The sequence below is a fragment of the Chitinophaga sp. CB10 genome, from assembly GCA_001870995.2.
Lineage (GTDB): Bacteria > Bacteroidota > Bacteroidia > Chitinophagales > Chitinophagaceae > Chitinophaga.
On the sequence record MLAV02000003.1, the window covers coordinates 57,672 to 115,342 of the forward strand.

Genomic DNA, 57,671 nt, shown 5'->3' on the forward strand with positions numbered 1-57,671 from the left:
GATCAGCTCCTGGTTTACTGACTGGTTTTTATATGGCTGTTGCCCATTATTCATAGCGTCTATTTAATCAGATCAGCGTGCTGATCCATACAAATTTTCAGGTTACGCTTACCGTTCTGGATATAGCTTTTTACTTTATTCATATCGTACCCCGTGAGGGCGCTCACCTCCCGGTAGCTTTTTTCCTGGAGGTAGAAGAGGTCCACACTGCGCTTTTGCTCTTCCGGCAAGGTTTCCAGGCACTTTTCCATGGCCTGGAGGTTATCTTCCAGGGAGGTTCCGTGGTCATGATGCGGAATTTCCCCGTTTTCCATAACGAGGTTATCGTCGATGGAAACCTGTTTGGATTCCCTGTTTTTCATAGACCGCAGCTTCATCAGGCAGTGGTTGCGGGAAAGCACATGCAGCCAGCTTTTGAAGTTTTGGACTTCATGCACCTTCAACTTGCCGATCAGTTCCTCGAATATCTGCATAACGGCGTCCTTGCTGGCATCTTCATCAAAATACTTCAGGCATACCCCGTACACCAGGTTCATGTAACGCTGGTAGAGGGCGGCCAGTACGTCGAGCTTGCCGGAGCGTTGGTACTCCGCAATCAAGTCCGCGTCTGTGGCGTCTTTCATTATATTTTGATGAATAAACAACGTGCTAAGGGTCTGTTATGGCAGCAATAATAGGAATTCTTTCAGGCATAAAAAAGGGGCCGGGTAAGAAGGCGTACCTTCTACCCGGCCCTGTTATACCTATGAGGAGATGTAAAGCGGTTTTCCCCGTGCAGGTATGGCAGCTTCCATTAGTGTCTGAAGTGGCGCATACCGGTCATTACCATTACCATACCGTTCTGCTTGCAGAATTCGATGGAGTCGTTATCACGAACGGAGCCACCAGGCTGGATTACAGCGGTGATACCTGCTTCGTGGGCAATGCTTACGCAGTCATTGAACGGGAAGAATGCATCGGAAGCCATCACAGCGCCTTTGAGGTCAAAGTTGAACTGTTTGGACTTTTCGATGGCATGGCGGAGGGCATCGATGCGGGAAGTCTGTCCGCAGCCTTTACCCACCAGTTGTTTGTCACGAACGAGGGCGATCGCGTTGGATTTCAGGTGTTTGCAAACGATGTTGGCAAATTCCAGGTCTGCTCTTTCCGCGGCGGAGGCAGGGCGTGCGCCAACGTCGTTCCACTCTTTATAGTTACCGTTGTCGGCATCCTGCAGCAATACGCCGTTTAATACGTTTTTGTACGCGTATTTGGCTTTTACCGGCTGTTTCTGCTCCAGCAGGATACGGTTTTTCTTGGTCTGTAATACCGTCAGCGCGTCCGCGTCGAAGCCCGGTGCAATCAGGATTTCGAAGAAGATTTCGTTGATGGATTCAGCGGTTTGCTTATCGATTTGCTGGTTGGTTACCAGTACGCCGCCGAAAGCGCTTTCCTTGTCGCCGGCGAGGGCCGCGTCCCATGCTGCTTTCAGCGTCGGGCGGGAAGCGATACCGCAAACGTTGGTATGTTTGATAACAGCGAAGGTAGTTTCGGTAAACTCCTGGATCAGCTGGCAGGCAGCGTCTACATCCACGATGTTGTTGAAGGAAAGCTCCTTGCCGTGCAGTTTGTTGAAAGTTTCGTCCAGGCTGCCGTAGAATACGCCGCGCTGGTGCGGGTTTTCGCCATAGCGGTTTACCTGTCCTTCTCTTACGGACACCTGGAAGTAGTCGCCCGGTTCGTTGTTGAGGAAGTACTGGGAAATGGCCACATCGTAGTTAGCGCAAACTTCAAATGCTTTAGCAGCAAAGTTTCTGCGGTCTTCAATGGTGGTAGCGCCATTGTTTTCGGTCAGTACTTTTTCCAGGTCAGCATACTGGTCTTTAGATGCAACGATCACTACATCTTTGAAGTTTTTACCAGCAGCGCGGATGAGGGAAACGCCGCCTATGTCGATTTTCTCAATGATCGCCTGTTCTTCCGTCGTGCTTTTTACTGTTTCTTCGAAAGGATACAGGTCTACGATCACCAGGTCAATTTCCGGGATCTCGTATTGTTTCAGCTGCTCCAGGTCCTGCGGATTTTCGCGGCGTGCCAGGATGCCGCCGAAAATTTTAGGATGCAGCGTTTTAACGCGGCCGCCGAGGATAGACGGGTAAGCAGTCAGGTCTTCAACTGCTACGCATTTCACGCCCTGGTCTTCTATAAATTTCTGCGTACCACCGGTAGAGTAAATAGTTACACCCTGTTCACCCAATTTTTTAACAATGGTCTCCAGGTTATCTTTATAGAAAACGGAGATCAGCGCTGATTTAATTTGCTTTTGCATGTATGGAAAACATTAGAAATTAATAACATAGGCTCCCTGGTCCGGAACCGAAATGAAGCGCAAAGTTAAGACGTAACAATCATTTTTCCACTGTTCAATCCTTTGCTTACTGTTCCCTGCCCCTATGAGGAGGGTATCAAAATCGTACAGGGCCGCTATTTGCCTAATATCCACGGGGGGATTACGTGTCAATAAAATATAATTCGTCCGGAATTTTTTTGGCGGCCTGGCGTCCGGCAGCGTGGTGGAGATGCGCACCGTCCGCCGGCCCTGATGCAGCGTATAGTGCTGCACGTGACAGGGCTGCGCTGCCGGCTGCCATTGCAGCCACAGCACGGTCAGCAGGGCCAGGTTCAGGCAGCAGATCAGGGCCAGCCGCGCGGCGGCAAAGCGGTGGTACCAATACAGCGCCAGGGCTGCCAGGGCCAGGTATTGGAGTACCAGCAGCAGCCTGTTACAGGGGAGGTCCGTTAAGAGCGACAGCGGCAGCTCCCCTATCTTACGCACACTGCAGTTCAGCAGCCAGATCACGAATCGATTACCGCGTCCGATCCATTCTGCCAGAAACGGGACGGGCGTCAGCAGCAGCATTAGTATTTCCCCATAAATAATAAAAGTAGACAGTGGCACCGCCACGAGGTTCGCCAACAGGAACCAGGTGGGAAACTGATGGTAATAATAGAGGCACAGCGGCGTGGTAAGCAGCTGCGCCGCGAGGGTGAGCGCCGCCATCTGCCAGAGGTAGTCCAGCCATTTGTACCGGCAATGCAGGCGCTGGTAAAGCTTTTGCTGGAACAGCAGGATGCTCAGCACGGCCAGGTACGACAACTGGAAGCCTGTATCTATGATCAGGTAAGGGTCTACAGCCAGCAACACAAATGCGGATGCCGCCAAAGCGTTGTAGATATTGCTTTTCCGGGCCAGCACAAACCGGCCCAGCGTAGTGGCGGAGAACATCACGGCTGCGCGCAGGACGGAGGCGGAAGCGCCGGTCAGGAACGTGAAGCCCCAAAGGAAAGCGAGTATCAGCAAGGCTTTGAGCAGATCGGTATAGCGCCCGCGGGGCAGCCAGGCCAATGCCAGGAGCAGCGAAGCGTAGAGCAGCGAGAGGTGCATGCCGGAAATAGCGATCACGTGTACAATTCCCGTATTGCTGTAATCCCTGACCAGCGCCTTATCCAGCCCCTGCCTGTCCCCTATCAGCAATGCCGCGGCCATTCCGGCTTCCGGGCCAGGGCCTATATAGCGGTTAAACGCGCGGATACAAAACGCCGAGGCCTCGTACAGCCACCGGCTGATGGGGTTGACCGGCGCCGTTCCTGCAGGATGGTAGCCGGTAAAGGGCAGGTACAGCTGGTGGTAAATGCCCTTGTCCGCACAATAGCGCTGGTAGTCAAACCCTGCTCCCGGCCTGTTTCGTATAGGCGACAGCGTGTGGGCCGTCAGCAGCAGGCTGCCCCAGCGTATGCTGTCCGTCAATCGCTTATCGGCATTTACATTTATTTTCCCCTTCGGGGAGAAGATACGGCCGTTATGCTGTATGTACCTGACCTTCGCTACAAAGCTGCTATGGTGCTGCCGTTGCAGTGGCGGCGCTGTAACTTCCAGCAGTACCCTGTCCCCCGCGTGGTAAAACTGCTGATAAAACGCAGGATGGCGCCGCTCGTCGGCCAGGTATAAACGCAACGCCCCTACGAAAAGCAGGCATGTCCACAGCAGCAGGGCCTGCCCGCCTCTGAGCCGGAAGCGCCATTCCGCCGGCACGCGCGGGTACAGCCAGGCGGCGGTCAGCAAGGGTATGGCCAACAGGAACGTATATACGTGCATGTCCGTGTAATATTGCAGCAATATTCCCGCGGCAAAGGGAATCACCACCCTGATGAAAGGAGTTGAACCCCTGGTTTCGGGGCTTGATAAGGAAGATTCAAATAACATCGATGGGCTAACAGTTTATGCATTAAAGTTAGTAATCCGAAGTATGGAGAACCTGAATCAGATGTTAACTAAAACGATTTTTTCGGTGGGGCATATTAATATATGGGCACATGAAAATTTTCCTGTCACTGCACTTTTAGCGCACCTGCCGGTCAAGATTAATATTTTCACAAAATATTAACAGTCAATATATTTAATATTAATTATTTATTCATCTGTTATTGATTAGTTAACATCTTCTTTAAATATAATATTATTTGTAAACTGCATTACCGGTCACGCTATTTGACTTCAACAAGAATCAATAGTCGTGTCTTTAATGGTTATTTTGAGGGAAAAGAAGGAGCCTGATTTTTATCAGGCTCTATTTTTTTTAAGGGCTAAACTGATAGTTTTTTAACAGTTAGCGCTCCTGCTACTTTGCATTAAAATGCCGGGAAAATAAAACAGCCCTTCAGCAATGCTGAAGGGCTGTCCGTTTTATCTTACCTACCTGGTTATTTGCTCAGGTACATACTTTTCTCTTTGTAGAGCTGTCTGAAGTAAGGATCGCGCAGGTCTTTAATAAAGCGGATCGCTTCACCGGTAGATTTCATTTCAGGTCCGAGTTCTTTGTTTACGCCCGGGAACTTGTTGAAGGAGAACACGGGTTCTTTGATGGCAAAGCCGGTCAGTTTTTTCTCGATCTTGAAATCAGAGAGCTTTTTGGCGCCGATCATCACTTTGGTAGCGATGTTCAGGTAAGGCACCTGGTAAGCTTTCGCGATGAACGGCGTAGTGCGGGATGCGCGGGGGTTAGCCTCGATCACGTACACGTTACCGTCTTTAATTGCGAACTGGATGTTGATCAGACCGCGGATATTGAGTGCGCGGGCGATTTTTTCCGCGTAGTATTCCATGGTGGTTACTTCGATCGGAGTCAGGTTGAACGCCGGCAGCAGCGCGTGGCTGTCGCCACTGTGGATACCTGCAGGTTCAATATGCTCCATCACACCCATTACATGGAACTGCTCACCGTCGAAGATACCGTCGATTTCCGCTTCCTGGCAACGGTCGAGGAAGTGGTCGATCAGGATTTTGTTACCCGGCAGGTGACGCAGGAGGCTCAGTACGGATTCTTCCAGTTCTTCCTCGTTGATCACGATACGCATACGCTGACCGCCGAGTACATAGGAAGGACGCACCAGTACAGGGTATCCTACTTCTTTGGCTACTTCGATGGCTTCGTCGGTGCTGTAAGCGGTACCATATTTAGGATAAGGGATACCGAGTTCTTTCAGCATATCGGAGAAGCGGCCGCGGTCTTCCGCGATGTCCATATTATCGAAGGAAGTACCGATGATTTTCACACCGTTTTCTTCCAGGCGTTTAGCGAGTTTCAGCGCCGTCTGGCCACCCAGCTGTACGATCACCCCTTCCGGTTTTTCCAGCTCGATGATTTCCCAGAGGTGCTCCCAGAATACCGGTTCGAAGTACAGTTTGTCTGCCATATCGAAGTCGGTAGATACTGTTTCAGGGTTACAGTTCACCATGATGGCTTCGTAACCGCAATCCTGGATCGCCTGCAGGCCGTGGGTGCAGCAGTAGTCGAATTCGATACCCTGGCCAATCCTGTTCGGACCGGAACCGAGTACGATGATTTTCTTCTTCTCTGTGCTAACCTTGCTTTCGTTTTCGGTATCGAAGGTGGAGTAGAAGTAAGGCGTTTTAGCTTCGAACTCTGCGGAGCAGGTATCTACCATTTTATAGGTACGAACGATGCCGTTGGCTTTACGTTTAGCGTACACTTCGGACTCTTCGCAGTTACCGAAGAGGATAGCGAGTTGTTTATCGGAGAAGCCCATTTTCTTGGCGTCGCGGAGCATATCTACCGGAACGCTTTCGAGGTCGTGCTCAGCCAGTTGTTTTTCCAGCGTAACGATATCGTTGATCTGGTGCAGGAACCAGCGGTCGATATACGTTTGCTGGTGGATATGTTTTACGGATACGCCTTCCATGAGGGCATCCTTAATACGGAAGATGCGATCCCAGGTCGGGCGTTTCAGTTTTTCGAGGAGTTGTTCGCCTTTCAGCATGGACTTACCGTAGTAGCCGAGGCCGAGGGCATCGTTTTCGAGGCTCTGGCAGGCTTTCTGCAGCGCTTCAGGGAAGGTGCGGCCGATGGCCATTACTTCACCTACAGATTTCATTTGCAGTCCTAAGGTATCGTCAGCGCCTTTAAACTTGTCAAAATTCCAGCGCGGCATTTTCACGATCACGTAGTCCAGCGCAGGTTCGAAGAAAGCGGAAGTAGTTCTGGTGATCTGGTTTTCCAGTTCGTCCAGGGTGTAGCCGATTGCCAGTTTCGCAGCAATTTTTGCGATAGGGTAACCGGTTGCTTTGGAGGCCAGCGCAGAAGAGCGGCTCACGCGCGGGTTGATTTCGATGGCGATGAGTTCTTCTGTTTCCGGGTTGAGGGAGAACTGTACGTTACAACCGCCGGCGAAGTTGCCGAGGTCGCGCATCATCTTCATGGCTTTGTTACGCATGTCCTGGAAAGCGGTATCGCTCAGGGTCATGGCAGGCGCCACGGTGATGGAGTCGCCGGTATGGATACCCATAGGGTCCAGGTTTTCCACCGTACAGATGATCACCACGTTGTCGTTTTTGTCGCGCAGCAGTTCCAGCTCATATTCTTTCCAACCGAGTACGGCTTTTTCCACCAGTACTTCGTGAATCGGGGAAGCTTTCAGACCGCGGTCCAGGGCTTCATCGAGTTCATCCTTGCTGTGTACGAAACCTCCACCGGTACCACCGAGGGTAAAGGAAGGACGGATCACTAACGGGAATCCGATTTCCTGTGCAAACTCTTTACCTTCCAGGAAGGAGTTGGCTGTTCTGGCAGGCGCTACGGGAACACCCAGCTGGATCATCCACTGGCGGAATTGTTCTCTGTCTTCCGCTTTGTCGATAGCTTTGATGTCCACACCAATCAGGCGCACATTGTATTTTTCCCAGATACCCAGTTCATCCACTTCTTTACAAAGATTCAGCGCAGTCTGCCCACCCATAGTAGGTAACACGGCATCTATCTGGTTTTCTTCCAGGATCTGCTCAATGCTTTCCACGGTCAGTGGCAGCAAATAAACCTTATCGGCCATCATTGGATCTGTCATGATGGTCGCGGGGTTGGAATTAATCAAAATCACTTTTATTCCTTCTTCGCGCAGCGAGCGTGCTGCCTGGGAACCGGAATAGTCAAATTCGCAAGCCTGACCAATAATAATAGGACCAGAACCGATAATGAGAACAGATTTGATAGATGAGTCTTTTGGCATTTGTGTAATCTATTGAAAATGAAAAACCAAATTGATTTTTCTGCCAGCGATGGAGTCAAAAAAATCGTGCAAAGTTACGGAGAATAGCGATTACTGCACAATAAAATTTTAATTTTTTCGGGGCGGCTGTTTTTTGCAGGGAAATTTTGTATTATATAAGCGGAAAAGGTTATTTGAAGCAGCGGTGTAATGCGGTAGATGCCGGTTGCGGTTTTATACTGCCGGCTACAATAATTTCACAGCACCTGCTGCCTGCCTTATCAACCTAGATCTTTATCCTGCTTGCCAGCACCGCTATCAACGCTCCCATCACAGCAATCATCGTAAACGAAACAGACAAGCTGCTTACCTGCGCCACAAAACCAATTAATGGCGGGCCGCAAAGGAAGCCGAGATAACCGATGGTGGAAACCGTTGCCAGCGCCATCCCGGGCGACATCAGCTTTGTTGTACCCGCGGCGCTGTACACCAGCGGCACAACGGAACACACACCTAACCCCACGAGCATAAACCCGAAAATAGCCGAGAAGAAATAAGGAAATATAACCGCTATCAGCAGGCCGCCGGCAGTGAGCACGCCGCTGGCGATCAGCATAAACCTGGCGCCGTATTTTACCCGCAGGCCATCGGCAATGAACCTGCCGGTAGCCATCGTGGTCATGAAAGCAAATGAGCTGGCCACTGCAAAGGACGGATCTATTTTCAGTACCCGGCGGAAGTAGATGATACTCCATTCAAACATCGTCCCCTCGCAGATCATGGAGCAAAAGGCAATTATTCCGAGCGTCAGCAGGAAGGCGTCCGGTTTTGAAAACAGTGGTTGGTTGGTGGAAATATTACTGTCCTGCTGGATGATGCGGGAAGATGCCAGCGCTATGATGGTCCACCCCATCATAGCCACAAAAAGGAAGTGATAAACGGGTGGTATCCCCAGCGCTACCATGATCCAGCCGATGCCGATGCCCGCGGCTCCTGCGGCGCTCCACAAGCCGTGGAAGGATGCCATGATGGAGCGGCCGTACATGATTTCAACGGCTACGGCCTGCGTATTCACAGCAATGTTGGCGAGGTTGCCGCTAAAGCCGAACAACACCAATGCGCCCATGAGCTGCCATGGCGCGGTGGCCAGGCCCAGCAGGGGTAATATGGCGGCATAGGCGATGGCGGCATTGACGACTACCTGCCGGCTACCGAATTTGGAAACCAGCACGCCTGCCGTGGGCAGGGAGATGATGGAGCCTATGGGCAGTGCGAGCAGCACGGCGCCCAGTCCGGCGTTGTTCAGGCGCATGGATTGCTGGATGTCGGCAATGCGGGACGTCCAGCTGCTGAAACATAGTCCGGTCAGGAAAAACAGGGCGCTCACCGCAATGCGGATCATTCGTTTGTCTGCAGCCTTTAAGGTAACCTCATTTATCATGTAGGATCGTTGATGTTATATCACCTGGATGCCCAGGTTAATGTATGGTTGGAGGGAAGGTAGTTCGGGCTTGTCCGTCACGATGGTATCAATGCCCTGTATGTCGCAGACCTTGTAAGGCTCGGCGGTACCCATTTTATCGCTGGTGGCGAGGGCGATGGTTTTATAGGCGGATGCCACCATTTCCCTTTTCACATCAGCTTCGTTGAGGTCCAGCCCTGTGACGCCGGCATCCGGGTGCAGGGAGCATACGCCGAGGAAGCAGAGATCTGCCTTTATGCGCTGGAACATTTTAATGGTTTCCAGGCCGCCGGCCGTCTGCGAGTCCTTACCGATGCGGCCACCGGTGAATATCAGGTCGATGGATGGATGATCCACGAGCTTTGCCGCGATGGGCACGCTGTTGGTAATGACGGTGGCCTTCAGGTGCGGCGGCAGTATCTGTGCCAGCATGAGTGTGGAGGTACCGCCATCGATGATGATGGTTTGCCCGTCGTGTATGAGCGAGAGCGCTTTGGAAGCGATGTGTCGCTTATCGTCCTCATGGTACACGATCCTTTCCTTGAATGAATACGGATTGGGCGAGTGTGGGATGGCGCCGCCGCGCACCTTTATCAGCTGGCCGCTTTGCGCCAGCGCTTCCAGGTCCCTGCGGACGGTATCTTCCGATACCTGCAGGTCGTTGCTCAGCTCCGCCTGCAATACTTTATGATCTGCCTGTAACTTCTTTAATATATAGTCCAGCCTTTCCTCTTTCAGCATAATCTTGCCATTTTCTGCAATATTATGAAATAATTTGCGATAATCTGCCAAATTTTGCATAAGTTTGCAAAAAACAGCAAAATATGGCAAGAATAGCAATTGATATGGACAATGTGATGGCCGACTTAACTGCCCACATGATCCATTTGTACGAACAGAAGCACGGCGTAAGGGTAACCAGGGAATCGTTGAACGGCCATCCGGATGGCGGCGGTTTTCCGATAGAGGGTGAGACGCTGAAATTCATTCACGAGGAGGGCTTTTTCCGAAACCTGCCGGTCATGCCGGACAGCCAGGAGGTGATCAGGGCCCTGATGGACAAGCACGAGGTATTCATCGTATCTGCCGCCACGGAGTTCCCTTTATCCCTGAAGGAGAAAATTGACTGGCTGGGCGAGCACTTCCCTTATATCAGCTGGAGGAATGTGGTGTTATGCGGCTCCAAAACCATTGTGGAGGCGGATTATATGATTGACGACCACGATAAGAACCTGCGTTATTTCAAGGGTGAACGATTATTATTTACAGCGCCTCACAATATTTACCTGACTGATTACAAGCGGGTGAACAACTGGAAAGAGGTGGCTGAATATTTTCAACTGGCGCCTGTGCTGGTGAAATAAGCCGGTGGTCAGGCTTGTTGCGGTTGTTTCTTTTCCAGTGCCTTCAGTTTCCGCAGGCATTGTTGTAACTCCATACATTTATCCAGGTAGGCTTCCATCCAGTTTACTTCCTGCAGGGCCGTTTGCGGGTTCTCAAAGTAGGAAGGATCCAGCTGGATGGCGTCGGCCAGTTGCTTTAACTGCGCTTTGGTCAGGGTTTCCTGGTCCGTCCAATTATACAATTCATCCGTCTTAATATTCAGTGATTGGGCTACCTGCTTTGGTTTCAGCTTATTCATAGCGAAATAAAGCAGGAGTCTTTCGCCCTGGTGAGGGGCGTTTTGGCTGCTCAGGGAGTTCCAGTTCAGGAATTCTTCCTGGGTGATAGGAATCGCCTGGAGTATTTTCATCAATTTTTCCGTTTTGATTTTGGGTTTAAGGAAGTTGTCGTACAGGCCTGCCCGGGTGTATCCGGTCATCTTTGCGAAGGTGGTGAGTACAAACTTTTTATCTCTTAAAATACGCCTTAATCGTATCCCATGATGGATCTCGTAATGAGTCATTCTCATAATTGTAACGCCGTGCTTTTTGAGTCTTTGGGGGGAATTCACGGCTATACAAATATAGCTATTTGTAGTTACAATATAACAATGTCTATCATTCTAATTATTGACAAAAAGATTTCATCGTGATACGCAGCGTATCAAATCAGCGGGTTTTTGAAACTTTTTTCACTTCCTGTAGTTCCCGGCGCAGCTGAATCACTTCATCCTTAAGGTTATTGTACATGCGGAGCAGTTCGTTATGGTCTTCAAGGAGCTTATAATATTTCTCTCTTTGGGTCATCATTTCTTCGGAATCGCTGTTTCTGGCTTCGGTAACGGTTCCGGGGTTCAAAAACGCCTCCAGGCTTATATCTACGGCTTTTGCTGCCCGTTCCAGCTCACTGGGCGAAAAAGTCTGTTTTTCGAACAAATTGTACATGGTCCGGCGGCTCATATCCATCCGTTCTGCGAGGCGGCTGCGGTTGAGTCCTTTTTCGGCAATAATGGCCAGTAAGCGTTCGCCATGGTGCAGGTTTTTATCCTGCGCTATCAGCTGTGCGCCGTTCCAGCGCATGAACTCTTCCGTAGTGATGCCAATGATGGTGCAGAAACGCTCCAGGTTGGCTCTTTTCATATCACTCTTCCGCAGGTGATAATGCGCTATCTGGTTGGTGAATCCGGCTTTCTTGGCAAAGTCGATGACTTTAATCTTCCTTTGTTTCAGAATCTGCTTTAACCGCTGCCCCATGTGTATCAGGCTCGTCTGCATCGTTAAGTTTTTTGTTTACACGGACTGCCTCCGGACCTCCCCGGCGACAATCGCCGTATAATTTAGCAAAAAACTTGCGCATGATGATAATTAAATTATTATTTCAAGAAATTTATAATTCATAAATCCCCCTTTTACGGCTCTAACGCCGACGGTTAAACGAAGAATTCTGATAAAAATTTTCTCATTTTTTAAAAGGAATATTTATTCTGCAAATGGAATTTCAGTGTCAGGCTTCTTCCTGACAATTTTTAGTCATTTTTGAGAAATTTTGCCCGCGCCCAGCAAGGCCCTCCATAAGAAAACCCGCTACAGCACTGTATTACAACAAACAAATAATGATTAAAAAAATGTAACTCTAAATTGTTACATTTTAAATCATTATAAATATATTTGCTTACACAGCAATTATTCATCCTTTGTAAAACAATATGTTTTATGTTACCCGATCTCAAACCAACCATACGTTCGAAGGTCATTAGATCAATGCCCAAAACTGCAAAAAATATATTGGCAACATTTCATGCCCGGCTATCAGACGTTCCGATTACGTTTCGGGAACGTGTTTGTAAAGAATGCAGATGGAGTGTACCTACATTCTATCGAAAGATGAGATTGAGAGATAAACCGGATGATAACGGGGAAATGAACTTTGCCCTGAGTAACGCGGAAAAAGAAAAGATCATCGCAGTCCTGTTCGAAGTATTACAGGAAGCGAACCAGTATTTTTCAAGGGTCAAGAAGAAAAAGACTTCAAAGTGACGCTTTAATTTCAAACAATGAGTACCTCGCTTTACATTCTTGTAAGATGAGGTTTTTTCTTTGTACAAAACTTTAACAAATAACCCTGTTGCTTAGATTTTCTCTAGCAAACTTCCATTTTTTCTTAAATTTAAAGCCCGTTAGGAAATGCTTGTACTTAACCAATTAACAATTACGGTGCTATGTCGTACCCATACCAGATCAAGAACATTGAAGAATACCAGCAGGCTTATCAACAGAGCGTAATGGACCCGGAAGGGTTCTGGGCCAATATTGCAGACCATTTCATGTGGCGCCGCAAGTGGGATAAAGTGCTGGATTGGAATTTTAAGGACCCGGAAATTAAGTGGTTCCAGGGCGGTAAACTGAATATTACCGAAAACTGCCTGGACAGACACCTCGGTACCCTCGGCAGCCAGCCGGCTATCATCTGGGAACCAAACGATCCCGAAGAAAGACACCGCATCCTCACCTACCGTGAATTATATAATAAAGTAGTCCAGTTCGCCAATGTACTCAAAAACAATGGCGTTAAAAAAGGCGATCGCGTATGTATATACATGGGCATGATCCCTGAACTGGCCATCGCCGTACTGGCCTGCGCCCGCATCGGCGCCATCCACTCCGTGGTATTCGGCGGCTTCTCCGCACAGTCTATTGCCGACAGGATCAAGGACGCTTCCTGCAGCCTGGTTATCACCTGCGACGGCGCTTACCGCGGCAACAAGGACATCCCGCTGAAATCCGTTATAGACGACGCCCTCATGGGATGCCCTACCGTAGAAAAAGTAATCGTGTGCACCCGCACCCGCACTCCCGTAAGCATGCTCAAAGGCAGGGACGTATGGTGGGAAGATGAGATCAAAGCGGTAGAAACCATGGGCAACCCGCCGGTAGCAGCGGAAGAAATGGACGCGGAAGACATGCTCTTCATCCTCTACACCTCCGGCTCCACCGGTAAACCGAAAGGCGTCGTGCATACCTGCGGCGGTTACATGGTGTACGCCAACTACACTTTTGTAAACACATTCCAATACCAGCCGGGCGAAGTGTACTTCTGTACCGCCGATATCGGATGGATCACCGGCCACAGCTACATTATTTACGGCCCTCTTTCCGCAGGCGCCACCACCCTCATGTTCGAAGGGGTACCTACCTACCCTGACGCCGGCCGCCTCTGGGAGATTGTAGATAAATTCCGTGTCAACACCTTATATACCGCGCCAACAGCCATCCGCAGCCTCATGGGCTTTGGCCTCGGCCCTGTCAACCATAAAGACCTCAGCTCCCTCCGTAAACTGGGCTCCGTAGGCGAACCTATCAACGAAGAAGCATGGCATTGGTTTAAAGACAATATCGGTAAAGGCAGATGCCCGATCGTAGATACCTGGTGGCAGACAGAAACCGGCGGTATCATGATCACGCCAATTGCCGGCGTCACCAAGGAAAAACCGGGTTATGCCACCCTCCCGCTGCCAGGCGTACAGCCTATCCTGGTAGACGAAAACGGGAAGGAAATCAAAGGCAACGGCGTAAACGGCAACCTCTGTATCAAGTTCCCATGGCCTGGTATGCTCCGCACTACCTATGGGGATCATGAGCGTTTCCGCAACACCTACTTCTCTACGTACGAGAACCTCTACTTCACCGGCGACGGCTGCCTCCGCGATGAGGACGGCTACTACCGCATCACCGGCCGTGTAGACGACGTGCTGAACGTGAGCGGCCACCGCATCGGCACCGCCGAAGTGGAAAATGCCATCAACATGCACGCCGGCGTGGTGGAAAGCGCGGTAGTAGGCTATCCGCACGACATCAAAGGCCAGGGTATATACGCCTACGTAACCATGGAAAAGCTGACCCACGACGCGGAACTCACCAAAAAAGACATCGCACAGACTGTAGCCAGGATCATCGGCCCTATCGCCAAACCGGATAAAATCCAGTTTGTAAGCGGCCTGCCAAAAACAAGGTCCGGCAAAATCATGCGCCGCATCCTGCGCAAGATCGCTGAAAATGATATGGACAACCTCGGCGATACCTCTACCCTCCTCGATCCGGGTGTGGTAGAAGAAATCAAACGCGGTAAATTGTAATACCTATATATAGCAGCTGCCACTGAAAGGCAGCTGCTTTTTTATCCACACGCCTGCACCGTTTTTATTGGTAGCTTCGCTATATACCGTGGTCTGCCACCGGAAACAGCTATTGTATGAAATTGCTCAAACGCCTCGGATACACGCTCCTAGCCCTCTTCCTCCTGTTGAACCTGATCGCCGCTTTTCATGCGTGGAAGTTCACCCACTTTTACGACGACCCCCATCATATCAATAAGAAGCCGGAACAGATGTCCGTCAGCGAAAAGATGCAGATGATCCTGCTAGGTGTTCGTATATCCAAGTCCGTTATAAAGCAGTTCCCGGATACGGTTTATAAAGAGGTGGACCTAACCACCGCAAATGGCATTCGTATCAACGCCTGGTGGATCCCTGTGGCCCACCCGGTTGGCAACGTGATCCTCTTCCATGGCTACAATGGTTCCAAACAGGGTCCGCTGCCGGAAGCGGCTTATTTCCGCAGCCTGGGCTACAATACACTGCTGGTCGACTTCCGGGCACATGGCAACAGTGGCGGGAATACCTGCAGTATCGGGTTTTATGAAAAGGAAGAGGTAAAGCTTGCCATGGATTATGTGCAGCGGCAATCCAAACAACCGATTGTACTCTGGGGCGTCAGCATGGGGGCCGCCGCCATCCTGAACGGCATCGCTCATTACGGGCTGCGACCTGCTAAAATAATTCTCGAATGCCCCTACGCCACCCTCGTGGACGCTGTCAACAGCCGCATGCGGGCCGTACGCCTGCCCACCACGCCGCTATCGCAGCTCCTCACCTTCTGGGGCGGACTGGAACAGGGCTTCTGGGGCTTTGGCATGCAGCCGGCCGCCTACGCCAAAAAGGTAACCATGCCTACGCTATACTTCTGGGGAAAGGACGACATCCGGGTGATGGCACATGAAACCCGGTCCATTTTTAACAACCTGGGTACAAAGCAGAAGCAGTTATATATCGTTGAAAAAGCCGGTCATGAATCGTTTTGCCGCAAAGTGCCGGCGGAATGGAAAAAGGAAGTACGGCAGTTCCTGCAAAAGCGGTAATAAAAAAGCGCGCACCATCCGAGTGGAGCGCGCCCCTTCACAGGATCATACCCGCCTATATATGTGGATTCATGGAACCTTCCTCAGCGGAACAGGCTCCATTACATGCGATCCGGGGAGCTATCCCAAATATAGACAGCGTCGCTGCCATCCGAAATCACCTGCGTATTCCTGTTAAAAAATCTTATTTCCTGATAACAACCGGCGTACCAACTTTTATGTACTCAAATAATTCGTTTACGTCCCGGTTTTTCATACTAATGCAGCCCAGCGTCCAGTTAATACGGCCATCCACATAGGCGTCCGTAATGCCGGAACCGGCCTCCACGCCATGTATCCCGATACCGCCGCCCGGCGTTGCAGAGGCAGCAATAAGGCCGTTTTCCTGCATAGCCCTGAACTTCTGTAAGCTTTCCTCATTCGGGTAGTCCAGCAGCAGGAACCGGCTCCACAATTTGTCTATCCGCTTGCTTTGAATATGAAAGGTTCCTTCCGGCGTGAGCCGGTCGCCTTCCCGGCGTTTATCCGCCTGGTCGCGGTTGCCGAAAACGACTTTGTAAATTTTCCGCAAGGTAACATCTTCATACACATACATGCGGTAATCACTTTTATCAATTAGTAAAAAGATCTTGTCTGCATCAATGTTTGAGGAGGTGAGTCGCACATTGTACAGATCATTGTTGTTCACAAACCCTGTCAACGTGCATAAAAACAACAGGGCTGCGATCCAATAAAGACGGCACTTTTCCATAGGGTATTCGATAATTCCCCCTTAACGCAGGACGACCTTCTTTTATTGTGTTTTTGGCCTGGCTGACCAACTCCTGTAAAAACACAGCGGGCAGACAATTAAATGCCTGCCCGCTGTTGATAATTATCCGAATGGATGACTTAGTAACCAAAGATTTCTTCCAGGGAAACCTTTTTCACTTCACCCAGTTTTTTCAGATCGTCCATATTTACTTTCTTCTCGCTGGCCACAATGCAGTAGATGTATGGCTTGTTGGCGAGGTTGCTGTCATGGAATTTCTTCACTTCATCGAAGTTCATTTTATCGATGGACTCGTACACCGGTTTGCGGATATCATAGTCCAGTCCCAGCTTTTGAGCGGCCAGGTAGCTGAAAATGATACCGTCATTGGTGATACGTTCGGTTTCGATATCCTGCTTCATGCTGAGCTTCGCCGTGGTCAGGCCTTTCTCTGAACGCGGAATGACATTCAGCAGTTCGTTCATGCCGGCAATAGCCTCGTTCATTTTATCGGCCTGGCAGCCTACATAGGCGATGGTAGAATACTTCTCATTCTTTCTGTCCGGAGCGGCATAGAAAGCGTAGGTGGAGTAAGCCAGGGCTTTGGATTCACGGATGGTCTGGAATACGATGGATCCCATGCCGCCGCCAAAGTAGTTATTAAACAGGTTGATGATAGCGGTATTTGACGGATCGTATTCGCCGTTGTTTCTTACCCAGTTAACTTCAGACTGCACCATGTCGTAATCGGCAAACAGCACCTGCGGCGTATTGGTAGCCTGCTTGCTGAATTTAACAGCCGGCGGCGCGGTGGCAAAAGTAGCCGGTACTTTGTGCAGGCGCGCGATATCCGCTTCTGCAGCAGCCAGGGTTTGAGGACCCCAGTAAATGATGGTGTGTTTGTAATTCATCAGGTTGTGCAGCATGTCTGTCAGCTCTTTTGCTGTCAGCGCATCCAGGTCAGCCTGCGGCAGGGTATAGTTGAAAGGATTCTTGGGACCATACATGGCGTAGTTGCTCAATCCTTTCTGGATGTTGCCTTTATTCAGCTTACTGTCCGCCCGCACTTTATTCAGGCGGCTTTTCAGGGCAGCCAGCGCAGCGTCGTTTGGCTGGCAGTTAGCGATGATATGCTCGAATAAGGATACTGCTTTGTCAAAGTTTTCCTGCAGGCCGCTGATCGTTACAGTGGTGTTTTCGCTACCGGCCTGTACGCTGAAGTTACAAGCGATGTTGTAGAACTCTTTACTGATCTGATCTGCGGTATATTTATCCGTGCTGAGGAACTGCAGGTAGCTGGCAGCCAGCATCAGTTTTTTATCGTTCAGGGTACCGATGTCGAAACGGTAATAGAGGCGGAACAGGCCATTGTCCTTGTTCTGCACGTATAAAACATCGGCGTTGCCTACTTTACCTTTCTGGATGTCTTTCTGGTAATCGAGCCACTGTGGCTGCACCGGCGTGGCCGGCATGGCGGCGATCTGCTCCAGGAATGGGGACTGTGCTTCCCTGTTTACTTCCACCGGCGTGATGGCAGGTTTTTCTACTTTTTCGATATTCTTATCTTCTCCTTTACGTTTGTACAGGAGTACGTAGTTGTTGCCCAGGTATTTGTTGGCGTAATCGATGATCTGCTGTTTGGTAACAGTGCTCATATCGGTTACATAGGCCACATCAGAAGCCCAGTTTTTACCGCGGCTTTTGATAAACCCGTCCATCATACTGTTGGCGCGGTTGCCGTTGTTTTCCAGGCCTTGCAGTTCGGAAAGTTTGGCGTTGTTCACGATGGCTTTAACGAGCGACTCATCGAACTGGCCTTTTTTCAGGATGTCGATCTGGCCGAGGAGCAATGATTTGACATCTTCCAGGGATTGGCCTGGTTTGGCTTTACCGGAGAGTATCAGGATGGAATAGTCTTTCCATTGCAGGAGGTCAGCGCCGGCGGAGAGTACTTCCTGTTTTTTATTCAGGTTGAGGTCAAACAGTCCGGCTTTGCCATTTTGCAGGATGGCGGACATTACGCCCAGCAGCAGGTTGGATTTGGTATCCAGTGCGCCCGGCATTCTGAAGGCGATCATTACATTTTCCGCATCCGGGCCCATCACTGTTTTTACGATTGGCGCAGCGATCGGCTTTTCAGGCGCCGGTTTATATTCTTTCACCGGCTTCGGCTTCATGTAGCTGAAGCGCTGGTCAATGACTTTGATGACATAATCCGGATCGAAGTCGCCCGCCATTACGATGGCCATGTTATTAGGCACATAGTACTCGTTGTAGAACTGGCGGATAGCCTTGAGGTTCGGATTTTTCAGGTGTTCCACGGTACCGATGGTAGATTGCTGACCATAGTTGTTGGTAGGGAATATGGTGCTCAGCATGGTTTCGTACATCTTACGGCCATCATTGTCCAGTCCGCGGTTTTTCTCTTCGTACACGGCTTCCAGCTCTGTATGGAACAGGCGGAAAACCGGGTCCCTGAAGCGTTCTGCCTGTACGGCCAGGTATTTATCCACCGCGTTGGAGGGGATATCTTCCTCATAGATGGTTTCTTCCGTCCAGGTGTGGGCGTTGGTTCCCTGCGCGCCCATGGCCGTCATGAGTTTATCGTACTCATTGGCAATGGCGTATTTGGCGGCAATACCGGAGACGCTGTCGATCTGGCGGTACACTGCTTTGCGGGCGTCGGCGCCGGTGGTTTTATTGTATTTGTCGTAGAGAGATTCAATCTGATCGAGGTAAGGCTTTTCCTTTGACCAGTCGAGCGTTCCGTATGTCTGTGTGCCTTTGAAGAGCAGGTGCTCCAGGTAGTGGGCCAGTCCTGTATGATCCTTGGGGTCATTGTTACTTCCTGCGCGGGTACCGATCAGGGTCTGTATCCTTGGATCTTTTTTGTTAACGCTGAGGATAACAGTGAGTCCATTTTTCAGGGTGTAGAAACGGGCCTTCATCGGGTCGTTGGTTACGTACTTGTAGGTGTAACCTCCCGAGCTGGCTTCTTTCCACTCGTATTTATCCTGTGCTCCGGCCATTGAAAATGAGCCTGCGAGCACAAATACCAGGGTCGCCTGTTTAAGAATTCTCATAAAATGATTGGTTTTTTAAAAATAGCACTCAAATATAGCCGGAACTATAAAAAAAACCTGTAAATGGGAGAGATAAATATATAAACGGCAACAGGAGGCCGATTACAACCGGTTGTAATTATCCAGATGGAGGGAAAGGTACGTGTAACCGAGAGGGTTATCAGGGGTTTAGCCCGGCGAGATGGCGGGAGGACGGCTTGTAGTTCACCGTGCTGACAAACATGGAGTCTACCTCGCTTACCGATGAAGCCAGGAGGATATTGTTTTTGCGGCCGGACGGGCGCCTGGCGCCGGAATGGGGGCGATAGACTTTTGCCGGCAGGCTGGCGTACACGGGGGCAGTTATTGCCTGGCGCTCCAGGGCATCTGCCGCGGCAAAGATCATCAGATCGTTATCCACAGGGCTTCCCGGGCTAGCCAATGCAGGAATGTTTTCTTCGGGTTGCGTTCCTACATGAACGCCGAGCAATCTCTTATCACAGGAATGTACCCATGCAATACAGCCAATGCAGGCCATAAGGGCAACTAATGAACGCATAATTTCAATTTAGCTTCTGGTCAAAAACATTTAGAATCCGTTCAGGCGTAAACCGATGGAGAACGGATACTGCTGCAAACCGTAGTCGTGCAGGGCGGTAAGCGCAAAATTAGCATACAGTTTAACCGGTCCGTAGCCCAGTTCACTGGCGAGGCCGAAGCGCCATTTGTTCAGATTGAAGTCGTCTGTTTTCCGGACTTTTCCTCTTTCTTCACTTACCTGTTTGGTTCTGCCTTTCAGGAGGTAACCTCCCTGAACCCCGAAGCTGGCCTGGAAGGCGCGCCCGGGCCGGGCAGGGTTGGAATTGAAGTTCAGCATTACCGGAATTGATATGTATTCGGCGAAGAGCTTGTTTTTCGAAAACTCTACCGTATCACGGATGATAGTGGTAGGATAGCCCGGCTGATAAGTAATGTTACGGGCAAATCGATAGTTATTCATTTCCAATCCTACAGCATATAACAAGTTAAGTTTGTGTTTTGTTATATTAAGTCGCTGTTCCAGCAGCCAGATATTAAAATTGATAGATTTTCCGGTGATCAGCTTGAATTCTGAAGGGGTGAGCGGCTCGCTGGCGGACCTCGGGGCCATGGTTGCCAGGCCTACGGCAGAGTAACTATAGGCGTCCTTATTGGCCGTCAGCTGGGTATATTGGTTAACCCCTGTGAAATAGTTTATATATGCGGCGCCCATGTAATCGCTCCGGTCAATATAGTTATTGAACCCGAGGTCGAATACAAAAAACTTAGTCTGCAGATTTTTTTTGAGTTTATTTCTCGCGTAGGCGGTATCGCTGTAGAACTTGTAGCTGTTACGGCCTTTATCGTTCTTACTCTTTATGATGATGAGCCCTTTAATCTGGATGGTATCAGCCGTAGCTGCGGGGTCTTTGTATGTATCAACAGCTTTCTGGGCATGAGTTAATCCGGACCACAACATCAACAGCAACAGTGTGAGTAAACTTTTATGCTTCATATGCTATTTTCAAATATTATTTATTCCTTTTCCGGGAGAAAAATTTAGCTACGTTCGTCACCTTATCCAGGATTTTGCTATCGCTGCCGCTTACTGAAATGATCAGTTCCCCTTTTATGCTTTCCTGTGCGGGATGGCTGGCGGCCGTGTTGGCGCTGGTGGTAGTAGCGTTGGCGGCGATCACCGGTTCCTTTTCTGCCGGCTTATCCGCGGTCATCGGATGGGCAGCGGCTACGGCAGGGGTGTTTGCAGCGGGATTTTGTTTTTCAACAATTTCCTGGGAAGCGTTCCTGGGCGGCGGCAATGGCACTGCGGAGACCTCTGGTTTATTCACCTGGCTGGCGGCAGCGGTTTGCGGAGCGGCTTCCTGGCGGGTGGCGGCGGCTTTATGTTTTACGGCAGCCGGCATTTTTACGGTGCTCTTTTCTGCGGAAGGAGGCGTTGTGACAGTATTTCTGTTAACTAAATCGTCGTCCTGATCCAGTACCGTTGGGGCTGGCGCCGGCACGGGTGTATTTTGCGGGGTAACATGCGCCAGCGTAGGTTTTGCGGGCGACTGCTCCTGTTCGGTATTGAATGGCAGGAGCCATACCAATACTCCGGCTACCACGGCAGCGGCGGCGCCCCACCATACAGGGGAGATGCGGCGTACCGGCGTTTTGGCGGTACGGTAAAGGGAGGCCTTGTCCGCGAAAGGAATATGCTCCGATGGGTCCAGCCGGGCGGCCTGGAATTGGGCCAGGGTTTTAACTGCTTCGGAATTTGCCTGCAGGTGGCTGGTAAGTTCCAGCTGGCCGGCAGTATTCAGTTCGCCGTCAATATAATCGAGCATGAGGGCCTGTATGTGCTCATCGGCAGCCACGCCTCTGTACAGGGACTGCTTTTGCTCAAACACTACCTCCTCATCAGGCGTCAGCCGGATGCTTTGCAACAGTTCCAGCTCCTGGCGGATGGCCGGATGCTGCTGCAGGAAGGCTTCCAGAGCTGCCTTTTCTTCCCCGCTCAATTCGTTATCCACGTAGCTGAGCAGGTAAGACTCATAGTTTGATATGTTAATATCTATTGACAAACTGAATTATTAGCAATTATAATAATATCAAATTACATTTTCGATCTTTACGAGGTAGTTCTTCAGGTGAATCCTGGCCCTGTGCAGGTACACCTTCACCTGGGAGGGGTTCAGATTCATGATTTCTCCTATCTCCTCGTAACTGTACCCTTCATAATCCTTCAACATCACGAGCGAGCGTTGTACTTCGCTTAGCTTGGCCAACGCCTGGGCAATTACTTCCCTGGCATTGTTCACTTTATGGTCGGATACCTTTTCCTCTTCCTTAAACTGTTCTACCAGTGTAATGCGCTTCACCTTACGGACATGGTCGATCATATTGTGGTAGCCCACTGTAAACAGGTATGACTTGGCCTTTTCAAAAGGCACATCCTGGCAGTGCTTCCACAATATTTCGAATGAGTTCTGTACTACGTCCCGGGCATCTTCCGCGTTCTCCAAATTCTTGACAATGAACCGAAAGAGATTGTCCGAGTACAGATCCACACATTTATTGTACTCCTTTTCCGTCATTCAGGTGGCGCGGGATTTAAGTGCTAAGTTCCGACAAATACTTCAATGCCAATCCCCGGATCTCCCGGTTTTATTATCCCACACCGCAAACCAAACATTCTTGCACACATACCAGTTGCAGGGAACAGTTATAACCAGCTGACTCTCTAAATTTTATATATTTGAAGAATTAATAACTCCTTCTTTATAAGTCAATTGCATCAGTCTAACCAATCATGGCATCAATAATCATGATATTATTATGACGGAAAGCGGTAAGTAAATGTTACACCTCAGTCAAACTTTTTACATCAATCTCCTGTTCTGACCTAAACGATTGATAATCGTAATATTTTAGTGCTGCAACAAGCAATTACAAGGTTTAAATCTGAAAAAAATCACATGAATACCAAGTTTACTGCCCGCTTACGGGAAGAACTGGACGAAATCAATAAGGCCGGTCTGTATAAAAGAGAGCGTATTATCACTTCTGAGCAGGGTGCGGAAATACAGGTTGGGGGCAAGACTGTAATTAACTTTTGCGCCAATAACTATCTGGGGCTGTCGTCCCACCCGGCGGTAATCAAAGCTGCCAAGGATGCGATCGACACCCACGGCTACGGTATGAGCAGCGTACGTTTCATTTGCGGTACCCAGGACATTCACCGTGAGCTGGAAGAAAAAATCTCCAAATTCCTCGGCACTGAAGATACTATCTTATACGTAGCGGCATTTGATGCCAACGGCGGTGTATTCGAGCCCCTGTTCGGCGAGCAGGATGCCATCATCTCCGACGCGCTTAACCACGCTTCTATCATCGACGGGGTGCGCCTTTGTAAAGCGCAGCGCTTCCGTTATGAACATAACAACATGGCCGACCTGGAAGCCAAGCTCCAGGAAGCCAAAGATTGCCGCAGCCGCATCATCGTAACGGATGGTTCTTTCAGCATGGACGGCACCATTGCCCAGCTGGACAAGATCTGCGACCTGGCGGATAAATACGATGCCATTGTAATGACTGACGAGAGCCACTCTTCCGGTTTCCTCGGCAAGACGGGCCGTGGTACGCACGAATACCGCGGCGTAATGGGCCGGGTAGACATCATCACCGGTACCCTCGGTAAAGCCCTTGGCGGCGCATCCGGCGGTTTTACCAGCGGTCCTAAAGAGGTGATCGACATCCTGCGCCAGCGCAGCCGCCCGTACCTGTTCTCCAACTCGGTAGCGCCCAGCATTGTAGGCGCCTCCATCGCGGTGCTGGATATGCTGAGCGAAACCACTGCCCTGCGCGACAAGCTGGAGTACAACACCAAATATTTCCGCACGAAAATGACGGAAGCCGGCTTCGACATCAAACCGGGCGACCACCCGATTGTGCCGGTAATGCTTTACGACGCCGTGCTGAGCCAGCAATTTGCCGATAAGCTGTTGCAGGAAGGTATCTACGTCATCGGCTTCTTCTTCCCGGTGGTGCCAAAAGGCCAGGCCCGCATCAGGGTGCAGCTGAGCGCCGCCCACGAACAGGAGCACCTGGACAAGGCAATTGCCGCCTTTACCAAAGTGGGTAAAGAGCTGGGTGTGATTAAATAAGGCAGGAGTTCCCATCCTCATAAATGCTGAACTGGCGCAAGGTGTGGCAAATGATTGCCTTCACTTTGCGCCATTTGGCTTTTTGCTTTCATCATTATACTTACTTTTGCAGCTACCAAATAACAGATCATGATCAAAAAACTCGGCTGGGTGCTGGCTGTTGTCGTTACATCCTTGGCAGCCTGCGCTCCCAACAACGTAAAAGAAGAAAAAAGCTGGGAAAAATACTTCAGAGAATACAAGGTAGAAGGTACCTTCATGCTCTTCAACAACAGCAACGGCGTTTTCAAGGTCTATAACCTGGACCGCGCCAAGGAAGCATTCCTGCCAGCGTCTACTTTTAAGATCTTCAACTCCCTTGTAGGCCTGCAAACAGGCGTGGCTAAAGATACCAACCTTGTCATTCCATGGGACGGCGTTACCCGCGAAATGCCGGAGTGGAACAAGGATCTCACCATGGGCGAAGCCTTCCGGGTATCCGCAGTTCCCTATTACCAGGAGTTAGCCCGCCGCATTGGCCAGAAAGGCATGCAGCTCTGGCTGGATTCCGTGAAGTACGGGAATATGAAGATCAGCCGTATTGACACCTTCTGGCTGGACAACTCCCTGAAGATCACCCCGGATGAGCAGCTGGGCCTCGTTAAAAAATTGTATTTCGATCAGCTGCCTTTCTCCAAAACCGCGATGAGAGAAGTAAGGGGCATGATGCTGCGCGAAAAGACGGACAAGTATGAACTCTTCCACAAAACCGGCTGGGGCAGGGAAGGTAAAAAACATATCGGCTGGATAGTAGGCTGGATCGAAGAAAACAGGCATCCTTCCTTCTTTGTACTCAACATTGAATCCGAGGATCCGAACTTCGATATGGTGAAGGCGCGTAATGCCATTATGCGTAACATTCTTACCGATGCAGGATATTTTAAGGGAGAGATGTAATTTAAATTTTTACAGGTGGCCGCGTCTGCGGGCGTTGGACCACCGGAAAAGGGCCAGGCGCATGTGCGCCTGGCCCTTTTGCTTGCTGCGGCCTAACCCGACCGTTAAAAATTACCTAAACCCTGTACCAGTCACTTGGAATACGTTACAAAAAAATTATTTTTGAGTTCTTACCTGGTTTACTACCGGTAATGAATATCTTAAAATAGAATATGTTACGATTTCAGCATAGCGAGTATTTATGGGCATTGACCCTCCTGCTGGTTTTACAGCTGGCCTTCCTGGCTGTATCCTGGTGGAAACGCAGGTCTATCAAGCGTATTGGCGATCCTGCGCTGGTAGAAAAGCTTTTTACCGGTTACTCCCGCAAACTTTTTGTGCTTAAATTTTTCCTGATATTCTTCGCCTTCTTCTTTGGCGTGGTGGGCCTGGCCAACCTGCAAAAAGGCAGCCGTATGGAGAAGATCACCCGCAAAGGAGTGGATGTGATGATTGCGCTGGATGTGAGTAAGAGTATGCTTGCCACGGATGTACAGCCCGACCGTCTTACCCGCGCCAAGCAGCTGATTACCAAGTTGATGGACAAACTGGAAAACGACCGTATCGGCCTCGTGGTATTTGCCGGCAACTCCTATTTGCAAATGCCGCTGACCATCGACTATTCCGCCGCCAGGATGTACCTCAGCACCGTATCGCCGGACATGATCCCTACCCAGGGAACCGCGATCGGGCAAGCGATCCAGACTTCCGACGATGCCTTCAATAAAAAAGAGCGTAAACACAAGGCCCTCATCCTGATATCTGACGGGGAGGACCATGACGAAACCGCCATTCAAAAAACCAGGGCCGCTTTTGACAACGGCGTGGTGGTAAACACCATCGGGATCGGCTCTACTACCGGCTCTCCCCTGCCTGATCCTGAGACCGGCGGCTATAAAAAAGACCGGGAAGGTAACACGGTAGTATCCAAACTCAACGAAGCCGAGCTGAAAAGCATTGCCTACGCAGGCCACGGCATCTACGAACACCTGGATAATAATACCGACGATGTGGTGAACTCCCTCGCTGCAAAAATCGACAGCATGGAGCAGAAAGAGTTTGGGGAAAATATTTTCACGGATTATAACAGCTATTTTCAATATTTCCTGGGCATAGCCCTGGCTTTGTTACTGATAGAATTCTTTATCCCGGAGGTACGCCGTAAGAAAAAGGAAGAATTGCCATCTTCAGTAGCATAACAACCGTATAACGCATGAAACTACAGTTAGTAAAATATGGATTTATCTGCATTGCAGTGCTGACAAGCCTTTCGGCTGCAGCGCAGCAAAAAGGATCCGGCAATAAATACATCCGCAAAGGCAATGAACTGTACAGTAAACAACAATTTGCCGACGCGGAGGCCAACTACAAAAAAGCGCTGGAGCAAAATGCGCAATCTGCCGCCGGTAACTATAACCTTGGCAACTCCCTCTACAAACAAAAAAGGTATGAGGAAGCCCGCGCCCAGTACGCCAACAGCCTGAAGCTGACGGATAAGAACAACCTGAAATCTGATGCGGATTACAACATCGGCAACACTTTCATGGAAGATAAAAAGTGGGAAGAGAGCATCAAGTCGTACAAACAGGCGCTGAAAATAAATCCAAAGGACGAAGACGCCCGTTACAACCTCGCCTATGCGCAGGCCATGCTGAAAAAGCAGCAGCAACAAGGCGGTGGCGGCAACAACAAGGATAAAAACCAGGATAAGGACAAAAAAGACAAGAATAAAGACCAGAACAAAGACCAGAAGGATCAGAATAAGGATCAGCAAAACAAGGATAAAGACAAGCAGAACCAGGACCAGCAGAATAAGGATCAGCAGAATAAGGACAAGCAGGACCAGGAACAACAGAAGCCTGAGCCGCAGCCGAGTAAAATGAGCAAGCAGGAAGCGGAAAGGCTCCTGCAGGCTTTGAGCCAGGAGGAAAAGAAACTCCAGGATAAAACCAAGAAAGCCAAAGGGCAGGTGGTTCCGGTTGAAAAGGACTGGTAATCAAATGCTTCCATATAATACGCCGCCCGGTAGCGGCGCGATAACAACAAAGAGCGAGGGCCATTGGTCCTCGCTCTTTGCTGGGCGCTTAAACTTAATGTAGCTTTACTGTGGGGAAAATTGAAGCCCACTTTCTTAACTTTGCACCTGCAAGGAAAAAATAATCGCATGCAGCTTTATTGCAACTCATTAACATCCTACAAACGTCTGGACACCTTAGAGGTGAAAGTGGGGGATCTCCTGATAGGAAACCATCACCCTATCCGCATTCAGACGATGACCACTACCGATACAATGGATACTGCCGCTACCGTGGCTCAAACCATACGTTGCATCGAAGCAGGCGCCGAGCTGGTAAGGATCACTGCCCCCAGTAAAAAAGAGGCAGAAAACCTGCTGGCCATAAAAAAAGAACTTCGCCGTCAAGGTTATCATACACCCCTGGTTGCCGATATTCACTTTACGCCCAATGCCGCGGAAATAGCCGCCCGTATTGTGGAAAAAGTACGTATCAACCCAGGGAACTACGTAGATAAAAAGAAATTTGAAACCCTGGAATACACTGATAGTGAATACCAGGAAGAGATTGACCGTATCCGCGAACGCTTTACGCCGCTGGTGAAAATTTGCCAGGAGCACGGCACGGCCATGCGCATCGGCACCAACCACGGCTCCCTGAGCGATCGTATTATGAGTCGGTACGGCGATACCCCGATGGGCATGGTGGAAAGCGCCATGGAGTTCCTCCGCATTGCGGAAGACCTCCGTTACCGCAACATCGTGCTGAGCATGAAGGCCAGTAATCCGCAGGTGATGGTACAGGCTTACCGCCTGCTGGTGCAGACCATGCAGCAGGAGCTGGGCCACTGTTATCCGCTGCACCTCGGCGTAACGGAAGCCGGCGACGGAGAGGATGGCCGTATCAAATCCGCCATAGGTATCGGGACCTTGCTGGAAGACGGCGTAGGCGATACCATCCGCGTATCCCTGACGGAGGACCCGGAGTTTGAACTGCCGGTATGCCGGGACATTGTGAAGCGTTATACCAACCGTACCGCCACCCCGGAGGCAACGCAGGCCCCGCTGATCCACGTGCCTTACTCTCCTTTCAACTACAAGCGCAGGGACAGTGAAGCCGTTGAAAACATCGGCGCGAAACAGGTGCCCGTGGTGGTTGCCGATTATAGCAACGCTACTGCGCTGCAACCGGCGGACCTTAACGCGATCGGGTACACGTATGATGCGCTGAGCGACAAATGGAACATTGCAGACGCTGCGGCGGATTATATCTATACGGGAGAGCATATACCGGCATTTGGACTGCCAGGCACTCTCCGCGTGCTACTGGACGCCAGGACGTGGCACTCACTGCCGGATAAAGGTATTTTTCTCCCCTATTATAATATAAACGAGTTTTTACAGGCCTGCGAAGCAGGGCAAAAAGCCAAAGAACAGTTCATTGCGGTGAACTGCGATCACCTGGATACGCCGGAGATATCCGCGCTGCTGCAACTGGCGGCAGACCCGCAACAGGCCGCGTCCATGGTGTTCTGCGCAAGCGGCACGGGGCCCACGGCGATGGCCAATGTACGCCGGTTCTTCATCCTGCTGCTGGAAAAACATATAACCGTTCCCGTTATCATCCATAGCGGGAGTGAACAGGAAACGAACGACCAGCACCTGATCCACCACGCGACAGAGGCGGGCGCGCTCCTGCTGGACGGCTTCGGCGACGGCATCTGGCTAACGAATCCGCCAGCGGATGCCAGCCAGTACGCGCTGCTGAATAACATTGCGTTTGGCATTTTACAGGCTACCCGTACCCGTATTTCCAAAACGGAATACATCTCCTGCCCTTCCTGCGGCCGCACCCTGTTTGACTTACAGGAAACCACGGCGCGCATCCGCGCGGTTACCCATCACCTGAAAGGCGTGAAAATCGCCATTATGGGATGTATCGTAAACGGGCCGGGGGAAATGGCGGATGCCGACTTTGGCTATGTGGGCAGCGGCGTTGGCAAGATCACCCTCTACAAAGGGAAGGAAATTGTGAAGAAGGGCCTTAACAGCGATGTAGCGGTGGATGAACTGATTAACCTGATCAGGGATAACGGCATGTGGGTGGAGAAAAATTAAATCTACCTTAAAAAGCTCAGGCATTTGGGTAATTCATGAAAAAATTTCTTAATTTTTAGGAAAGATTTTTTTATGAAAAAGTTTCTGACCGGCCTGATGGCACTTATGCTGATCGTTTCAGCCGCCATAGCGCAAACACCTGCAACAGCCACTAAAAAAGAGGCCACCAAGAAAGAAGCCGCCGCTACGGCTCACACGAAAAAAGATGGTACGCCGGACAAGCGGTACAAGGAAAACAAGCAGACACCTGCTACCGCCAAAGCCGAAGGGCCTAAGAAAAAAGACGGTACGCCGGATATGCGTTACAAATCCAATAACAAAAACGCAGGCAAAAAGAAATCATAAGTACGAAAGCGCCGGTAAACGGCGCTTTCGTTTTTTAGAGGGCGGTCATAAAGCAATTGCTATTATGCGCCTGTAGTTTTGCGCAGGCCAACGCCAACAGCCGGCCATGTTTAACGCGGTAAATCAGCTTATCCATAATAGCGGATTTTAAGTATTTTTATCGCATGTTCGATTTCAGACTCAAAGTTTTTCATACCGTAGCGAAGCGCCTCAGTTTTACCAAGGCTGCCGAAGAGTTGTACATCTCCCAGCCGGCAGTGACCAAGCATATCCACGAACTGGAACAACAGCTCGGTATGGCGGTATTTGAGCGCATCGGCAACAAGATCAAGCTGACCCGCGCCGGGCAGCTGGTCATGCATCATACGGAAATTATTTTCGCGGATTACCGCAACCTGGAATACGACATCAATCAGCTCAAACATACGCAGGGCGGTATGCTGCCGATCGGCGCCAGCAGCACGATTGCGCAGTACCTCATCCCGCCGCTGATGGCTAAATTCAACCAGCGCTACCCGGACGTTAAGACTTCGCTGACCAGCGGCAACACCGAGCAGATAGAGCAGGCGTTGTTCGAAAAAAGCATACAGCTGGGGATTATAGAAGGAAGTTCCAAGAACCCGCAGTTAAAATATGTGGAGTTTGCAAAGGACGAGATTGTACTCGTGGGCAATTCCAGGCATGCGTACGGCAACGGCGAGCCATTGACGCCGGCGGAATTAAAAACCATTCCCCTGCTGATGCGCGAACATGGCTCCGGCACGCTGGAAGTGCTGACGGAAGAGCTCAAGCGCCTGAAGCTGAAAATTACTGATCTCAATATTGCCATGTACATGGGCAATACGGAGAGCATCAAATCCTACCTTTATCATGCGCCATGCGCGGCGTTCCTTTCCCTGCAGGCAGTACAGCGGGAGCTGGAAGCGGGAGAGTTTATGGTGTTGCCCATCCGGAATTTCAAGCTGGTGCGCAAGCTGCATTTCACTTATTTACAGGGGCAGCAGGACAAGCTGGCCCAGTTGTTTATCCGTTTCACCCGTCAGAACATTTCCGAATAGTTATTTTTTAGGGAGATGCCAATAGAGCATATCGCCGGACTTGTAGCCCAGGCGCATGCCCAGCTTCTGCAATACGCGCAGGGAGCTGATGTTGGCCGCATCGCATTCAGCGACGATGCGTCGTACAGGCGTTGCCGTGAAAGCCCAGCTGATGAGCGCGGCGGCGGCTTCCTGCATATAGCCCTTGCCGCGGTAGGCGGGTAAAAGGTAATAACTGATTTCGGCCTGCCCGTTTTTATCCGGGCGGCCTTTGAAGCCCACGTTGCCGATCACCGTTCTTTCCGCCCGGGTAACGATGATCCAGACCAGCCATGGGAAGGCTTTGGGATCGTGTTGCAGGGATTCGATAAAATACGGTATCATTTCTTTCAGGTCTTCCGACGGCCATTCCGCCGGGATGTAGGCGTCCAGTTCTGTAGCGGCATGGTCATTCCCCAGGTATATATGTGTCAGTAAAGGTAACCGGCACGGATATACCATTAGCCTGTTCGTTGTCAGGGGTAACATAATAGTTGGTATTATGGATAAAATATTCGGTCAGTTTATTACCACTGTTTCAGCTTCAGCCCGGCGGTGTCCAGCTCTTCGCCGGCTTTCAGGACGTGTATTTCCAGGTGGGAAAGGTCCTGCGTCAATTCTTTTAATCGTTCAGGCGTGCCTGTTAGCGCCGGGTAGGTCCCGTAGTGACAGGGGATGACGTGGTGTACTTTCAGCAGCCTGGTGGCGAAGGCGGCTTCCAGCGGCCCCATGGTAAAGCGGTCCCCTATTGGCAGGATGGCGATGTCCGGTTCATAGATTTCTCCGATCAGGCCCATATCGCCGAAGACGGAGGTATCGCCGGAGTAGTAAACGGACACGTCGTCGCTCAGCCAGATGATGAAGCCGTTGGTAGCGTGGAGGTAGCCGTATTTGCCATCGGGCTGGGTGATGGATGCCTGGTGAAAGGCGTTGGTCATGGTGACCCTGCAATCCATCAGGGATACGGTGCCGCCGAAATTCATGGGTTCAAAGGCATGGGCGGGCACGCTGTTGTTGGTCAGGTAGGCCCTTACGCCCGGGCTGGCGATCACTTTAGGGGAGTTATTGCGGATGAAGTCAATAATCTTTTTGTCCAGGTGATCATCGTGGCCATGCGTCAGCAGTATCAGGTCCACCTGCGGTGGAATGGTAGTGCCGGCGGGGAGAAAAGGATTGTCTGTGTACCATGGGTCTATCAGAATGACTCTTCCTTCCGGGGTAGTTATCTGAAAACTAGCATGGGCAAGGAACTTGATTTTGGTGTGCTGCGCGCTCATAAAAATTGCCGGTTTTACTGCTTACCGAATATACTATTTCTGGTTCGCATAAAAAAAGCCGTTCCAGGCGATTTCCGGAACGGCTATACGAAATTTTATAGTAGCGGATTACTGGCGCTGTAAGGTGTAGATGATCGCGGCGTTGTTGCCTTCGAAGTTCACATTCGCTCTCCAGGTCATGGTGCTGCCAGCGCCCAGCACGTCTACACGGTAGCCGTCGGTCACGTTTTTAGCTTTTTCGCCGGAGTAGAGTTTTTTGAACTGGAACTGCATACCGTTAGCGCCTTTGAAGAGGGACCATACGATCTTCTGGGAGGCTGGCGCGCAGTTGTTATCGCTGGCGTTGAGGGTGTAGGAACCCATGGCAGCGTTATCCGGCAGTACCCACTGGCTTCCGATGAAACATTTAGCTTCTGCCTGATCAAACACGGTTACTTTAGCGTTATCAGGAATCCCTTCGTACTTAACATCGGTCAGTACCCAGTTGCCTTTAACGGCGGCCTTGTTAATGTCGGTAGTTACGCCTTGTTTTGGAGTGCAAGCAGATCCGATAATAGCGATCATTGCGAGCAATACAGCAGCAAATGATAAATTTTTCATGGAAAGTGTATTAGTTTATTTTAAATGCTCTTGTTGATAACAACATACTGTGTACCAATATGGTTTAACAGGTTGAAATCGCCGGCAATTTCAGCATTTGCAATAAACGTACCAAATGAAATTATAATGTGTCAGCGGGCGGCTGGCGGGGCGGGGTAATTATAGTGGATAATGGCGTCCTGCAGGCGGTTTACCTGTTTGTACAGGTACCAGGTAGAGGCGGCCGGGGCCATGGTGATGACGCACATGGCGATGAAGGCGCATCTCCACCAGATGCTGACGGTAATTTTCCGTTTCCAGCCGGGATTGAAGGGAATATAGTCGTTGTGACGGGCGTGGTGGTGGTTCGTATAGTTACCGCCGTTATATGGTTCCTGGTTATACCGCTCGCGGATCTCCTCCATTACCCTGGCTTTGATGGCTGGCGGCGGTTTTACTGCTTCTGCGAACACCATGGTTTCCAGGCGCAGCTCTACCGCCTCTGCTTCCATGCGCAGGGCCGGATATATCTCCCGGAGGTATTGCAGCTCGGCTTCCTGCTCCGGAGTAGCAAGCCCAAGCAGACACCGCTCGATGATACCACTGTCAATATATTCCTTAATATTCAAGATTAATAATATAAGTGTGTCAAGCTAACTAATAAATATATTAGTAATAATACTTACGTCTTTGAATGGTAACCGGATTCTCAATTTGAAAATATTTTTTTCAATTAACCCTATACCTGGGAAACGGTAATGGAGGAAGGATAATTGTACAGACTTGATTTTTTCTGCTCTTCTTTTACCTGGGCGTACTTCAGGAAATAGAAAATGGCAAAAAATAATAGGATTTTAGCCAGTAAAACCAGGAAAATGAAGAACAACCGCCAATTTTTGTGTACCATTATCTGGTCCCCGTCTTTGGGCTGGATGTTGATAAAGGTATAGTTGGGGGGAGGATCGGCTGAGGCTCCGCCACCGAAGCCGGCGCCGGCGTCTTCCCAACGAAAGCTTTGCATAACGCGGTCCTTTACCTCTGCGGGAGGCAGCACGGCTTCGTCGAAGGCGGCTCTCTCTATCCTGCGCTCTACGATCTCGATCTCTGTTTCGAGTTCAGGATAAAGTTTTCTCATCAGCTGAAACTCTTCCGCTTCAGCTTCCGATACGAGTCCTAAGACATAGGATTCAATAATCCCGCTTTCTATGTAAAACTTTAGTTCCAACTGTCTGACAAGAATTTTCTGAAAGCCTTCATGGCAGCTTCCAGGATTTCATTTACCTGCCCTTCTGATATTGCCATCATACGGGCTATCGTTGTTGTTGATAATCCTCTGAAATAACACAACCGGAATACCTGTTGCTCTGCGGTGGGTAATCTTACATAAAACCGCTGTAACACCCCTTCTTCGTTCCTGATCAATTCGGTACCGATCAGGGAGCCTTCCGGGACAGCTTCCTTAATGGCCATTTCCCGTGTTTTTCGTAACAGCCAGGCAAATAGCGTTTTGTAGCCGGAGGTCTGGTAGCTGTTGATATTCCGATATACCCAGGTAAACACCCGGACCATCACATCGTTGGCTTTATCCTTCACGGGAACCAATTGTAGCACCAAGCCGTACAAAGCTGCAGCATACCGGTCATAAAGATATTCCCTTGCTGCAGGGTCCCCCATAGTAAGCCTATCTATCAGCGCTTGCTCACTTATATGTGCCAGATCTCTCCGCAATTAGTAGTAGTACCGGTTTAGATTGCTAAAATATAACATTTGAGAGGTATTTAAATCAGCCTAAACGGCAAAACTTATACACACTTTCAGCTAGAATGGACAACTCCGATTACGGAATAGGCCATAGCAGGCAGTTTGGCTACATGTGCATTTTTTAGCATGTATGTGTCCCATCTCCCCTGACAAAAAAAACACCACTAACCCACTGCCAACAATTGGCGGTTCCTGCTTGTTCATTTTCCCGGAAAAGCCTGCCCGCTGCGGGAACATGATATCGCTCATTTTTCAGCAGCTGCCGGCAGGTTACTTTAGCATGGTAAAAACCCGCAAATATGCCCTACACATCCGCCGCAGCAGCCGTAAAGCTTATCCAGTCCGACAATACCGTTTTCATTCATACCGCCGCCGCCACGCCCAAACTGCTCGTCAGGGAAATGGCGCACCGTAGCCACGAACTCCGGAACGTACGGCTGGTGAGCATTCACACGGAATGGGAGGCGCCCTATGCCGATGCGGAACACGTGAACTCCTTCCAGGTAGATACCTTCTTCGTGGGCAAAAACATCCGCAAGGCCGTCAACGAAGGCCGCGCGAATTACGTGCCCATGTTCCTCAGCGAAATCCCCAAGTACTTCCGCTCCATGGACCACCCGATAGACGTAGCGCTGATCACCGTTTCCCCGCCGGATAAAAACGGGTACTGTACCCTCGGGGTCTCCTGCGACGTGAGCCGGTCAGCGATTGAACTGGCTCCTGTGATTATCGCGGAGATCAACCCTTCCATGCCCCGGGTATTGGGCGACGGGGTTATTCACATCTCCCGCATCACCGCCGCTGTGGAAGCGGATTACCCGATATACGAACAACAGGTGAATGCGCCCAGCGATATTGAAATATCCATCGGCAAACACGTGGCCTCCCTGATTGAAGACGGCGCGACCCTGCAAATGGGCATTGGCGGCATCCCCAACGCGGTGCTGCAGTGCCTGGATACGCATAAGGACCTCGGTATTCATACGGAAATGTTTTCCGACGGGATCATCGACCTCGTGGAAAAAGGCGTGATCACCGGCCGCAAAAAGGCCATACAGCCGGGTTTGCTCATTTCCAGCTTCGCCATCGGCTCCCGGCGTTTGTACGATTTTATGGATAATAATCTCATCGTGCGGCTGCTGGATGTTGAGTATGTCAACAACCCCACCAATATCCGCAAGAATCCGAAGGTAACGGCCATCAACAGCGCGATTGAGATTGATATTTTCGGGCAGGTTTGCGCAGACTCCATTGGTATCCGGCAGTACAGCGGCGTAGGCGGACAAATGGATTTTATGCGGGGCGCCGCACTCTCGCAAGGCGGCAAACCGATCATCGCCATCCCGGCGGCTACCTCCAAAGGCATTTCCCGCATTGTATCCCGGCTGCAACCCGGCGCCAGCGTTGTAACCACGCGGGCGCATGTCCACTACGTGGTAACGGAATATGGCATCGCTTACCTGCAGGGAAAAAACCTGAAACAAAGAGCCCAGGAGCTGATCAACATCGCTCACCCGGACCACCGGGAACAGCTCTCCCGCGACGCTTTTGAGATCTTCAAGATCTTCTGACGCCTCATTTAACGCCGGCAGGTACAACAATGCGCTGCGATCGATGGTTATTTATTCCGACAGGCAATAATTTCCGTAGCATGAAGATAGCTTTACTATGTATCGTACTGATGGGGATGCCGGCTGTGGCACTGGCCCAGCTCACCCAAAATGCTACCCGGCTCCTGCGGATATACGAAGATGACGACTTCTTCAACATCTGGGGCCGGGGCACCGATAAGGCTTACAGCAATGGCACCCTTATCGGGTACCGCTATATGAAATTCAAACAAAGCCGGTTTGTGGACAACTGGCTGATGCCCAAAGCCGGCAAACAGGCCATCAACGTTTGGGAGTGGAACCTCATGCAGATTATGATCACGCCGAACAATATCAGTGATACGGCTTTTAACCCGGATGATTACTATTATGCCGGCGCCCTGTTTGCCCGCCATGAGCTTACTTCCTACAATCCGCTCAAACAATACAGTCTGCACTCGGAGATACTCTTTGGCGTAATGGGGCCGCTGGCGTTTGCGGAAGAAACCCAGACGTTTTTCCACAACCTCATACACTACCAGAAGCCTAAAGGCTGGCAACACCAGGTGCCAAATGCGCCGCTGCTGAACTATAACTTCACTTACGAGCGCATGCTCTATACGCCCAGGCCTTTCCTGGAAGTGGTGGGCAGCGCCAACGCCCAGGCGGGTACCATGGTGGCCGCCCTGCAGGCGAAAACGGTGATCAGGGTGGGAAAATTGAATCCCTACTTCGGGAATACCGACCTGAAAACCGCTACCAGGAACAAGTTCCAGGTGTATGCCTTCGGCAACCCCATGTTCAACGTCGTTTTTTACAATGCGCTGTTGCAGGGAGGCATTTTTAAATGGCGGAGCGGCGATTTTATGGACCTGTCGGCCCAGCAGGAAACGAGGATGAAACATTTCACGGTGGGCATTGATTACGGTGTGGGCCTGGGCTTCAACAGATGCTCCGTCATCTATACCCAACAAACCAGATCCGCATGGATGCGCGGTACGGGCAAGCACAGCGTGGGCAACATTTCCCTGCTGATCTCATTATCCAAGGCCCCGCCGCCGGCTCAATAACCTTAAAACGAATGAATATGCGCAGATTTTTTATGCCTGTAGCAATGCTGATACTGGCTGCAGCCTGCCAGAACAACCCTCAGCAACACACGGAGGATATGGACAGCACAGTGGCCACCACGCCTGATCCTGTTACGCAGCTGGATGTAACGCCGCTCTCCGGTTTTTTTGTGAAGAATACGGTAAAGGTTAGCGACAGTCTTACCTTTTGGGTGATCGACAACCAGCAGAGTTTTGACAGCCTGTTTGGCGTTGCCAAAACGATGAATAACAAGATTGTTGCGCCGGACTTCGGGACCAGCATTGTAGTGGCGGCTACCATGCCGGCAACGTATTACGGCACGCAGCTTTCGCTGGACTCGGCCACGCTTAATACGAATACGAATAATGCGGCGCTGCATTTTTCTGCGGCGGCCAGTGCGGAGAAGAGCAGCTATGCTGTTGTGCCGCTCTGGCTGGGGGCTATTCCGAAGACAGGGAAAACGGCTATTCAGCTGTATAACGGGGACCAGTTGGCGACCACGGTGAATGAGCAGGAATAGGGTTTTGACAGCTGGTAACCCACTCACATCTTCCCAAATACCTCGGCTATCCTGCCCGTCCTGTAAAGAAACAGCTCTTCCAGTTGTTTCTTTACAAACAGGCCATGGGCCAGCGTCCCCAATACGCCCAACGGCAATTCGTAATGTACGAGGTCCCGCATGCTCACCCCACCGGGCACTTCCTCGAAATGGTGCTCATGGCGCCACATCCGGTAAGGCCCTTTCCGCTGCTCGTCCACAAAAAAACGCCGGGGATGTACATGGGTAATTTCCGTCACCCAGGTCAGCGGAACGCCCAGTACCGGGCTTACCTTATACGTGATGATCTGCCCCGGGTAAATGCTGCCCTGGTGCGGAGCGGAGGTCACACGGAAACGCATATAGGAAGGGGTAATGGCAGCCAGGTTGCCGGGAGCTGAAAAGTAGTCCCACACAGCCTCCAGCGGGGCCGGGATAAGTTGTACGCGTGAAAGGGAATAAACTGCACCCATGAGTTATCAACATTAAAGTAACACTGTAATTTGTAGTACCGCAAGTACGTTTAAGTTAATGTATTTTTGTTCATTGGTTGTAAAATGCACGGCATGGCCCTGGATCCGAATCAACAGCAGCAACGCTTCGAGGAATATTACAGCAGGTTAAATCATCGGCAGCGGGAAGCGGTAGATCATACGGAGGGTCCGGTAATGGTAATTGCCGGACCGGGAACTGGGAAAACCCAGATCCTGGCCTCCCGCATCGGTAAGATTTTACGGGATACCGACTTCATGCCGCAGAACATCCTTTGCCTCACTTATACGGATGCCGGCACCGTGGCCATGCGCAAGCGTTTGATCGATTTCATAGGGCCGGATGCCTATCGCGTACATATCCATACCTTCCACTCCTTTTGCAATGAAGTTATACAGGATAACCTCAGCCTGTTCGATAAAACAGTGCTGGACCCCATCTCCGACCTGGAAAAAATTCAGCTGCTCAAAAAGCTGATCGACGGCTTTTCCCGGGATAACCCGCTGAAGCGCTACCGGGGCGATGTGTACTTTGACATAAAGAACCTGGCCCACCTTTTTTCTACCATGAAAAGGGAAGGATGGACCGTTCCGTATATCCGTGAACGTATTGCCGCCTATGTCGAAAGTTTGCCGCAACGGGAGGAGTTCATCAGCAAAAAGACCACCGGCCCGTATAAAAAAGGGGATATCCGGACAGACAGGATTGAAAAGGAACGGGAGAAAATGGCCCGGCTGCAGGCCGCAGTAGAGCAGTTCGACGTGTTTCAGCAGCTGATGCTGAACGCCAACCGGTACGACTTCGACGATATGATCACCTGGGTGATCCGCGCGTTTGAAACCCACCCTCACCTGCTGGCCGATTACAAGGAACGCTTCCAGTACATCCTGGTGGATGAATACCAGGATACCAGCGGCTCGCAGAACAAACTCTTACAACAGCTGATCAAAGGGGAAGAACAGCCCAACGTATTTGTTGTGGGCGACGATGATCAGTCCATATACCGCTTCCAGGGCGCCAACGTGGAAAACATGCTGGTATTTGCCAACGATTTTGCCCATACGCTCCGCACCATCGTACTCACGGAAAACTACCGCTCCGTACAGCCCATCCTCGATACGGCCATGGCGCTGATCGAACATAACGGCTCTTCCAGGCTGGTGAACCAGCTGGAAGGGCTGAGCAAAAAACTGGTGGCCAGCAATCGCCTGCTGAAAGAACTGCGGATACCTCCCCTTATCCGGGTGTATCAGACGCCCAGGGATGAGATGGCGGACATCACCCTGCGCTGCGCACAGCTGATCGAAGCCGGTACTGCCCCCGGCCGCATCGCCGTTATCTACCGGGAAAACCGCTACGGGCAAGAACTGGCGGAATATTTCCGCTTAAAGGGGCTGCCGGCATACTCCAAAAAGAATGTCAACTTATTCCATATCCCTTTTGCCCGCAATGTGCTGAACCTGCTGCGCTACATTGCCGCCGAGATGGACACGCCGTACAGCGGCGATGGCCTGCTGTTCGAAATCATGCACTACGATTTTTACAACATCTCTCCTTTGGAGGCGGCTAAGGTCAGCATCCGGGTGGCGGAAAAGGGGTATAGCGAAAAAACCTCCATCCGCGCGTTCTTGCAGGATTGGCAGCATACCCGCAACCGTACGCTGTTTTCGGAAGCGCCGGACGATGAGCTGATGAAGCTGGGCCAACTGCTGGAAAAGTGGATCGGCCAGGCTTATAATCTCACCCTGCAACAACTTTTTGCTTCCATCATTGGCGAAGGCGGCGTATTGAACTACGTCATGGCCTCCAACGAAAAAGGCTGGCTGATGAAGGTATTGCAAACGCTGTTGGACTTCATCAGGGACGAAACCCGCCGCAATCCTGACCTCACGCTGATTGAGCTGATGGAAACAGTGGACCTGATGGAAGCCAACCATATTCCCATCGAACTGGTGCAGGTGTCCGGCAGCGATAAAGGGATCAACCTGGTCACTGCCCACGGCTCCAAAGGCCTGGAATTTGAACATGTATTTTTGGCGGGTGTTAATGCTCATATCTGGGAGAAGAAAAAGGCCGCTCCGGCCGGTTTCCCGTTGCCGGATACGGTTTTCGACACCCACCACACGACGGACGAGGAAGCGGAACTGCGTCGGTTATTCTATGTGGCTATCACCAGGGCGGAAAAGCATCTTTACATCAGCTACCCGGAGCACCGGCAGGATGGCAAACCGCTTGAACCCAGCCGGTTTATTACGGAAATCAGGGAGGCAATGCCACTGCCGGCAGATCATATTACCCTGCATGAAAATGCAGGGTTTGAATTTGACGCATTGCAGTACAGGCCGCGCCTCTCCCCCGAAATCCCGCCGGCGGACCATGGCTTCATTGACGGGCTGCTGAGCAGCTTTACCATGAACGTAACGGCGCTGAACAATTACCTGAACTGCCCGCTCAGTTTCTTTTACAAAAGCCTGGTGAAGGTGCCCGCCGGCCGTTCCGAAAGCACGGAATTTGGCGCAGCGGTTCACTACGCGGTGGAAAAGCTCTTCAAAAAAATGCAGGAGAACAATAACACGTTCCCTTCCTGCGAAGCGTTCATCGGGGACTTTAAATGGAGCATGCTGCGCAACCGGGAATGCTTTACCAGGGAGTCGTTTGAGCGGCGCATGGAGTACGGCATTGAAATACTGACCAACTATTACAAACAGTATGTTCATAGCTGGAATAAGATTGTAAGCGTGGAGCGCAACATCCGGAACGTGGTGGTCAACGGCGTGCCTATCAAGGGGAAAGTGGATAAGCTGGAATTTGACGGCAATAACATCAACGTGGTGGACTATAAAACGGGCGACTATGAAAAGGCGAAAAAGGACTACAGGAAGTTTGACCGGCCCAATGAGCAATCGCCCGATGGAGGCGATTACTGGCGGCAGGCCGTGTTTTATAAGCTGCTGCTGGACAATTACCGGCCCAGGAGCTGGAATGTGGTGAGTACTGAATTTGATTTCATTGAGCCGGATAAGCAGCAGGCGTACCACAAGGAAAAAGTGGTGATCACCCCGGAGGACCTCACCACCGTCTCCCGGCAGATTGCCACTACCTGGGCCAAAATACAGGAGAAAGATTTTTATACCGGCTGCGGGAAGCCGGATTGCCCATGGTGTAATTTTGTGAAAGACAATAAGTTATACATTTCTCTACATACCCTGGAAGAAGAACCCGAAATATAATAGCCGCTTTCGACTCATTTCGTAAGTTTGCCAAATATTCTAACATTCATGAATCAACAATTCAGGAGCTGGACTTTCTGGCTGATATTTATACCGGTAGCGATTATCTTTTTTTCACGATGCGCCAATATAGTGCCGCCTGGCGGTGGCCCGCGGGATACCCTGCCGCCGGTGCTGTTACAGGCGCGCCCGGCGGATTCGACCCTGCACTTTAAGGGGCAGAAGATCCAGTTTGTGTTTGACGAGTATGTGGAGCTGGACAACATTAACGATAAGCTGATCGTATCCCCTACCCTGAAGCGCCAGCCTGTGGCCACGGCCAAGCTGAGAACCGTGACCATCACGTTTAAGGATACACTGAAACCCAATACGACCTATACATTCAATTTTGCCGATGGGGTGCGCGATATCAATGAGCGGAACCCGATCCCGGATTTCCAGTACGTGGTATCTACCGGCGATTACCTGGATAGCTTGCAGATCACCGGCCGCATCATCAATGCGGAGAACGGGACGCTGGACAGTAGCGTATCTGTTTTGCTGTATCATGCCGACAGTCCGGATTCCATCGTGAGCAAGGAAAAGCCGTTGTATTACGCCAAGAGCAAGAGCGATGGCTCGTACCGGTTCAAGAACCTGGCGCCGGGCTCCTATAAAATATTTGCCATTAAGGAAGAAGACAAGGACCTTATGTACAGCTCCGAGTCGGAGCTGATTGCCTTTATTGAGAAACCCATTGTGATCACGGAAAAGAACATCGGCGATGTGAACCTGCTGCTGTTTATGGAAAACGACAGTACGGTAAAGAAGGTCAATCCGCTGGATTCCCTGGATGTGCCCGAGCCGGTGGAAGAAACGGAGAAGGAAAGGGAAGAGCGGAGGAAAAAACTGCCTAAACTGGCTGCCACCGCCAAACTGGAAAACAACAAACAGGAGCTGCCGCAGCCTTTACGGATAGATTTCAACCAGCCATTGCGGATGATTGACAGCAACCGGATACAGTTGTTCCAGGATTCCACCCGGGAGCAGGTGACGTATCATTCGCAGCTGGACAGTAACCGAACCAGCTGGGTGCTGCATTACCCCTGGAAGGAGAACACGCCTTACCAGCTGATTATTCCGAAGGATGCGGTGAGAGATACTTCCAACCAGGCTTTGCTGAAACCGGATACGGTGAACTTCACGACGAAAAAGCTGGTGGAATATTCCATCTTCAAGGCGGACCTCGTGGTGAGCGACAGTACCCGCGAAGCGATTGGCGACAGCACCATGCATTTTGTGATACAGCTGGTGCAGGATAAAACCATCCGGTATTCCGGTACGGCGGTAAATGGTAAGTGGACGCAGGAGCTGATTACGCCGGGCGAGTACTCGGTGAGGGTACTCCTGGATGCCAACAACAATGGTAAATGGGACCGCGGCAGTTACTTCACTCCGCCTAAGCGGCAGCCTGAGCGCGTGATCCTGCTGCCGGATAAATACAACCTGAAAGCGGGCTGGAACAATATAAAAACACTGAAAATTTAGGCATACAGGATTTGCTACCTTTGTGATATGGTATTTTCATCTGCACTTATAGAGAATGCGGTCAACGAGTTTTCCAGGCTTCCGGGCATTGGGAAAAAGACTGCGCTGCGGCTGGTGCTGCACCTGCTGAAGCAGGAGCCGGCACAGGTACAGCAGTTTAGTGATGCGATAGCAAGAATGCGGGAGCAGATCAGGTTTTGCAAGGATTGCCACAACGTGTCCGACGAGGATACGTGTAGCATCTGCATCAGCCACTCCCGTAACAAACAGGTGGTATGTGTGGTGGAAAGCATCCGCGATGTGATGGCCATAGAAAACACCCAGCAATACAACGGCCTCTACCATGTATTGGGCGGTATTATTTCGCCTTTGGATGGCGTGGGCCCCGATCAGCTGAATATCCATTCCCTCGTGGAGCGGGTACAGCAGAAGGGCGTAACGGAAGTGATCATGGCGCTAAATCCTACCATTGAAGGGGATACGACGATTTATTACCTCAGCAGGCGCCTGAAGGAGCTGCCGGTGAAGATTACTACAATTGCCCGTGGTATTGCGTTTGGCGGGGAGTTGGAATATGCCGATGAGATGACGCTGGCCAGGTCCATTTCCAACAGGCTGCCTTTGGAAAGCTATGTACAACAGAAATAGTTTTTTATTTTTTTGGGGGAGATATTAGCGCTGCTGCGCAAACCTTCCCGGCACGGCCCGCGGCGCTCCTGGCATCGCGGGCTGTTTTGCAAATGCCGCGAAAAAAAATACGGGTGCTGAATAGCACCCGTCTTCGTTTAACCTGTAATTCCACGTTATGAAAATCATGTCAGGGTTGGCTTTCGCGCAGCCCTTCAAATATTTTATGGTTGGTCACTGATTGATCCTGTTCCTTTAACTCTTTCCAGCGCTGCATTTCAAACTTGTTAAGGAAACATACCTTAAATACTTCCTGCTGGTTGGAGGAGAGTTCCGCTACTGGCTGCAACCCCAACCTTGCCAGGTGTTCACGGAGTGTATGGATATGCTGAGATATCGTCATGATTGGTTCAGTTTTGTTGTAATAGATAAATAAAGCGAATGACAATTAGAAGAGTTAGAGGCAGATACATCGGGCCGCCGGGTAGCAGCGGAAGCCTGACTGGTGGGGAGCCACGGCTGAATATTGCATTGTCTTTAAACTATCGTGTTGCATGATGCTTGATTATTACCCTACAAATATAGTAGACTTTATAGACTATTTCCAAATTTTACTCCATAAAATAGACAAAATCTATATCTGGCGATGTAGATATAACCACCCTTAAGTGCCGCCGCAGGGCCTGGAAAACCGGGATAATAGTAAGGAATATAGTATATTTGCAAGGATATACAGGGTGGATTTGTTTATTGTTCCCCTGGTATTTTAACAGTAACTAATAAACACCAATTGAGCCATGAAATCTTTACAAGACTGTGCTGATGAGCGCGTACTCATCATCGATGGTGCAATGGGCACCATGATCCAGCGATACAAACTGACCGAAGCAGATTACAGAGGCGCCCGGTTTGCAGACTATCCCAGCGACCTTAAAGGGAACAATGACCTTCTCAACCTCACCCAGCCGCAGATCATAGAAGCCATTCACAAAGAATACCTCGAAGCGGGTGCGGATATTATTGAAACCAATACCTTCAGCTGTACTTCCATTGCCATGGCGGATTACGACATGCAGGAACTGGCCTATGAGCTGAATGTGGCAGGCGCCCGTATCGCTAAAAAAGCGGCGGAAGAGTACACGGCCAAAAACCCGGATAAGCCGCGGTTTGTAGCCGGCGCTATCGGGCCTTTAAATAAAACCTTGTCCTTGTCGCCGGATGTTAACAATCCTGGTTACAGGTCCGTTACCTTCGACGAGGTGGTAGCCGCCTACGAAGAGCAGATCAAAGGGCTCTCAGACGGCGGGGTGGACATCCTCCTGATCGAAACCATTTTTGATACGCTGAATTGTAAAGCGGCCATCTTCGCCATCAAAAAATACTTCCGTGAAAGCGGCAAGCCTGAGCTGCCGATCATGATATCCGGTACTATTACGGATGCATCCGGTCGTACCCTCAGCGGTCAGACCCTCGAGGCATTCTACATTTCCGTGATGCACGCCAATCCTTTCTCCGTAGGGCTTAACTGCGCCCTCGGCGGACAACAGATGCGCCCATATGTGGAAGAACTCTCCAACATCGCCAGCTGCAATGTAAGCTGCTATCCTAATGCCGGCTTACCTAACGCATTCGGGGAGTACGACGAACAACCGGAAGATACCGCCTGTATCATTGAAGACTTTGCCGCGTCAGGGTTCGTGAATATTGTTGGAGGATGCTGCGGTACCACGCCGGATCATATCCGCCACATTGCTGAACATGTGAAAAATATCAAACCACGTCAACGGCCTGTCCTGACACATACGCTGGCATAGTCAACTTTTAATTCAATTCGACGACAAGTAACAATGAGTGTAACTACTTTGAACGATACAACCACGATAGAGGGTGCAACTGTAAATGATCCGCAACGCCGGGTAATTAAGCCTTACATGAGGCTGAGCGGCCTGGAGCCGCTGGTGATCCGCCCGGAAGCTAATTTTATCAATATCGGGGAGAGAACCAACGTCACCGGTTCCAAGAAATTCGCCCGGCTGATCCGCGAAGGCCACTTCGAAGAAGCCCTGTCCGTTGCCCGCCAGCAGGTGGAAAACGGCGCCCAGATACTGGATGTGAACATGGACGACGCCCTCCTGGACGGCGAAAAGGCCATGACCACCTTCCTCAATCTGCTGGCCGCGGAACCGGACATCTCCCGCATTCCCATCATGATCGATTCCAGTAAGTTCAGTGTGATTGAAGCCGGACTGAAATGCGTGCAGGGTAAGTGTATCGTAAACTCCATCTCCCTGAAGGAAGGAGAAGAGAAATTCATTGAACAGGCGCAGATCTGTAAAGCCTTTGGCGCCGCCGTGGTGGTAATGGCCTTCGATGAGCATGGCCAGGCCGATACGGAAGACAAACGCGTTGAATTCAGTCACCGCGCCTATAAGATCCTCACGGAGAAGGTGAACTTCCCGCCGGAGGATATCATTTTTGACCTTAACATCTTCGCTATCGCTACCGGTATCGAAGAACACAATAACTATGCGGTGGAATTCATCAATGCTACCCGCCGCGTAAAAGAACTGATGCCGCTCACCAAAGTAAGCGGTGGTGTCAGCAACGTTTCCTTCTCTTTCAGAGGTAACGAAGCCGTGCGCGAGGCTATGCACTCCGTATTCCTCTACCATGCTATCAAAGCCGGTATGGATATGGGTATCGTAAACGCCGGCGCCTTGCAGATTTACGACGATATTGAACCACAGCTCCGGGAACTCTGTGAAGACGCGATCCTCAACCGCCGCGAAGATGCGACGGAGCGCCTGATCGCATTCGCGGAAACCGTGAAAGCAAAAGGTAAAGTTGTTGAAAAGGACGAAAGCTGGCGACTGGGCACCGTAGAGGAAAGGCTCAGCCACTCCCTCGTAAACGGTATTACCGATTATATCGAAGCTGATACGGAAGAAGCCCGGTTAAAATATCCCCGCCCGCTCGATGTGATCGAAGGGCCGCTGATGGATGGTATGAACATCGTGGGCGACCTCTTTGGCTCCGGTAAGATGTTTCTCCCGCAGGTAGTGAAAAGCGCCCGCGTGATGAAGAAATCCGTTGCCGTGCTTACCCCGTATATCGAAGCGGAAAAGCTGCGCATACAGGCGGAGCAGGGCGGCGAAATCAAGTCAGCCGGGAAAATCCTCCTCGCTACCGTAAAGGGGGACGTACACGATATCGGCAAGAACATCGTGGGCGTGGTGCTGGCTTGTAACGGTTATGAGATCATTGACCTCGGCGTAATGGTGCCGGCGGAAAAGATCCTCCAAACCGCCAAACAGGAGCAGGTGGACATCATTGGCCTCAGTGGGCTGATCACTCCTAGCCTGGACGAAATGGTACACGTAGCCCGCGAAATGAAAAGGCAGCAGTTTGAAGTGCCGCTGATCATCGGTGGCGCTACCACCAGCCGTACCCATACCGCCGTTAAGATAGCGCCGGAATACCAGCATGGCGTGGTGCACGTACTGGATGCCTCCCGCAGCGTAACTGTTACCGGCAGCCTGCTCAACAAAGCGCTTAAGAAAAACTTCCTCGGAGAGATCAACGAGGAATACAATAAACTCAACGAATCCTTCCGGAACAAAAGGCCGGTGAAACAGTACCTGCCTTTCCCTGTTGCCCAGGAAAATAAAACCCCGATCGACTGGAACAGCTTTACGCCCGTACGCCCTGCGTTTACCGGCATCAAGAAGTTTGAAAATTATAATTTAGGGGAGATAGCAAAGTACATTGACTGGCAGCCCTTCTTTATATCCTGGGAGCTGCACGGCAAATTCCCGCAGATCCTTACAGACGAAGTGGTGGGCGAGCAGGCCACTAACCTGTACAACGACGCCCAGGCGATGCTGAAAAGAATCATTGAGGAGAAGTGGCTGGGCGCAAACGCCGTGATAGGCCTCTTCCCTGCCAATGCCGTTGCCGCGGATACTATCCAGGTAACGCCTGAACAATCTGACATCCGTCCTGTTAAATTGGAATTCCTCCGCCAGCAGGTCAAGAAAGCCCCCGGGCAGCCTAACCTCTCCCTGGCCGATTTCATTGCTCCTGCCTCCACTGGCAAGCAGGATTATATCGGCGGCTTTGCTGTAACGGCGGGTATAGGCATCGAAAAATGGCTGGAGAAATTCAAGGCAGAACATGACGACTACAGCAGCATTATGCTGAAAGCCCTTGCCGACAGGCTGGCCGAGGCCTTCACGGAGCTGATGCACGAGCGGGTGCGTAAAGAGTTCTGGGGCTATGCCAGCGCCGAACACCTGTCTAACGAAGAGCTGATCAAGGAAGCCTACATGGGTATCCGCCCGGCGCCAGGCTACCCTGCCTGTCCGGAGCATACCGAAAAATACAAGCTGTTTGACCTGTTGAATGCCACTGAAAACACCGGCATTACCCTTACAGAGTCTCTCGCGATGTACCCTGCCGCCAGCGTAAGCGGATGGTACTTTGCCAACCCGGAAGCCAAGTATTTCGGGCTGGGTAAAATTGAAAAAGACCAGGTGGAAGACTACGCCCAGCGCAAAGGCTGGACGATAGAAGAGGCGGAAAAATGGCTGCGCCCTAACCTGGAATACGATATGTAAAAGAAGTACAGTATATCATGCGAATTGTTTCATATAATGTGAATGGCCTGAGGTCCGCTATGACCAAGGGTTTTACGGAATGGTTGCAGGAAGACCCGGCGGATATCATCTGCCTGCAGGAGATCAAAGCCAACAAGGATAATGTCGACTTTGCGCAGTTTGATAAACTGGGCTACGACCATTACTGGTTTTCCGCGCAGAAGAAGGGTTATAGCGGTGTGGCGGTGCTCACCCGCATTAAGCCGGACAGTGTGCAATACGGCAACGGCAACCTGCAAAGCGATGCGGAAGGCCGTTTTATCCGCCTGGATTTCGGGGACCTGACGCTGATCAATACCTATATCCCTTCCGGCACCAGCGGCGATGAGCGCCAGACCTACAAATACAGGTGGCTGGACGAGTTTTTCGACTACCTGACGGAACTGCGTAAAACCCGCCCGAACCTCATTGTTTGCGGGGATTACAACATCTGTCACAAGCCGATCGACATCCATGACCCGGTGAGCAACAAGAACTCCACGGGCTTCCTGCCGGAAGAAAGAGCGTGGATGGATAAGCTCTTTGCCAGCGGTTTTGTGGATACTTTCCGGCATTTTAATCCGGACCCGCACCAGTACAGCTGGTGGAGTTTCAGGGCCAATGCCAGGAATAACAATAAGGGGTGGAGAATCGATTATATCAACGTAACGGCGCCCCTGAAGGAGAAGCTGAAGCATGCAGCCATATACCAGCAGGTAAAGCACTCGGATCATTGTCCGGTGTACCTGGAGCTGGCCTTATAATATAAGGTGTCATTTCCAATACTTTTATCGCACACATGATCATCTACAATATTACTACGAAAGTGGCTACAGGCATACATCCGGAGTGGATGCACTGGATGCGTGAAGAGCAGATCCCCGCGATCCTGAATACGGGCCTTTTCCACGATTACCGCATGTGCCGGCTACTGGACCAGGACGACTCAGAGGGGCCTACCTATGCTATTCAGTACTTCACGGATAGCATGGAGAACTACAATACCTTTATGGCAGAGCATTCCGGGGCTATAAGGCAACGCGGTTATGAGCTGTTCGGGGACCAGTTTATCGCCTTTGGAACGGTGATGCAGACCATTTAAATGGCGGCAAAAAGCTAAACTTATCCACAGGAAATCCACTGTTTTCACGGGCTTGGGACTTTGGTACAATAGTTGGAAATCCTGCTGAACAATGCTAAAAAGAGCATCAAAGTAGCTACAGTACAGCGTTTTACGAAATTCATCATACAATTTAGCCTTAAGCGCCGCAAAGGGCAATCTGCTGTAACCGTTACCTGTAGCGTTTTTCAGCCGATAAAAATTTGTATAAAAAAGTTGTAAAAAATTTGGTAATCTGATAAAACGCGCTATATTTGCTCACATCAAACATTTTTTCACTAGTTAAATCTTACTAACTATGAACAAAGCCGAATTAATCGACAAACTTGCCAAAGATGCTGGCATTACCAAAACCCAAGCTAACGAAGCGCTGGATTCTTTCACTAAAGCTGTTGCTGATACCCTGAAAAAAGGTGGTAAAGTAACCCTGGTTGGTTTCGGTACTTTCTCCGTTTCTAAACGTGCTGCACGTAACGGTAGAAACCCACAAACTGGTCAGATCATCAAGATCAAAGCTAAGAAAGTTGCGAAATTCAAAGCTGGTAAAGCTCTGTCTGACAAGCTCTAATCAGTTAGCACAACTTATTCAAGCAAGGAACATCCCATGTTTCTTGCTTTTTTTTTATACAAAACTGCCGGCTGCATAGAATTTCGGCGAATTGAATTAATTTGCAGCCGTTATCAACATCATATTAATAAACTACAAATCATTTGTTATGGGTAGAGGAGATGTAAAAACCAAAAGAGGTAAAATTTCCAACAAATCTTTTGGTAAATCAAGACCATCTAGAACCAGAAAAGCTGCTGCTGCTAAAGCAGAAAAGAAAGCTTAGGTTTTCTCGTATAAGAATTTAAAAGGCGCAAATCATCTCTGACAGATCATTTGCGCCTTTTGTATTGGGTGTAGCCTGTCGCTTTACGGCGCCAGGCGCTCTATTTTCCAGCTTCCATCCCCTTGTTGGGCGTACCGGATACGGTCGTGCAACCTGCTGCTCCTGCCCTGCCAGAATTCCAGCATTGTTGGCTTCACCAGGTAGCCACCCCAGTAATCAGGCCTTACAGGCGTATTCCCGGCATATTTTTCCGTCAGCCTGGCTACCTCCTGCTCCAATACCGAACGGTCGGAAATCACCCTGCTTTGCGGCGACGCAATAGCCCCTATACGGCTGCCTTCCGGCCGGCTGTTATAATAGGCGTCACTGACTGCCGCCGGCGCCTTACTAACGGTACCCACTATACGCACCTGCCTTTCCAGTTCCCGCCAGAAGAATAAGAGGGATACATGTGGATTGGCGGCCATCTCCTCTCCTTTCTGACTATTGTAATTGGTGAAGAAGAGAAAGCCTTCTTCGTCAAAACTCTTCAGTAAAACGATGCGTGCGGAGGGGCGCCCGTCCGGGGTGCTGGTAGCCAGGGTCATGGCATTGGCCTCCTCCACTTCGCCGGTGGTGGCATCGTTCCACCAGCGGGCGAACTGCTGCAACGGGTCTTTTGCTACATCGTGTTCATCGAGGGAAGCCATGATATAATCCTTGCGGAGGTCTGCTATTTTCTGGTTCAACATGGTTTATCAGTTTAAGGGTACATTGTCTTAAGTGCAGCTGATAACAAAGGTATGGAAGGATATGCTTAATTTTGGCCTACCTGATATAAATCATACTATGAAAAGAGTCGCCTTATTTTTAGTGCTGGGCTTTGCCGCGCTCCTGGCCTGTAATCCGCGGGGAGGTGGCAGCAATGCCGAAAAAGACAGCGCTATTGCCACCCTCAAACTGGTGAGTACTCCCTTTTTCTATACGCAACTGAAAGGAAATGTGGATAATCAACCGATCACCATGCAACTGCTGAAAACCACGCCGGGCATGTACCGGGGCTACTACTCCTTTGATACCAGCGGGCAGCCCATTACTATCTGGGGCAACGGCGATTCAGGCCTGGTGAAGATTTACGAGGAAAGCATTGACCCGGAAAACGAGCGTTTCTTCAGCGGCTCTCTCGACGATGCGGGCAACTTTAAAGGCGTATGGCATGGCAACGGTACCTCCCGTCATTTTTCGCTGGAAACGGCCATGAAGGACGCCATTCCTTTTGCGGTGTTATACGGTACAGATTCCGCCAGTTTGCTGCCGGGCAACGCCCACTCTCCCGTGGGGATGGCCAGCAACAGCATCCTTTGGCCACAGCCGGTGGTTACCAGGGAGGTGGCGGATTTTATCGAGCAGCAGCTCACGGCTTCCCCGCTGCGGGATCCGCAGCAGTTCCTCAAACGCAGTATTGACTCCTTCCTGCTGGGGTATAAAACCAGCGCCGGGATGGTGGACAGCAGCGAGCTGACGGATGCTTCCCTTTCCGCTACGTGGAACTGGACTTCGGAGAATGACATGAAGGTGATTCATAACAAATGGCCTTTACTGGTGATTGAAAAATATGGCTATGCCTATACCGGCGGGGCGCATGGCAACTGGGGTTCCAGCTTTGTGACGATGGACCTTTCGAAAAAACGGGTGGTAAAGCCGGCGGATGTATTTAAGCCAGGTTACAAGGAGGCTTTCAGTCCTTTGCTGGAAAAGGCTTTCCGGGCAAAATACAAGATCGGGAACGACGAATCCATCCGGGAGTCGCTCCTGACGCCCTCCATCCTGCCGAACGACAATTTTATTTTGACGGATAAGGGAGTGGCATTTGTTTATGTGCCTTATGAGATCGGGCCGTATGCCCTGGGGCAGGTGATGTTATACATTCCGAGGAGCGAGATTAAGGACTGGTTTATACAGCAGCAGTAAAGGTTACGGAGAAGATATAGACGCAAACGGTCGGCGGGATAACCGCCGACCGTTTTGCATTTCATAGTATCTGTAAGAAATTAGTGAACGAGGGTACCTACGTTTTTGCCCATGATTACGTTCAGGAGGTTGCCTGGTTTGTTCATGTCGAAAACGATGATAGGCAGCTTATTTTCCTGGCAGAGGGTAAAAGCTGTCATATCCATCACGTTCAGGGATTTCTGGTAAACTTCAGAGAAGGTAATGGTTTCGTATCTGGTGGCAGTTTTATCCTTTTCAGGATCTGCGGTATAGATACCATCCACGCGGGTACCTTTGAGGATAACATCCGCCTGGATTTCGATTGCGCGCAGGGAAGCGGCGGTATCGGTGGTAAAGTAAGGGTTGCCTGTACCGGCGCCGAAGATCACTACGCGGCCTTTTTCCACGTGGCGGATGGCACGGCGGCGGATATACGGTTCTGCGATCTGCTCCATTTTGATGGCGGATTGCAGCCGGGTGTACAGGCCGATTTTTTCAAGGCCGCTTTGCATGGCCATTCCATTGATCACTGTAGCCAGCATGCCCATATAGTCACCCTGAGCTCTTTCAATTCCGGTTTCTGCTTCATTCATCCCCCGGTAGATGTTACCACCGCCAATAACGATAGCCACCTGGACGCCGAGGTCAGTAACGGCTTTGATGTCGTAAGCATACTGAGTAATCACCTTCGGATCAATTCCATAATTTCCTTCACCCATGAGGGCCTCACCGCTCAGTTTGAGTAAGATTCGCTTGTACTTTGGCAACATGACGCTATAAGAATAATGTAAGATTGTGGATTTACCAGACTAATTTCCGAAAAAATCGCTGGTCATGAAAATCTATGCGCAAAAAAAAGGAGAGAAATTTCTTTCTCTCCTTTTTCGAATAGGAAGTTATTAACCTAAAGCAACGCGCTTGAAGGCGGTTACTGTCAGGCCAGCATTTACTGACTTCAGGTAGTCGCCAACGGATTTGTTACCGTCTTTAACGAACGCCTGTTGCAGCAGGGTGCTGTCTTTGAAGAATTTATTCAGTTTACCGGCAGCGATTTTTTCAGCCATTTCAGCGGTTTTGCCTTCAGCTTTAATCTGCTCGATAGCGATTTCTTTTTCGCGGGCGATGGTTTCTTCGGAAACGCCGGAAGCATCGATAGCTACAGGGTTCATCGCAGCGATTTGCATAGCAACGTCTTTACCTACTTCTTCAGCAACCGGCTGGTTGAAGGCAACGAGTACGCCCATGCGGTAGTTACCGTGGATATAAGCAGTTACTGCTTCGCCGGTAACGAATTCGAATTTATTGAGGGTGATTTTCTCACCGATTTTAGCAACCTGGTCGTTTACTTTATCAGCAACGGTAGCGCCATCCAGGGGAGCGGCGCTCAGGGCTTCAGCGGAAGTGATGTTGCCAGCGAGGGCCAGGTCAACGATAGACTGGGCGAATTTTACGAAATCTTCGTTTTTAGCAACGAAGTCGGTTTCGCAACCCAGACCTACGATAACGCCGGATTTACCATCAGCAGCAGTTTTAGCGATGATAACGCCTTCTTTGGTTTCGCGGTCGGAACGGAGCGCAGCTACTTTCTGACCTTTTTTGCGCAGGTAGTCCACTGCTTTTTCGAAATCGCCTTCACTTTCCACCAGTGCTTTTCTGCAATCCATCATACCAGCACCCGTTTGCTGACGCAGTTTATTAACATCAGCAGCTGTAATTGTTGCCATGAGTTATATAAAGTTTAAAGATTTTATAGAATTGATATTAAACTCAAATTACGAATTACGTTTTTGCGGGACGAGTCCTGCAATAGCGCAATTCGTAATTTGTATTTTTAGAATATATTATCTAGCGCCGCCACCTGGTTTGCGAGGACCGCCACCACCGGTGTTAGAAGTACGACGTTGACCACCCTGGCCACCGCCACGGTTTTGTCCACCACCACGGTTTTGACCACCGCCGCGGTTCTGACCGCCCTGAGCGCCGCCCTGGCCACGACCACCTGGTCTGCGACCTCTTTCACCTTTCTCGTCACTGCCTTCTACTTCGAATTTGCGTGCTTTATCGTCTGCTTCTTCTTCCTCTTCTACTTCTTCAGTTTTTTCGCTGGCTCTTTCAGACAGGCCTTCAGCGATAGCTGCGCAGATGTAGCTGGTGATGATAGCGATGGATTTGGTAGCGTCATCGTTCGCAGGGATAGCGAAGTCAACTTTGGTAGGATCGGAGTTGGTATCCACCATACCGAAGGTAACGATACCCAGGCGTTTAGCTTCAGCCAGCGCGATATGTTCGTGAGAGATATCTACCAGGAACAGAGCAGCCGGAACGCGTGCCAGTTGAGCGATACCACCCAGCACTTTCTCCATTTTCTCTTTATCGCGGCTTAAAGTCAGACGTTCTTTTTTAGTGATATTGTCAAAAGTACCGTCAGCCAGCATTTTTTCGATGCTCTGCATTTTCTTCACGCTCTTACGGATAGTGGTGAAGTTGGTCAGCATACCACCTAACCATCTTTCGGTTACGTAAGGCATGTTGATGTTACGTGCAGCGTCAGCTACGATTTCTTTCGCTTGTTTTTTAGTTGCAACGAACATGATCTTTTTACCGCTTTTAGCGATGGATTTCAGGGCAGCTGCAGCTTCCTGTAAGCCTTCTACGGTTTTGTTCAGATCAATGATATGAATACCTTTCTTTTCTGCGAAAATATAAGGCAGCATTTTCGGATTCCATTTTTTCTTCAGGTGACCGAAGTGAACACCTGCCTCCAGTAACTGCTGCTGCAATGAGGTATTATTTTCCATGTTTATATTGCTCAATTAAAAGGATCAAATAATAATACTGTAGCGGATATAATAAAAGGCATCCGCCAACAGCTCAAAAATATTAGCGTTTAGAGAACTGGAAGCTTCTTCTAGCTTTCGCTTTACCTGGTTTCTTACGTTCAACAGCTCTTGGATCGCGTTTCAGCAGACCTGCAGATTTCAGTGCAGGACGGAATTCAGGGTTCACTTCGCACAGTGCGCGGGCGATACCCAGTTTAATAGCTTCTGCCTGACCTTTGATACCACCGCCCTGTGCATTCACTTTCAGATCAAACTTATCAACAGCGTCGATAGTTTTTAAAGGCAGTTCTACCTGGTTTTGCAGGTACACCAGAGAAAAGTAGGATTTATAATCTTTGTCGTTGATAGTAATGTTACCGGTACCTTTGTTGATATAAACACGGGCAACCGCTTCCTTACGACGACCAATTGTATTTTTTTGCTTTTCCATGTATCAGAGAAAAATTAGAAAGTTAAAGGTTGTGGTTTCTGCGCTGCATGAGGATGTTCAGCGCCGGCATATACAAACAGTTTTTTGTACATTTTGCGGCCCAGGCGGTTTTTAGGCAGCATACCTTTTACAGCTTTCTCAATCATAACCTCAGGACGACGGCGGATCAGATTTTTAGCCAGTTCTACGCGCTGACCTCCAGGATAACCGGTGTAATGGATATATTCTTTCTCTTCCATTTTGTTACCGGTTAAAACGATCTTTTCAGCGTTGATAACGATGATGTAATCACCGCAGTCAGTATGAGGAGTATAGTAAGGTTTGTTCTTACCTCTTAAAATGGCGGCCATTTTAGCAGCTACCCTGCCCAGTGTCAGATTGGTAGCATCTACAATGTACCAGTCACGCTTTACGTAAGCGTCATTAGCCGATTTTGTTCTAAAACTTAATGTGTTCATTGTTGAATACGATAAAGATTACGTCTTGTAAACAATTCCCCCACAATGAGGGAGTGCAAAGGTACATTCCCCATTCTGAATAACCATACATTTTAACCAGTTTTTTACAAGGCACCTTTGTAACTAATTGTTATTCAATAAAAAATTTGTTTCAAAGTTATTAACAACGAGAAGAAACACGGTTGATAACTTGTTTTTTTCTAATGTATGCGGGTATCCCGGATGGGATGCATACGGGCGGGACCGGGGCCATGGCATATAAAATAAGAAGAGGTTGACACCGGACGTGCCAACCTCCCCTGTAACATTAGATCTTTCCCCCTAATCCCTATTACGGGCTCCCAGGAAGATCATTAAATACTGTACGAATGTGGCGATGGAAGCCAAAGCAGCGACCACATAGGTCATAGCCGCCCACCAGAGGGCGTTTTTGGCCTTGTCGTGCTCCCCGGCGGACATCACCCGGCTGCTGTCCAGCCAGGCCAGGGCCCGCCTGGAAGCGTCAAACTCCACCGGCAGCGTAACCACTGAAAATAAAGTAGTTACACCGAATAAGATCACCCCGATGAGCAATAACTGCGGAAATGTATTAATTAAGAGGATACCGGCCAGCAACACCCAGTTTACCAGGTTGGCGCTAACCTGCACGATGGGCACCAGCCTGGAACGGAAGCCCAGCCAGGGGTAATGCGCGGCATGCTGCACCGCGTGCCCGCACTCGTGCGCAGCTACGGCCGCAGCGGCCACATTGGCCCCGTTATAGACGTCAGGACTCAAATTCACGGTTTTATCCGCCGGGTTATAGTGGTCTGACAGAAAACCGTCCACAGACTGTACCTTAACATCGTATATCTGGTTGTCCCTCAACATTTTTTCGGCAATTTCCCGGCCGGTAAGGCCGGAGGAAGTGGGTATTTCGCTGAATTCATGAAACCGGCGCTTCAGAATATAGCCAACTAGCATACTGATCCCCACAAAAATCAGTGAAACAAACATAATTCCTGGTGTCATATGCAACTTTTTTACAGAATATTACAGGTACCTGAGGGGTCAAAAAATGATCCAACTACCCCAATTTAAGGATTATTTAGCAGATGCCTGTCATACCTGCTTCATCCTTTCCCTGCCACCGCTCATCAAGAAATTTAACACTGCCAAATTGGCGAAAATGAAAATTTTTTAGACCAAAATAAGCCTATTTGTCAGTACACCAGGGTGGTAACAGGCATGGGATTTCATATGTAAAAATCCCCAACATCACCTCTATTTATCAACATTTTACGGCTTGCCAATGAAAGTAATATTGGACCAAAATAACGGTCCAAATAGGCGCTGGCAGCCACTTTATAACATTAAAAAAATACATCAAAAGTTATTCACATCGATTAAATAAACTTTTTTATTCTGAAGCCATTTAGTAATTTAGACCTGAATTTAATGGGTTAGTAAGTAGAAAGAGTCAACGGAATCTTCCGTTTGGCTCTTTTCTCATTTTAGGAAATCCCTCCCTTCAATTTTTGTAAATCTCCTTACTTTGTACCCTCTCTTTATACATCGATATGAGTAAAATAAAAACTGCTTTTTTCTGTCAGAATTGTGGATATGAATCTGCAAAATGGAATGGTAAATGTCCGAGTTGCGGTCAGTGGAACACCTTCGTGGAAGAAAGAGTGCAAAAGGATATACCTGTTAAGCAGGATTGGAAAGCCAGTGATAACCCGCTCGCACGTACGCAGAAATTTGTGAACCTTTCCGATGTGGAAGCAGTGGCGGAAAAGCGGCTCCTCACGCCGGACAATGAACTCAACCGCGTGCTGGGAGGCGGTATAGTGGCGGGTTCCCTCGTATTGGTCGGGGGCGAACCGGGCATTGGCAAGTCCACTCTCTTCCTGCAAAATGCGTTACAATTACAAAACGTAAGAACGCTTTACATCAGTGGCGAAGAGAGCGAACAACAGATCAAAATGAGGGCTGACCGCATCAACATCACCAACGATCAGTTTTACCTGCTCACTGAGACCTCCACGCAGACGATATTTTCTGAGATCAGGAAATTGCAGCCGCAGTTAG

The 57,671-nt window shown here is 50.1% G+C and carries 55 protein-coding genes (2 of these 55 cut by a window edge); 25 read left to right on the plus strand and 30 right to left on the minus strand.

What is annotated here, in order from left to right; translation table 11 throughout:
- The 7 genes from BOC67_RS05625 to BOC67_RS05655 all read right to left on the minus strand — a co-directional run.
- Positions 1–54, minus strand: the 5' portion of a protein-coding gene (locus BOC67_RS05625; protein ID WP_291908190.1) for an energy transducer TonB. It extends 996 nt beyond the left edge of the window; the window shows 54 of its 1,050 coding nt (coding positions 1–54); it begins with the start codon at positions 52–54; the stop codon falls past the left edge of the window.
- Between the two features lie 5 nt (positions 55–59).
- A complete protein-coding gene (locus BOC67_RS05630) occupies positions 60–623 on the minus strand; it encodes a sigma-70 family RNA polymerase sigma factor (protein WP_291908192.1) in 564 nt (187 codons plus the stop codon).
- Positions 624–793: 170 nt separating this feature from the next.
- Complete coding sequence (gene purH / locus BOC67_RS05635; RefSeq protein WP_291908193.1) at positions 794–2,308, minus strand: bifunctional phosphoribosylaminoimidazolecarboxamide formyltransferase/IMP cyclohydrolase; 1,515 nt, start codon at positions 2,306–2,308, stop codon at positions 794–796.
- A gap of 12 nt (positions 2,309–2,320) precedes the next feature.
- Positions 2,321–4,243: a ComEC/Rec2 family competence protein gene (locus BOC67_RS05640; protein WP_291908195.1), complete on the minus strand. Its 1,923-nt coding sequence runs from the start codon at positions 4,241–4,243 to the stop codon at positions 2,321–2,323.
- Positions 4,244–4,740: 497 nt separating this feature from the next.
- Positions 4,741–7,560, minus strand: coding sequence for a carbamoyl-phosphate synthase large subunit (gene carB, locus BOC67_RS05645; RefSeq protein ID WP_291908197.1), 2,820 nt, complete (start codon positions 7,558–7,560; stop codon positions 4,741–4,743).
- Positions 7,561–7,825: 265 nt separating this feature from the next.
- Positions 7,826–8,980, minus strand: a complete 1,155-nt coding sequence (locus tag BOC67_RS05650) for an MFS transporter (protein ID WP_291908199.1) — start codon at positions 8,978–8,980, stop codon at positions 7,826–7,828.
- Positions 8,981–8,995: 15 nt separating this feature from the next.
- Positions 8,996–9,742 carry a DeoR/GlpR family DNA-binding transcription regulator gene (locus BOC67_RS05655; protein WP_291908200.1) on the minus strand — a complete coding sequence of 249 codons (747 nt, stop codon included), beginning with the start codon at positions 9,740–9,742 and terminating at the stop codon, positions 8,996–8,998.
- An 83-nt stretch (positions 9,743–9,825) separates the two neighbouring features.
- On the opposite strand from BOC67_RS05655, the gene BOC67_RS05660 reads away from it, so the two are divergent.
- Positions 9,826–10,365, plus strand: coding sequence for a 5'(3')-deoxyribonucleotidase (locus BOC67_RS05660; RefSeq protein WP_291908201.1), 540 nt, complete (start codon positions 9,826–9,828; stop codon positions 10,363–10,365).
- A gap of 8 nt (positions 10,366–10,373) precedes the next feature.
- On the opposite strand, the gene BOC67_RS05665 is transcribed toward BOC67_RS05660, so the two are convergent.
- Together BOC67_RS05665 and BOC67_RS05670 are read right to left on the minus strand one after the other, a co-directional pair.
- On the minus strand, positions 10,374–10,913 hold the full coding sequence (locus tag BOC67_RS05665) for a hypothetical protein (protein WP_291908202.1): 540 nt from the start codon (positions 10,911–10,913) through the stop codon (positions 10,374–10,376).
- A gap of 139 nt (positions 10,914–11,052) precedes the next feature.
- A complete protein-coding gene (locus tag BOC67_RS05670) occupies positions 11,053–11,658 on the minus strand; it encodes a helix-turn-helix transcriptional regulator (RefSeq protein WP_291908204.1) in 606 nt (201 codons plus the stop codon).
- A gap of 609 nt (positions 11,659–12,267) precedes the next feature.
- On the opposite strand from BOC67_RS05670, the gene BOC67_RS05675 reads away from it, so the two are divergent.
- The 3 genes from BOC67_RS05675 to BOC67_RS05685 all read left to right on the plus strand — a co-directional run bounded on the left by BOC67_RS05675 (position 12,268) and on the right by BOC67_RS05685 (position 15,577).
- The gene (locus BOC67_RS05675; protein ID WP_291908206.1) at positions 12,268–12,420 is read left to right on the plus strand and encodes a hypothetical protein; all 153 of its coding nucleotides are present in this window, start codon (positions 12,268–12,270) and stop codon (positions 12,418–12,420) included.
- Between the two features lie 182 nt (positions 12,421–12,602).
- Complete coding sequence (gene acs / locus BOC67_RS05680; protein ID WP_291908208.1) at positions 12,603–14,516, plus strand: acetate--CoA ligase; 1,914 nt, start codon at positions 12,603–12,605, stop codon at positions 14,514–14,516.
- A 116-nt stretch (positions 14,517–14,632) separates the two neighbouring features.
- Complete coding sequence (locus tag BOC67_RS05685; RefSeq protein ID WP_291908210.1) at positions 14,633–15,577, plus strand: alpha/beta fold hydrolase; 945 nt, start codon at positions 14,633–14,635, stop codon at positions 15,575–15,577.
- Positions 15,578–15,761: 184 nt separating this feature from the next.
- Here the strand turns inward: BOC67_RS05685 and BOC67_RS05690 are convergent, their stop codons facing one another.
- The 6 genes from BOC67_RS05690 to BOC67_RS05715 all read right to left on the minus strand — a co-directional run bounded on the left by BOC67_RS05690 (position 15,762) and on the right by BOC67_RS05715 (position 22,506).
- Positions 15,762–16,328, minus strand: coding sequence for a murein L,D-transpeptidase family protein (locus tag BOC67_RS05690; protein ID WP_291908212.1), 567 nt, complete (start codon positions 16,326–16,328; stop codon positions 15,762–15,764).
- A 140-nt stretch (positions 16,329–16,468) separates the two neighbouring features.
- A complete protein-coding gene (locus BOC67_RS05695; protein ID WP_291908214.1) occupies positions 16,469–19,411 on the minus strand; it encodes a pitrilysin family protein in 2,943 nt (980 codons plus the stop codon).
- 160 nt (positions 19,412–19,571) lie between these two features.
- Positions 19,572–19,949: a hypothetical protein gene (locus tag BOC67_RS05700; protein ID WP_291908216.1), complete on the minus strand. Its 378-nt coding sequence runs from the start codon at positions 19,947–19,949 to the stop codon at positions 19,572–19,574.
- 30 nt (positions 19,950–19,979) lie between these two features.
- The gene (locus BOC67_RS05705) at positions 19,980–20,924 is read right to left on the minus strand and encodes an outer membrane beta-barrel protein (RefSeq protein WP_291908218.1); all 945 of its coding nucleotides are present in this window, start codon (positions 20,922–20,924) and stop codon (positions 19,980–19,982) included.
- A gap of 16 nt (positions 20,925–20,940) precedes the next feature.
- On the minus strand, positions 20,941–21,993 hold the full coding sequence (locus BOC67_RS05710; protein WP_291908220.1) for a hypothetical protein: 1,053 nt from the start codon (positions 21,991–21,993) through the stop codon (positions 20,941–20,943).
- A gap of 27 nt (positions 21,994–22,020) precedes the next feature.
- The gene (locus BOC67_RS05715) at positions 22,021–22,506 is read right to left on the minus strand and encodes an RNA polymerase sigma factor (RefSeq protein WP_291908223.1); all 486 of its coding nucleotides are present in this window, start codon (positions 22,504–22,506) and stop codon (positions 22,021–22,023) included.
- A 381-nt stretch (positions 22,507–22,887) separates the two neighbouring features.
- On the opposite strand from BOC67_RS05715, the gene kbl reads away from it, so the two are divergent.
- The 7 genes from kbl to BOC67_RS05750 all read left to right on the plus strand — a co-directional run bounded on the left by kbl (position 22,888) and on the right by BOC67_RS05750 (position 30,585).
- Positions 22,888–24,075 (plus strand): glycine C-acetyltransferase, encoded by a 1,188-nt coding sequence (gene kbl / locus BOC67_RS05720; RefSeq protein ID WP_291908224.1) that lies wholly within the window; start codon positions 22,888–22,890, stop codon positions 24,073–24,075.
- A gap of 129 nt (positions 24,076–24,204) precedes the next feature.
- Positions 24,205–25,011 carry a class D beta-lactamase gene (gene blaOXA, locus BOC67_RS05725; RefSeq protein ID WP_291908225.1) on the plus strand — a complete coding sequence of 269 codons (807 nt, stop codon included), beginning with the start codon at positions 24,205–24,207 and terminating at the stop codon, positions 25,009–25,011.
- 212 nt (positions 25,012–25,223) lie between these two features.
- Positions 25,224–26,249 carry a VWA domain-containing protein gene (locus BOC67_RS05730; RefSeq protein WP_291908226.1) on the plus strand — a complete coding sequence of 342 codons (1,026 nt, stop codon included), beginning with the start codon at positions 25,224–25,226 and terminating at the stop codon, positions 26,247–26,249.
- Between the two features lie 14 nt (positions 26,250–26,263).
- Positions 26,264–27,046: a tetratricopeptide repeat protein gene (locus BOC67_RS05735; protein ID WP_291908227.1), complete on the plus strand. Its 783-nt coding sequence runs from the start codon at positions 26,264–26,266 to the stop codon at positions 27,044–27,046.
- A gap of 168 nt (positions 27,047–27,214) precedes the next feature.
- On the plus strand, positions 27,215–29,182 hold the full coding sequence (gene ispG / locus BOC67_RS05740; protein WP_291908229.1) for a (E)-4-hydroxy-3-methylbut-2-enyl-diphosphate synthase: 1,968 nt from the start codon (positions 27,215–27,217) through the stop codon (positions 29,180–29,182).
- Between the two features lie 72 nt (positions 29,183–29,254).
- Positions 29,255–29,527, plus strand: a complete 273-nt coding sequence (locus BOC67_RS05745; RefSeq protein WP_291908231.1) for a hypothetical protein — start codon at positions 29,255–29,257, stop codon at positions 29,525–29,527.
- Positions 29,528–29,691: 164 nt separating this feature from the next.
- Positions 29,692–30,585 carry a LysR family transcriptional regulator gene (locus tag BOC67_RS05750; protein WP_291908233.1) on the plus strand — a complete coding sequence of 298 codons (894 nt, stop codon included), beginning with the start codon at positions 29,692–29,694 and terminating at the stop codon, positions 30,583–30,585.
- Here the strand turns inward: BOC67_RS05750 and BOC67_RS05755 are convergent, their stop codons facing one another.
- The 6 genes from BOC67_RS05755 to BOC67_RS05780 form a co-directional block, all read right to left on the minus strand.
- Entirely contained in the window at positions 30,586–31,092 is a 507-nt protein-coding gene (locus BOC67_RS05755) for a GNAT family N-acetyltransferase (protein WP_291908235.1), read from the minus strand. It abuts the gene before it with no gap.
- A 38-nt stretch (positions 31,093–31,130) separates the two neighbouring features.
- Positions 31,131–31,880 (minus strand): metal-dependent hydrolase, encoded by a 750-nt coding sequence (locus BOC67_RS05760; RefSeq protein WP_291908237.1) that lies wholly within the window; start codon positions 31,878–31,880, stop codon positions 31,131–31,133.
- Between the two features lie 108 nt (positions 31,881–31,988).
- Complete coding sequence (locus BOC67_RS05765) at positions 31,989–32,480, minus strand: lipocalin family protein (protein ID WP_291908239.1); 492 nt, start codon at positions 32,478–32,480, stop codon at positions 31,989–31,991.
- A 131-nt stretch (positions 32,481–32,611) separates the two neighbouring features.
- Positions 32,612–33,088, minus strand: coding sequence for a hypothetical protein (locus BOC67_RS05770; protein WP_291908241.1), 477 nt, complete (start codon positions 33,086–33,088; stop codon positions 32,612–32,614).
- 110 nt (positions 33,089–33,198) lie between these two features.
- Positions 33,199–33,684: a hypothetical protein gene (locus BOC67_RS05775; protein WP_291908243.1), complete on the minus strand. Its 486-nt coding sequence runs from the start codon at positions 33,682–33,684 to the stop codon at positions 33,199–33,201.
- Positions 33,675–34,052, minus strand: coding sequence for a sigma-70 family RNA polymerase sigma factor (locus tag BOC67_RS05780; protein WP_291908245.1), 378 nt, complete (start codon positions 34,050–34,052; stop codon positions 33,675–33,677). Before BOC67_RS05780 ends, BOC67_RS05775 begins: the two co-directional genes overlap by 10 nt.
- Positions 34,053–34,519: 467 nt before the next feature.
- On the opposite strand from BOC67_RS05780, the gene BOC67_RS05785 reads away from it, so the two are divergent.
- From BOC67_RS05785 to BOC67_RS05795, 3 genes are all read left to right on the plus strand, one after another.
- On the plus strand, positions 34,520–35,791 hold the full coding sequence (locus BOC67_RS05785) for an acetyl-CoA hydrolase/transferase C-terminal domain-containing protein (RefSeq protein ID WP_291908247.1): 1,272 nt from the start codon (positions 34,520–34,522) through the stop codon (positions 35,789–35,791).
- Positions 35,792–35,871: 80 nt separating this feature from the next.
- Positions 35,872–36,879: a lipid A deacylase LpxR family protein gene (locus BOC67_RS05790; protein ID WP_291908249.1), complete on the plus strand. Its 1,008-nt coding sequence runs from the start codon at positions 35,872–35,874 to the stop codon at positions 36,877–36,879.
- 17 nt (positions 36,880–36,896) lie between these two features.
- Entirely contained in the window at positions 36,897–37,421 is a 525-nt protein-coding gene (locus BOC67_RS05795) for a hypothetical protein (RefSeq protein ID WP_291908251.1), read from the plus strand.
- 23 nt (positions 37,422–37,444) lie between these two features.
- On the opposite strand, the gene BOC67_RS05800 is transcribed toward BOC67_RS05795, so the two are convergent.
- A complete protein-coding gene (locus BOC67_RS05800; protein ID WP_291908253.1) occupies positions 37,445–37,912 on the minus strand; it encodes an SRPBCC family protein in 468 nt (155 codons plus the stop codon).
- Between the two features lie 93 nt (positions 37,913–38,005).
- Between BOC67_RS05800 and BOC67_RS05805 the strand changes: the two genes are divergently transcribed.
- The 3 genes from BOC67_RS05805 to recR are packed head-to-tail and all read left to right on the plus strand — an operon-like array spanning position 38,006 to position 43,336.
- The gene (locus BOC67_RS05805; protein WP_291908255.1) at positions 38,006–41,161 is read left to right on the plus strand and encodes an ATP-dependent DNA helicase; all 3,156 of its coding nucleotides are present in this window, start codon (positions 38,006–38,008) and stop codon (positions 41,159–41,161) included.
- Between the two features lie 48 nt (positions 41,162–41,209).
- A complete protein-coding gene (locus tag BOC67_RS05810) occupies positions 41,210–42,688 on the plus strand; it encodes an Ig-like domain-containing protein (protein ID WP_291908257.1) in 1,479 nt (492 codons plus the stop codon).
- Between the two features lie 27 nt (positions 42,689–42,715).
- A complete protein-coding gene (gene recR / locus BOC67_RS05815) occupies positions 42,716–43,336 on the plus strand; it encodes a recombination mediator RecR (protein WP_291908259.1) in 621 nt (206 codons plus the stop codon).
- A gap of 169 nt (positions 43,337–43,505) precedes the next feature.
- Here recR and BOC67_RS05820 read toward each other — a convergent pair whose 3' ends face one another.
- Positions 43,506–43,718: a hypothetical protein gene (locus BOC67_RS05820; protein WP_291908262.1), complete on the minus strand. Its 213-nt coding sequence runs from the start codon at positions 43,716–43,718 to the stop codon at positions 43,506–43,508.
- Positions 43,719–44,112: 394 nt separating this feature from the next.
- On the opposite strand from BOC67_RS05820, the gene BOC67_RS05825 reads away from it, so the two are divergent.
- The 6 genes from BOC67_RS05825 (at position 44,113) to BOC67_RS05850 (ending at position 49,902) form a co-directional block, all read left to right on the plus strand.
- The gene (locus BOC67_RS05825; protein ID WP_291908263.1) at positions 44,113–45,129 is read left to right on the plus strand and encodes a homocysteine S-methyltransferase family protein; all 1,017 of its coding nucleotides are present in this window, start codon (positions 44,113–44,115) and stop codon (positions 45,127–45,129) included.
- Positions 45,130–45,162: 33 nt separating this feature from the next.
- Positions 45,163–47,931 carry a methionine synthase gene (metH, locus tag BOC67_RS05830; protein ID WP_291908265.1) on the plus strand — a complete coding sequence of 923 codons (2,769 nt, stop codon included), beginning with the start codon at positions 45,163–45,165 and terminating at the stop codon, positions 47,929–47,931.
- Between the two features lie 17 nt (positions 47,932–47,948).
- A complete protein-coding gene (locus BOC67_RS05835) occupies positions 47,949–48,713 on the plus strand; it encodes an exodeoxyribonuclease III (RefSeq protein ID WP_291908266.1) in 765 nt (254 codons plus the stop codon).
- Between the two features lie 35 nt (positions 48,714–48,748).
- Positions 48,749–49,051, plus strand: coding sequence for a DUF4286 family protein (locus BOC67_RS05840; protein WP_291908267.1), 303 nt, complete (start codon positions 48,749–48,751; stop codon positions 49,049–49,051).
- A gap of 316 nt (positions 49,052–49,367) precedes the next feature.
- Positions 49,368–49,637 (plus strand): HU family DNA-binding protein, encoded by a 270-nt coding sequence (locus tag BOC67_RS05845; protein ID WP_012788562.1) that lies wholly within the window; start codon positions 49,368–49,370, stop codon positions 49,635–49,637.
- A gap of 148 nt (positions 49,638–49,785) precedes the next feature.
- On the plus strand, positions 49,786–49,902 hold the full coding sequence (locus BOC67_RS05850; RefSeq protein ID WP_291908278.1) for a 30S ribosomal protein THX: 117 nt from the start codon (positions 49,786–49,788) through the stop codon (positions 49,900–49,902).
- Between the two features lie 83 nt (positions 49,903–49,985).
- Here BOC67_RS05850 and pdxH read toward each other — a convergent pair whose 3' ends face one another.
- Positions 49,986–50,633, minus strand: a complete 648-nt coding sequence (gene pdxH, locus BOC67_RS05855; protein WP_291908279.1) for a pyridoxamine 5'-phosphate oxidase — start codon at positions 50,631–50,633, stop codon at positions 49,986–49,988.
- A 97-nt stretch (positions 50,634–50,730) separates the two neighbouring features.
- On the opposite strand from pdxH, the gene BOC67_RS05860 reads away from it, so the two are divergent.
- Entirely contained in the window at positions 50,731–51,852 is a 1,122-nt protein-coding gene (locus BOC67_RS05860) for a DUF3298 and DUF4163 domain-containing protein (RefSeq protein WP_291908281.1), read from the plus strand.
- Between the two features lie 80 nt (positions 51,853–51,932).
- Here BOC67_RS05860 and pyrH read toward each other — a convergent pair whose 3' ends face one another.
- From pyrH to BOC67_RS05890, 6 genes are all read right to left on the minus strand, one after another.
- The gene (gene pyrH, locus BOC67_RS05865; protein ID WP_073084562.1) at positions 51,933–52,643 is read right to left on the minus strand and encodes a UMP kinase; all 711 of its coding nucleotides are present in this window, start codon (positions 52,641–52,643) and stop codon (positions 51,933–51,935) included.
- Between the two features lie 129 nt (positions 52,644–52,772).
- Positions 52,773–53,597, minus strand: a complete 825-nt coding sequence (tsf, locus tag BOC67_RS05870) for a translation elongation factor Ts (RefSeq protein ID WP_291908283.1) — start codon at positions 53,595–53,597, stop codon at positions 52,773–52,775.
- 117 nt (positions 53,598–53,714) lie between these two features.
- On the minus strand, positions 53,715–54,671 hold the full coding sequence (gene rpsB / locus BOC67_RS05875; RefSeq protein WP_291908285.1) for a 30S ribosomal protein S2: 957 nt from the start codon (positions 54,669–54,671) through the stop codon (positions 53,715–53,717).
- An 82-nt stretch (positions 54,672–54,753) separates the two neighbouring features.
- Positions 54,754–55,143, minus strand: coding sequence for a 30S ribosomal protein S9 (gene rpsI, locus BOC67_RS05880; protein ID WP_291908286.1), 390 nt, complete (start codon positions 55,141–55,143; stop codon positions 54,754–54,756).
- Positions 55,144–55,157: 14 nt separating this feature from the next.
- Positions 55,158–55,601 (minus strand): 50S ribosomal protein L13, encoded by a 444-nt coding sequence (rplM, locus tag BOC67_RS05885; RefSeq protein ID WP_291908287.1) that lies wholly within the window; start codon positions 55,599–55,601, stop codon positions 55,158–55,160.
- A 321-nt stretch (positions 55,602–55,922) separates the two neighbouring features.
- A complete protein-coding gene (locus BOC67_RS05890; protein ID WP_291908288.1) occupies positions 55,923–56,612 on the minus strand; it encodes a zinc metallopeptidase in 690 nt (229 codons plus the stop codon).
- 548 nt (positions 56,613–57,160) lie between these two features.
- Here BOC67_RS05890 and radA point away from each other — a divergent pair.
- Positions 57,161–57,671, plus strand: the beginning of a protein-coding gene (gene radA / locus BOC67_RS05895; RefSeq protein WP_291908289.1) for a DNA repair protein RadA. 863 nt of this gene lie beyond the right edge of the window; the window shows 511 of its 1,374 coding nt (coding positions 1–511); its start codon is at positions 57,161–57,163; its stop codon lies off the right edge, out of view.

Excerpts from the sequence above, each read along its gene's own strand:
- BOC67_RS05630 (WP_291908192.1), bottom strand. The coding sequence starts at position 623 with ATGAAAGACGCCACAGACGCGGACTTGATTGCGGAGTACCAACGCTCC.
- purH (WP_291908193.1), bottom strand. The coding sequence starts at position 2,308 with ATGCAAAAGCAAATTAAATCAGCGCTGATCTCCGTTTTCTATAAAGAT.
- BOC67_RS05640 (WP_291908195.1), bottom strand. The coding sequence starts at position 4,243 with ATGTTATTTGAATCTTCCTTATCAAGCCCCGAAACCAGGGGTTCAACT.
- carB (WP_291908197.1), bottom strand. The coding sequence starts at position 7,560 with ATGCCAAAAGACTCATCTATCAAATCTGTTCTCATTATCGGTTCTGGT.
- BOC67_RS05650 (WP_291908199.1), bottom strand. The coding sequence starts at position 8,980 with ATGATAAATGAGGTTACCTTAAAGGCTGCAGACAAACGAATGATCCGC.
- BOC67_RS05655 (WP_291908200.1), bottom strand. The coding sequence starts at position 9,742 with ATGCTGAAAGAGGAAAGGCTGGACTATATATTAAAGAAGTTACAGGCA.
- BOC67_RS05660 (WP_291908201.1), top strand. The coding sequence starts at position 9,826 with ATGGCAAGAATAGCAATTGATATGGACAATGTGATGGCCGACTTAACT.
- BOC67_RS05665 (WP_291908202.1), bottom strand. The coding sequence starts at position 10,913 with ATGAGAATGACTCATTACGAGATCCATCATGGGATACGATTAAGGCGT.
- BOC67_RS05670 (WP_291908204.1), bottom strand. The coding sequence starts at position 11,658 with ATGCAGACGAGCCTGATACACATGGGGCAGCGGTTAAAGCAGATTCTG.
- BOC67_RS05675 (WP_291908206.1), top strand. The coding sequence starts at position 12,268 with ATGAGATTGAGAGATAAACCGGATGATAACGGGGAAATGAACTTTGCC.
- acs (WP_291908208.1), top strand. The coding sequence starts at position 12,603 with ATGTCGTACCCATACCAGATCAAGAACATTGAAGAATACCAGCAGGCT.
- BOC67_RS05685 (WP_291908210.1), top strand. The coding sequence starts at position 14,633 with ATGAAATTGCTCAAACGCCTCGGATACACGCTCCTAGCCCTCTTCCTC.
- BOC67_RS05690 (WP_291908212.1), bottom strand. The coding sequence starts at position 16,328 with ATGGAAAAGTGCCGTCTTTATTGGATCGCAGCCCTGTTGTTTTTATGC.
- BOC67_RS05695 (WP_291908214.1), bottom strand. The coding sequence starts at position 19,411 with ATGAGAATTCTTAAACAGGCGACCCTGGTATTTGTGCTCGCAGGCTCA.
- BOC67_RS05700 (WP_291908216.1), bottom strand. The coding sequence starts at position 19,949 with ATGCGTTCATTAGTTGCCCTTATGGCCTGCATTGGCTGTATTGCATGG.
- BOC67_RS05705 (WP_291908218.1), bottom strand. The coding sequence starts at position 20,924 with ATGAAGCATAAAAGTTTACTCACACTGTTGCTGTTGATGTTGTGGTCC.
- BOC67_RS05715 (WP_291908223.1), bottom strand. The coding sequence starts at position 22,506 with ATGACGGAAAAGGAGTACAATAAATGTGTGGATCTGTACTCGGACAAT.
- kbl (WP_291908224.1), top strand. The coding sequence starts at position 22,888 with ATGAATACCAAGTTTACTGCCCGCTTACGGGAAGAACTGGACGAAATC.
- blaOXA (WP_291908225.1), top strand. The coding sequence starts at position 24,205 with ATGATCAAAAAACTCGGCTGGGTGCTGGCTGTTGTCGTTACATCCTTG.
- BOC67_RS05730 (WP_291908226.1), top strand. The coding sequence starts at position 25,224 with ATGTTACGATTTCAGCATAGCGAGTATTTATGGGCATTGACCCTCCTG.
- BOC67_RS05735 (WP_291908227.1), top strand. The coding sequence starts at position 26,264 with ATGAAACTACAGTTAGTAAAATATGGATTTATCTGCATTGCAGTGCTG.
- ispG (WP_291908229.1), top strand. The coding sequence starts at position 27,215 with ATGCAGCTTTATTGCAACTCATTAACATCCTACAAACGTCTGGACACC.
- BOC67_RS05745 (WP_291908231.1), top strand. The coding sequence starts at position 29,255 with ATGAAAAAGTTTCTGACCGGCCTGATGGCACTTATGCTGATCGTTTCA.
- BOC67_RS05750 (WP_291908233.1), top strand. The coding sequence starts at position 29,692 with ATGTTCGATTTCAGACTCAAAGTTTTTCATACCGTAGCGAAGCGCCTC.
- BOC67_RS05755 (WP_291908235.1), bottom strand. The coding sequence starts at position 31,092 with ATGTTACCCCTGACAACGAACAGGCTAATGGTATATCCGTGCCGGTTA.
- BOC67_RS05760 (WP_291908237.1), bottom strand. The coding sequence starts at position 31,880 with ATGAGCGCGCAGCACACCAAAATCAAGTTCCTTGCCCATGCTAGTTTT.
- BOC67_RS05765 (WP_291908239.1), bottom strand. The coding sequence starts at position 32,480 with ATGAAAAATTTATCATTTGCTGCTGTATTGCTCGCAATGATCGCTATT.
- BOC67_RS05785 (WP_291908247.1), top strand. The coding sequence starts at position 34,520 with ATGCCCTACACATCCGCCGCAGCAGCCGTAAAGCTTATCCAGTCCGAC.
- BOC67_RS05790 (WP_291908249.1), top strand. The coding sequence starts at position 35,872 with ATGAAGATAGCTTTACTATGTATCGTACTGATGGGGATGCCGGCTGTG.
- BOC67_RS05795 (WP_291908251.1), top strand. The coding sequence starts at position 36,897 with ATGCGCAGATTTTTTATGCCTGTAGCAATGCTGATACTGGCTGCAGCC.
- BOC67_RS05800 (WP_291908253.1), bottom strand. The coding sequence starts at position 37,912 with ATGGGTGCAGTTTATTCCCTTTCACGCGTACAACTTATCCCGGCCCCG.
- BOC67_RS05805 (WP_291908255.1), top strand. The coding sequence starts at position 38,006 with ATGGCCCTGGATCCGAATCAACAGCAGCAACGCTTCGAGGAATATTAC.
- BOC67_RS05810 (WP_291908257.1), top strand. The coding sequence starts at position 41,210 with ATGAATCAACAATTCAGGAGCTGGACTTTCTGGCTGATATTTATACCG.
- recR (WP_291908259.1), top strand. The coding sequence starts at position 42,716 with ATGGTATTTTCATCTGCACTTATAGAGAATGCGGTCAACGAGTTTTCC.
- BOC67_RS05820 (WP_291908262.1), bottom strand. The coding sequence starts at position 43,718 with ATGACGATATCTCAGCATATCCATACACTCCGTGAACACCTGGCAAGG.
- BOC67_RS05825 (WP_291908263.1), top strand. The coding sequence starts at position 44,113 with ATGAAATCTTTACAAGACTGTGCTGATGAGCGCGTACTCATCATCGAT.
- metH (WP_291908265.1), top strand. The coding sequence starts at position 45,163 with ATGAGTGTAACTACTTTGAACGATACAACCACGATAGAGGGTGCAACT.
- BOC67_RS05835 (WP_291908266.1), top strand. The coding sequence starts at position 47,949 with ATGCGAATTGTTTCATATAATGTGAATGGCCTGAGGTCCGCTATGACC.
- BOC67_RS05840 (WP_291908267.1), top strand. The coding sequence starts at position 48,749 with ATGATCATCTACAATATTACTACGAAAGTGGCTACAGGCATACATCCG.
- BOC67_RS05845 (WP_012788562.1), top strand. The coding sequence starts at position 49,368 with ATGAACAAAGCCGAATTAATCGACAAACTTGCCAAAGATGCTGGCATT.
- BOC67_RS05850 (WP_291908278.1), top strand. The coding sequence starts at position 49,786 with ATGGGTAGAGGAGATGTAAAAACCAAAAGAGGTAAAATTTCCAACAAA.
- pdxH (WP_291908279.1), bottom strand. The coding sequence starts at position 50,633 with ATGTTGAACCAGAAAATAGCAGACCTCCGCAAGGATTATATCATGGCT.
- BOC67_RS05860 (WP_291908281.1), top strand. The coding sequence starts at position 50,731 with ATGAAAAGAGTCGCCTTATTTTTAGTGCTGGGCTTTGCCGCGCTCCTG.
- pyrH (WP_073084562.1), bottom strand. The coding sequence starts at position 52,643 with ATGTTGCCAAAGTACAAGCGAATCTTACTCAAACTGAGCGGTGAGGCC.
- tsf (WP_291908283.1), bottom strand. The coding sequence starts at position 53,597 with ATGGCAACAATTACAGCTGCTGATGTTAATAAACTGCGTCAGCAAACG.
- rpsB (WP_291908285.1), bottom strand. The coding sequence starts at position 54,671 with ATGGAAAATAATACCTCATTGCAGCAGCAGTTACTGGAGGCAGGTGTT.
- rpsI (WP_291908286.1), bottom strand. The coding sequence starts at position 55,143 with ATGGAAAAGCAAAAAAATACAATTGGTCGTCGTAAGGAAGCGGTTGCC.
- rplM (WP_291908287.1), bottom strand. The coding sequence starts at position 55,601 with ATGAACACATTAAGTTTTAGAACAAAATCGGCTAATGACGCTTACGTA.
- BOC67_RS05890 (WP_291908288.1), bottom strand. The coding sequence starts at position 56,612 with ATGACACCAGGAATTATGTTTGTTTCACTGATTTTTGTGGGGATCAGT.